Source organism: Streptomyces sp. NPDC096152, assembly GCF_044763235.1.
Classification (GTDB): domain Bacteria; phylum Actinomycetota; class Actinomycetes; order Streptomycetales; family Streptomycetaceae; genus Streptomyces.
Genome location: NZ_JBIWFW010000003.1, coordinates 726,838 through 781,659 on the forward strand (window position 1 = coordinate 726,838; position 54,822 = coordinate 781,659).

At 69.5% G+C, this 54,822-nt stretch carries 55 protein-coding genes, 4 tRNA genes and 2 pseudogenes (2 of these 61 cut by a window edge); 15 read left to right on the forward strand and 46 right to left on the reverse strand.

The genetic code is table 11. The features are described from left to right. The 18 genes from rpsH to ACIQ9G_RS13595 form a co-directional block, all read right to left on the reverse strand. Window positions 1-359, reverse strand: partial view of a 30S ribosomal protein S8 gene (gene rpsH, locus ACIQ9G_RS13510; RefSeq protein WP_356189299.1) — the 5' portion only. 40 nt of this gene lie to the left of the window's left edge; the window shows 359 of its 399 coding nt (coding positions 1-359); it begins with the start codon at window positions 357-359; its stop codon lies off the left edge, out of view. A 212-nt stretch (window positions 360-571) separates the two neighbouring features. Continuing rightward, window positions 572-757, reverse strand: a complete 186-nt coding sequence (locus tag ACIQ9G_RS13515; protein ID WP_003948630.1) for a type Z 30S ribosomal protein S14 — start codon at window positions 755-757, stop codon at window positions 572-574. A 5-nt stretch (window positions 758-762) separates the two neighbouring features. Continuing rightward, window positions 763-1,320 (reverse strand): 50S ribosomal protein L5, encoded by a 558-nt coding sequence (rplE, locus tag ACIQ9G_RS13520; protein WP_190181495.1) that lies wholly within the window; start codon window positions 1,318-1,320, stop codon window positions 763-765. Next, window positions 1,320-1,643 (reverse strand): 50S ribosomal protein L24, encoded by a 324-nt coding sequence (rplX, locus tag ACIQ9G_RS13525; protein ID WP_030930498.1) that lies wholly within the window; start codon window positions 1,641-1,643, stop codon window positions 1,320-1,322. Before rplX ends, rplE begins: the two co-directional genes overlap by 1 nt. Before the next feature lie 2 nt (window positions 1,644-1,645). Then, a complete protein-coding gene (gene rplN, locus ACIQ9G_RS13530) occupies window positions 1,646-2,014 on the reverse strand; it encodes a 50S ribosomal protein L14 (RefSeq protein ID WP_003998823.1) in 369 nt (122 codons plus the stop codon). A 99-nt stretch (window positions 2,015-2,113) separates the two neighbouring features. Next, on the reverse strand, window positions 2,114-2,401 hold the full coding sequence (gene rpsQ, locus ACIQ9G_RS13535) for a 30S ribosomal protein S17 (RefSeq protein WP_003992363.1): 288 nt from the start codon (window positions 2,399-2,401) through the stop codon (window positions 2,114-2,116). Beyond that, window positions 2,401-2,625, reverse strand: coding sequence for a 50S ribosomal protein L29 (gene rpmC, locus ACIQ9G_RS13540; RefSeq protein WP_389012224.1), 225 nt, complete (start codon window positions 2,623-2,625; stop codon window positions 2,401-2,403). The genes rpsQ and rpmC overlap by 1 nt, the downstream gene beginning before the upstream one ends. Further along, entirely contained in the window at window positions 2,625-3,044 is a 420-nt protein-coding gene (gene rplP, locus ACIQ9G_RS13545) for a 50S ribosomal protein L16 (protein WP_004927269.1), read from the reverse strand. Before rplP ends, rpmC begins: the two co-directional genes overlap by 1 nt. Window positions 3,045-3,049: 5 nt before the next feature. Then, on the reverse strand, window positions 3,050-3,877 hold the full coding sequence (rpsC, locus tag ACIQ9G_RS13550) for a 30S ribosomal protein S3 (RefSeq protein ID WP_037929573.1): 828 nt from the start codon (window positions 3,875-3,877) through the stop codon (window positions 3,050-3,052). After that, complete coding sequence (gene rplV, locus ACIQ9G_RS13555; protein WP_189958136.1) at window positions 3,877-4,224, reverse strand: 50S ribosomal protein L22; 348 nt, start codon at window positions 4,222-4,224, stop codon at window positions 3,877-3,879. The genes rpsC and rplV overlap by 1 nt, the downstream gene beginning before the upstream one ends. Window positions 4,225-4,269: 45 nt before the next feature. Next, on the reverse strand, window positions 4,270-4,551 hold the full coding sequence (gene rpsS, locus ACIQ9G_RS13560) for a 30S ribosomal protein S19 (RefSeq protein WP_010986346.1): 282 nt from the start codon (window positions 4,549-4,551) through the stop codon (window positions 4,270-4,272). 12 nt (window positions 4,552-4,563) lie between these two features. After that, a complete protein-coding gene (rplB, locus tag ACIQ9G_RS13565) occupies window positions 4,564-5,400 on the reverse strand; it encodes a 50S ribosomal protein L2 (protein WP_007494772.1) in 837 nt (278 codons plus the stop codon). A 40-nt stretch (window positions 5,401-5,440) separates the two neighbouring features. Then, window positions 5,441-5,860, reverse strand: coding sequence for a 50S ribosomal protein L23 (gene rplW, locus ACIQ9G_RS13570; protein ID WP_403608608.1), 420 nt, complete (start codon window positions 5,858-5,860; stop codon window positions 5,441-5,443). Continuing rightward, entirely contained in the window at window positions 5,860-6,516 is a 657-nt protein-coding gene (gene rplD, locus ACIQ9G_RS13575) for a 50S ribosomal protein L4 (RefSeq protein ID WP_356189310.1), read from the reverse strand. The genes rplW and rplD overlap by 1 nt, the downstream gene beginning before the upstream one ends. A 7-nt stretch (window positions 6,517-6,523) precedes the next feature. Further along, the gene (rplC, locus tag ACIQ9G_RS13580; protein ID WP_028805738.1) at window positions 6,524-7,168 is read right to left on the reverse strand and encodes a 50S ribosomal protein L3; all 645 of its coding nucleotides are present in this window, start codon (window positions 7,166-7,168) and stop codon (window positions 6,524-6,526) included. Window positions 7,169-7,185: 17 nt separating this feature from the next. Beyond that, the gene (gene rpsJ / locus ACIQ9G_RS13585; RefSeq protein ID WP_003948644.1) at window positions 7,186-7,494 is read right to left on the reverse strand and encodes a 30S ribosomal protein S10; all 309 of its coding nucleotides are present in this window, start codon (window positions 7,492-7,494) and stop codon (window positions 7,186-7,188) included. 781 nt (window positions 7,495-8,275) lie between these two features. Beyond that, window positions 8,276-8,485 (reverse strand): DUF397 domain-containing protein, encoded by a 210-nt coding sequence (locus ACIQ9G_RS13590; protein WP_403608609.1) that lies wholly within the window; start codon window positions 8,483-8,485, stop codon window positions 8,276-8,278. After that, entirely contained in the window at window positions 8,482-9,357 is an 876-nt protein-coding gene (locus tag ACIQ9G_RS13595) for a helix-turn-helix domain-containing protein (RefSeq protein ID WP_403608610.1), read from the reverse strand. Before ACIQ9G_RS13595 ends, ACIQ9G_RS13590 begins: the two co-directional genes overlap by 4 nt. A gap of 156 nt (window positions 9,358-9,513) precedes the next feature. Between ACIQ9G_RS13595 and ACIQ9G_RS13600 the strand changes: the two are divergent. Beyond that, window positions 9,514-9,954 (forward strand): annotated as a pseudogene (locus tag ACIQ9G_RS13600) (ATP-binding protein); the annotation flags it as partial. A 128-nt stretch (window positions 9,955-10,082) separates the two neighbouring features. Here ACIQ9G_RS13600 and ACIQ9G_RS13605 read toward each other — a convergent pair. From ACIQ9G_RS13605 to rpsL, 5 genes are all read right to left on the reverse strand, one after another. After that, entirely contained in the window at window positions 10,083-10,760 is a 678-nt protein-coding gene (locus ACIQ9G_RS13605) for a DUF4253 domain-containing protein (RefSeq protein WP_403608611.1), read from the reverse strand. A 366-nt stretch (window positions 10,761-11,126) separates the two neighbouring features. After that, window positions 11,127-12,320 carry an elongation factor Tu gene (tuf, locus tag ACIQ9G_RS13610; protein ID WP_403608612.1) on the reverse strand — a complete coding sequence of 398 codons (1,194 nt, stop codon included), beginning with the start codon at window positions 12,318-12,320 and terminating at the stop codon, window positions 11,127-11,129. Window positions 12,321-12,485: 165 nt separating this feature from the next. Beyond that, a complete protein-coding gene (gene fusA / locus ACIQ9G_RS13615) occupies window positions 12,486-14,612 on the reverse strand; it encodes an elongation factor G (protein ID WP_403608613.1) in 2,127 nt (708 codons plus the stop codon). A 39-nt stretch (window positions 14,613-14,651) separates the two neighbouring features. Beyond that, the gene (gene rpsG / locus ACIQ9G_RS13620) at window positions 14,652-15,122 is read right to left on the reverse strand and encodes a 30S ribosomal protein S7 (RefSeq protein ID WP_003992340.1); all 471 of its coding nucleotides are present in this window, start codon (window positions 15,120-15,122) and stop codon (window positions 14,652-14,654) included. A 2-nt stretch (window positions 15,123-15,124) separates the two neighbouring features. Beyond that, window positions 15,125-15,496 carry a 30S ribosomal protein S12 gene (gene rpsL, locus ACIQ9G_RS13625; RefSeq protein WP_003948652.1) on the reverse strand — a complete coding sequence of 124 codons (372 nt, stop codon included), beginning with the start codon at window positions 15,494-15,496 and terminating at the stop codon, window positions 15,125-15,127. A gap of 413 nt (window positions 15,497-15,909) precedes the next feature. Between rpsL and ACIQ9G_RS13630 the strand changes: the two genes are divergently transcribed. From ACIQ9G_RS13630 to ACIQ9G_RS13655, 6 genes are all read left to right on the forward strand, one after another. Further along, window positions 15,910-16,620, forward strand: coding sequence for a Crp/Fnr family transcriptional regulator (locus ACIQ9G_RS13630; protein ID WP_403608614.1), 711 nt, complete (start codon window positions 15,910-15,912; stop codon window positions 16,618-16,620). A 163-nt stretch (window positions 16,621-16,783) separates the two neighbouring features. Continuing rightward, window positions 16,784-17,971, forward strand: a complete 1,188-nt coding sequence (locus ACIQ9G_RS13635) for a hypothetical protein (RefSeq protein ID WP_403608615.1) — start codon at window positions 16,784-16,786, stop codon at window positions 17,969-17,971. After that, entirely contained in the window at window positions 17,968-20,103 is a 2,136-nt protein-coding gene (locus ACIQ9G_RS13640; RefSeq protein WP_403608616.1) for a hypothetical protein, read from the forward strand. The genes ACIQ9G_RS13635 and ACIQ9G_RS13640 overlap by 4 nt, the downstream gene beginning before the upstream one ends. Before the next feature lie 38 nt (window positions 20,104-20,141). Continuing rightward, a complete protein-coding gene (locus tag ACIQ9G_RS13645; protein ID WP_403608617.1) occupies window positions 20,142-21,650 on the forward strand; it encodes a hypothetical protein in 1,509 nt (502 codons plus the stop codon). Beyond that, on the forward strand, window positions 21,647-22,249 hold the full coding sequence (locus ACIQ9G_RS13650; RefSeq protein WP_403608618.1) for a Pycsar system effector family protein: 603 nt from the start codon (window positions 21,647-21,649) through the stop codon (window positions 22,247-22,249). The genes ACIQ9G_RS13645 and ACIQ9G_RS13650 overlap by 4 nt, the downstream gene beginning before the upstream one ends. 30 nt (window positions 22,250-22,279) lie before the next feature. Further along, window positions 22,280-23,878, forward strand: a complete 1,599-nt coding sequence (locus ACIQ9G_RS13655) for a M48 family metalloprotease (RefSeq protein WP_403608619.1) — start codon at window positions 22,280-22,282, stop codon at window positions 23,876-23,878. A 131-nt stretch (window positions 23,879-24,009) separates the two neighbouring features. On the opposite strand, the gene ACIQ9G_RS13660 is transcribed toward ACIQ9G_RS13655, so the two are convergent. The 10 genes from ACIQ9G_RS13660 to ACIQ9G_RS13705 form a co-directional block, all read right to left on the reverse strand. Then, entirely contained in the window at window positions 24,010-27,909 is a 3,900-nt protein-coding gene (locus ACIQ9G_RS13660) for a DNA-directed RNA polymerase subunit beta' (RefSeq protein WP_403608620.1), read from the reverse strand. A 97-nt stretch (window positions 27,910-28,006) separates the two neighbouring features. Next, entirely contained in the window at window positions 28,007-31,492 is a 3,486-nt protein-coding gene (gene rpoB / locus ACIQ9G_RS13665; RefSeq protein WP_403608621.1) for a DNA-directed RNA polymerase subunit beta, read from the reverse strand. A gap of 607 nt (window positions 31,493-32,099) precedes the next feature. Continuing rightward, the gene (gene rplL / locus ACIQ9G_RS13670; protein WP_403608622.1) at window positions 32,100-32,483 is read right to left on the reverse strand and encodes a 50S ribosomal protein L7/L12; all 384 of its coding nucleotides are present in this window, start codon (window positions 32,481-32,483) and stop codon (window positions 32,100-32,102) included. Between the two features lie 114 nt (window positions 32,484-32,597). After that, window positions 32,598-33,128 carry a 50S ribosomal protein L10 gene (gene rplJ, locus ACIQ9G_RS13675; RefSeq protein WP_403608623.1) on the reverse strand — a complete coding sequence of 177 codons (531 nt, stop codon included), beginning with the start codon at window positions 33,126-33,128 and terminating at the stop codon, window positions 32,598-32,600. Between the two features lie 379 nt (window positions 33,129-33,507). After that, on the reverse strand, window positions 33,508-34,440 hold the full coding sequence (locus ACIQ9G_RS13680; RefSeq protein WP_403608624.1) for a hypothetical protein: 933 nt from the start codon (window positions 34,438-34,440) through the stop codon (window positions 33,508-33,510). Window positions 34,441-34,593: 153 nt separating this feature from the next. After that, window positions 34,594-35,319, reverse strand: coding sequence for a 50S ribosomal protein L1 (gene rplA, locus ACIQ9G_RS13685; protein ID WP_403608625.1), 726 nt, complete (start codon window positions 35,317-35,319; stop codon window positions 34,594-34,596). 101 nt (window positions 35,320-35,420) lie between these two features. Next, window positions 35,421-35,855, reverse strand: a complete 435-nt coding sequence (gene rplK, locus ACIQ9G_RS13690) for a 50S ribosomal protein L11 (protein WP_033528316.1) — start codon at window positions 35,853-35,855, stop codon at window positions 35,421-35,423. Window positions 35,856-36,049: 194 nt separating this feature from the next. Continuing rightward, complete coding sequence (nusG, locus tag ACIQ9G_RS13695) at window positions 36,050-36,901, reverse strand: transcription termination/antitermination protein NusG (protein ID WP_403608626.1); 852 nt, start codon at window positions 36,899-36,901, stop codon at window positions 36,050-36,052. A gap of 81 nt (window positions 36,902-36,982) precedes the next feature. Further along, window positions 36,983-37,264 (reverse strand): preprotein translocase subunit SecE, encoded by a 282-nt coding sequence (gene secE / locus ACIQ9G_RS13700; protein WP_356189359.1) that lies wholly within the window; start codon window positions 37,262-37,264, stop codon window positions 36,983-36,985. A gap of 110 nt (window positions 37,265-37,374) precedes the next feature. After that, window positions 37,375-37,447: transfer RNA gene (locus ACIQ9G_RS13705), tRNA-Trp, on the reverse strand. 262 nt (window positions 37,448-37,709) lie between these two features. On the opposite strand from ACIQ9G_RS13705, the gene ACIQ9G_RS13710 reads away from it, so the two are divergent. Both ACIQ9G_RS13710 and ACIQ9G_RS13715 read left to right on the forward strand, forming a co-directional pair. Beyond that, the gene (locus tag ACIQ9G_RS13710) at window positions 37,710-38,936 is read left to right on the forward strand and encodes a pyridoxal phosphate-dependent aminotransferase (protein WP_403608627.1); all 1,227 of its coding nucleotides are present in this window, start codon (window positions 37,710-37,712) and stop codon (window positions 38,934-38,936) included. Between the two features lie 140 nt (window positions 38,937-39,076). Next, window positions 39,077-40,117: an adenosine deaminase gene (locus tag ACIQ9G_RS13715; RefSeq protein ID WP_403608628.1), complete on the forward strand. Its 1,041-nt coding sequence runs from the start codon at window positions 39,077-39,079 to the stop codon at window positions 40,115-40,117. Window positions 40,118-40,221: 104 nt separating this feature from the next. Here ACIQ9G_RS13715 and ACIQ9G_RS13720 read toward each other — a convergent pair whose 3' ends face one another. The 6 genes from ACIQ9G_RS13720 to ACIQ9G_RS13745 all read right to left on the reverse strand — a co-directional run bounded on the left by ACIQ9G_RS13720 (window position 40,222) and on the right by ACIQ9G_RS13745 (window position 42,943). Then, entirely contained in the window at window positions 40,222-41,277 is a 1,056-nt protein-coding gene (locus ACIQ9G_RS13720; protein WP_403608629.1) for a UDP-N-acetylmuramate dehydrogenase, read from the reverse strand. 187 nt (window positions 41,278-41,464) lie between these two features. Next, a complete protein-coding gene (locus ACIQ9G_RS13725; protein WP_403608630.1) occupies window positions 41,465-41,893 on the reverse strand; it encodes a MaoC family dehydratase in 429 nt (142 codons plus the stop codon). Between the two features lie 7 nt (window positions 41,894-41,900). Then, window positions 41,901-42,353, reverse strand: coding sequence for a MaoC family dehydratase N-terminal domain-containing protein (locus ACIQ9G_RS13730; RefSeq protein WP_403608631.1), 453 nt, complete (start codon window positions 42,351-42,353; stop codon window positions 41,901-41,903). Window positions 42,354-42,497: 144 nt separating this feature from the next. Then, on the reverse strand, window positions 42,498-42,662 hold the full coding sequence (gene rpmG, locus ACIQ9G_RS13735; RefSeq protein ID WP_003948671.1) for a 50S ribosomal protein L33: 165 nt from the start codon (window positions 42,660-42,662) through the stop codon (window positions 42,498-42,500). An 89-nt stretch (window positions 42,663-42,751) separates the two neighbouring features. Beyond that, window positions 42,752-42,824: transfer RNA gene (locus tag ACIQ9G_RS13740), tRNA-Met, on the reverse strand. A gap of 46 nt (window positions 42,825-42,870) precedes the next feature. Next, window positions 42,871-42,943 (reverse strand) — tRNA-Thr (locus ACIQ9G_RS13745). A gap of 327 nt (window positions 42,944-43,270) precedes the next feature. Between ACIQ9G_RS13745 and ACIQ9G_RS13750 the strand changes: the two genes are divergently transcribed. Both ACIQ9G_RS13750 and ACIQ9G_RS13755 read left to right on the forward strand, forming a co-directional pair. Further along, on the forward strand, window positions 43,271-44,554 hold the full coding sequence (locus ACIQ9G_RS13750; RefSeq protein ID WP_403608632.1) for an amidohydrolase family protein: 1,284 nt from the start codon (window positions 43,271-43,273) through the stop codon (window positions 44,552-44,554). A 146-nt stretch (window positions 44,555-44,700) separates the two neighbouring features. Next, the gene (locus ACIQ9G_RS13755; RefSeq protein WP_403608633.1) at window positions 44,701-45,357 is read left to right on the forward strand and encodes an SDR family oxidoreductase; all 657 of its coding nucleotides are present in this window, start codon (window positions 44,701-44,703) and stop codon (window positions 45,355-45,357) included. Window positions 45,358-45,512: 155 nt separating this feature from the next. On the opposite strand, the gene ACIQ9G_RS13760 is transcribed toward ACIQ9G_RS13755, so the two are convergent. Together ACIQ9G_RS13760 and ACIQ9G_RS13765 are read right to left on the reverse strand one after the other, a co-directional pair. Beyond that, window positions 45,513-45,725: a hypothetical protein gene (locus tag ACIQ9G_RS13760; RefSeq protein ID WP_403608634.1), complete on the reverse strand. Its 213-nt coding sequence runs from the start codon at window positions 45,723-45,725 to the stop codon at window positions 45,513-45,515. 197 nt (window positions 45,726-45,922) lie between these two features. Next, a complete protein-coding gene (locus ACIQ9G_RS13765) occupies window positions 45,923-47,380 on the reverse strand; it encodes an FG-GAP-like repeat-containing protein (protein WP_403608635.1) in 1,458 nt (485 codons plus the stop codon). 412 nt (window positions 47,381-47,792) lie between these two features. Between ACIQ9G_RS13765 and ACIQ9G_RS13770 the strand changes: the two genes are divergently transcribed. Both ACIQ9G_RS13770 and ACIQ9G_RS13775 read left to right on the forward strand, forming a co-directional pair. Continuing rightward, window positions 47,793-48,395, forward strand: coding sequence for a cation transporter (locus ACIQ9G_RS13770; RefSeq protein WP_403608636.1), 603 nt, complete (start codon window positions 47,793-47,795; stop codon window positions 48,393-48,395). A gap of 9 nt (window positions 48,396-48,404) precedes the next feature. Further along, a pseudogene (locus tag ACIQ9G_RS13775) lies at window positions 48,405-48,596 on the forward strand (site-specific integrase); the annotation flags it as partial. Between the two features lie 7 nt (window positions 48,597-48,603). Here the strand turns inward: ACIQ9G_RS13775 and ACIQ9G_RS13780 are convergent. The 4 genes from ACIQ9G_RS13780 to ACIQ9G_RS13795 all read right to left on the reverse strand — a co-directional run bounded on the left by ACIQ9G_RS13780 (window position 48,604) and on the right by ACIQ9G_RS13795 (window position 52,767). After that, window positions 48,604-49,770: a PP2C family protein-serine/threonine phosphatase gene (locus ACIQ9G_RS13780; protein ID WP_403608637.1), complete on the reverse strand. Its 1,167-nt coding sequence runs from the start codon at window positions 49,768-49,770 to the stop codon at window positions 48,604-48,606. Between the two features lie 404 nt (window positions 49,771-50,174). After that, a complete protein-coding gene (locus tag ACIQ9G_RS13785; RefSeq protein WP_403608638.1) occupies window positions 50,175-51,359 on the reverse strand; it encodes an integrase core domain-containing protein in 1,185 nt (394 codons plus the stop codon). A 565-nt stretch (window positions 51,360-51,924) separates the two neighbouring features. Next, complete coding sequence (locus ACIQ9G_RS13790; protein ID WP_403608639.1) at window positions 51,925-52,485, reverse strand: SMI1/KNR4 family protein; 561 nt, start codon at window positions 52,483-52,485, stop codon at window positions 51,925-51,927. A gap of 200 nt (window positions 52,486-52,685) precedes the next feature. Then, a tRNA-Tyr gene (locus ACIQ9G_RS13795) sits at window positions 52,686-52,767 on the reverse strand. A 222-nt stretch (window positions 52,768-52,989) separates the two neighbouring features. Between ACIQ9G_RS13795 and ACIQ9G_RS13800 the strand changes: the two genes are divergently transcribed. Then, window positions 52,990-53,478: a YajQ family cyclic di-GMP-binding protein gene (locus ACIQ9G_RS13800; RefSeq protein ID WP_392190680.1), complete on the forward strand. Its 489-nt coding sequence runs from the start codon at window positions 52,990-52,992 to the stop codon at window positions 53,476-53,478. A gap of 115 nt (window positions 53,479-53,593) precedes the next feature. On the opposite strand, the gene ACIQ9G_RS13805 is transcribed toward ACIQ9G_RS13800, so the two are convergent. Then, window positions 53,594-53,860 carry a GlsB/YeaQ/YmgE family stress response membrane protein gene (locus tag ACIQ9G_RS13805; protein ID WP_356189389.1) on the reverse strand — a complete coding sequence of 89 codons (267 nt, stop codon included), beginning with the start codon at window positions 53,858-53,860 and terminating at the stop codon, window positions 53,594-53,596. A 229-nt stretch (window positions 53,861-54,089) separates the two neighbouring features. Here ACIQ9G_RS13805 and ACIQ9G_RS13810 point away from each other — a divergent pair, with 229 nt between their 5' ends. Continuing rightward, a protein-coding gene (locus ACIQ9G_RS13810) for an APC family permease (RefSeq protein ID WP_403608640.1) crosses the window boundary here: on the forward strand, window positions 54,090-54,822 show its 5' portion. It continues 521 nt past the right edge of the window; only the first 733 of its 1,254 coding nucleotides appear in the window; its start codon is at window positions 54,090-54,092; its stop codon lies off the right edge, out of view.

Sequence of the window (54,822 nt, forward strand, 5' to 3'; positions counted from 1 at the left end):
TTGCCGGCCTGCTTGTCGGTGAGGAGACCGTGCGACGTGGAGATGATCGCCACGCCGAGGCCGCCCAGCACCTTCGGCAGGTTGGTGGACTTCGCGTAAACCCGGAGACCGGGCTTGGAGATCCGCTTGATGCCCGCGATGGAGCGCTCACGGTTGGGGCCGAACTTCAGCTCCAGGACGAGGTTCTTGCCCACCTGGGCGTCCTCGACCTTCCAGCCCGTGATGAAGCCCTCCTGCTGGAGGATCTCCGCGATGTGCGACTTGATCTTCGATGCCGGCATCGTCACGGAGTCGTGGTATGCCGAGTTCGCGTTCCGCAGACGCGTGAGCATGTCTGCGATCGGATCAGTCATGGTCATGAATTGGCCTTCGGCCTCTCTCGCCGGGGTTTCCTGGTGCGCCATCCCTCTCCCCGATCCGAGACGGGACGGGTGCGGCGCGGTGGACCTACGGCGTAGTAAGTCGTACGGGCGCGGCAGGCGCCCAACCCCACAAGCCTAAGGCATGGGGGATGGGGCTCCTGCCGACCCAGATGCTTACCGAGAGCCTTGGGAATCCCGAATTACCGGAATTACCAGGAGCTCTTGGTCACGCCCGGCAGCTCGCCACGGTGAGCCATCTCACGAAGGCACACGCGGCACAGGCCGAACTTGCGGTACACGGAGTGCGGGCGGCCGCAGCGCTGGCAGCGGGTGTAGCCACGCACACCGAACTTGGGCTTGCGAGCAGCCTTAGCGATCAGAGCCTTCTTCGCCATCTCGCTCACGCCTCCTTGAACGGGAAGCCGAGGTGACGAAGGAGCGCGCGGCCCTCAGCGTCGTTGGTCGCCGTGGTGACCACGGTGATGTCCATACCCCGGACGCGGTCGATCTTGTCCTGGTCGATCTCGTGGAACATGACCTGCTCCGTGAGACCGAAGGTGTAGTTGCCACGGCCGTCGAACTGCTTGGGGGACAGGCCGCGGAAGTCGCGGATGCGCGGCAGCGCGAGCGACAGGGTGCGGTCCAGGAACTCCCACATGCGGTCGCCACGGAGCGTGACGTGGGCACCGATCGGCTGACCCTCACGCAGCTTGAACTGCGCGATGGACTTCCGGGCCTTGGTGACGGCCGGCTTCTGACCGGTGATCGTGGTGAGGTCGCGGATGGCGCCCTCGATCAGCTTGGAGTCGCGGGCGGCGTCGCCCACACCCATGTTGACCACGATCTTGACGAGGCCCGGGATCTGCATGACGTTCTCGTACTTGAACTCGTCACGCAGCTTCGGGGCGATCTCGTCGCGGTACTTCTGCTTCAGACGCGGGGAAGTGGTGGTAGCCATCAGATGTCCTCACCCGTCCGCTTGGCAACGCGGATCTTGTTGCCTTCGTCGTCGAAGCGGTAACCGACGCGGGTCACGACCTTGTTGCCGTCCTTTTCCACGACGAGCTGAACGTTGCTCACGTGGATGGGGGCTTCGGTCGTCACGATGCCGCCGGCCTGGGAACCGCTGGCGGTCGGACCGGCCTTGGTGTGCTTCTTGACCCGGTTGACACCCTCGACCAGGACACGCTCCTCGCGCGGGTAAGCGGCAATGACCTTGCCCTGCTTGCCCTTGTCCTTGCCGGTGATGACCTGGACCAGGTCACCCTTCTTGATCTTCATGCTCACAGCACCTCCGGCGCGAGGGAGATGATCTTCATGAACTTCTTCTCGCGCAGCTCACGGCCCACCGGGCCGAAGATACGGGTGCCGCGAGGGTCGCCGTCGTTCTTCAGAATGACGGCGGCGTTCTCGTCGAAGCGGATGTACGAGCCGTCCGGGCGGCGGCGCTCCTTGACGGTGCGAACGATGACCGCCTTGACGACGTCACCCTTCTTCACGTTGCCACCGGGGATCGCGTCCTTGACGGTGGCGACGATGACGTCACCGATGCCCGCGTAGCGGCGACCGGAGCCGCCGAGCACACGGATGCAAAGGATCTCCTTCGCACCAGTGTTGTCGGCGACACGCAGTCGCGACTCCTGCTGGATCACGTCTATCTCCTGTTTGTCTGCCGGTTCCCCGGGGGCCACTCAGCGAGCGGCCCCCGGAGCCTGGCGGAACTGTCCTGCGAGGGATGCCCCGCAGGAGATTTACTTGGCCTTCTCGAGGATCTCGACGACGCGCCACCGCTTCGTGGCGGACAGCGGCCGGGTCTCCATCAGGAGGACGCGGTCGCCGACACCCGCGGCGTTCTGCTCGTCGTGCGCCTTGAGCTTGTTGGTACGGCGGATGACCTTGCCGTACAGCGCGTGCTTGACGCGGTCCTCGACTGCGACGACGACGGTCTTGTCCATCTTGTCGCTGACGACGAGACCCTCACGGGTCTTGCGGAAGCCGCGGGCCTCTGCAGTCTGCTCAGTCACGTTGCTCTCACTCATCAGGCGCTCTCCACCGTCTCGATGCCCAGCTCGCGCTCACGCATCAGGGTGTAGATCCGCGCGATGTCCTTACGGACGGCCTTCAGCCGACCGTGGTTCTCGAGCTGACCGGTCGCCGCCTGGAAGCGGAGGTTGAACAGCTCTTCCTTGGCCTCGCGGAGCTTGCCCAGAAGCTCCTCGTTGCCCAGCTCGCGCAGCTCGGACGCCTTGGTACCGACCGACATCACGCTTCACCTGCCTCGCGCTTGACGATCCGGCACTTCATCGGCAGCTTGTGGGCCGCACGAGTCAGAGCTTCACGCGCAATCTTCTCGTTCGGGTAGGACAGCTCGAACATCACCCGACCCGGGTGGACGTTCGCGATCCACCACTCCGGCGAACCCTTACCGGAACCCATGCGGGTCTCGGCCGGCTTCTTGGTGAGGGGACGGTCCGGGTAGATGTTGATCCAGACCTTGCCGCCACGCTTGATGTGGCGGGTCATCGCGATACGGGCCGCCTCGATCTGGCGGTTGGTCACGTACGCCGGCGTGAGGGCCTGAATGCCGTACTCGCCGAACGCGACCGTCGTACCGCCCTTGGCCTGACCACGGCGCTTCGGGTGGTGCTGCTTGCGGTGCTTGACCCTACGGGGGATCAGCATGTCGGTCAGGCCTCCGTTCCGGTGCTCTCAGCCGGAGCGGCAGCCGGAGCCTCGGCCTTGGGGGCCTCGGCAGCGGGAGCCTGCTGCGGCTTGCGACCGCGACCGCCACGCTCGCCACCGCGGCCACCACGGGCCGGGCGGTCGGCGCCACCACGGGCCGGGCGGTTACCCGCACGGGCCGCAGCGTTCTCGGCGCGGACCTCGGCGATGTTCTTGACATCGCCCTTGTAGATCCAGACCTTCACACCGATGCGGCCGAAGGTCGTCTTGGCCTCGAAGAAGCCGTAGTCCACGTTCGCGCGGAGCGTGTGCAGGGGCACGCGGCCCTCGCGGTAGAACTCCGAGCGGGACATCTCGGCGCCGCCGAGGCGGCCACCGCACTGGATCTTGATGCCCTTGGCGCCCGCCTTCATCGTGCCCTGCATGCTCTTGCGCATGGCACGACGGAAGGAGACGCGGGAGGAGAGCTGCTCGGCGACGGCCTGAGCAACCAGCTGAGCGTCCGTCTCGGGGCTCTTGACCTCGAGGATGTTCAGCTGGACCTGCTTGCCCGTGAGCTTCTCGAGGTCGCCGCGGATGCGGTCGGCCTCGGCGCCACGGCGGCCGATGACGATGCCCGGACGCGCGGTGTGGATGTCCACGCGGACGCGGTCACGGGTGCGCTCGATCTCAACCTTCGAGATGCCGGCGCGCTCCATGCCGGACGTCATCATCCGACGGATGGCGACGTCTTCCTTGACGTAGTCCTTGTACAGCTTGTCGGCGTACCAACGCGACTTGAAGTCGGTGGTGACACCGAGGCGGAACCCGTGCGGGTTTACCTTCTGGCCCATTACCGGGTTCCTTCCTTGCTGCTGACGACCACGGTGATGTGGCTGGTCCGCTTGCGGATCCGGTAGGCACGGCCCTGGGCGCGCGGACGGAACCGCTTCAGGGTCGGGCCCTCGTCGACGTAGGCCTCGGAGATGAAGAGGCTGTCGGCGTCGGTGTGGTCGTAGTTGTGCGCGGCGTTGGCGATGGCGCTGTCGAGCACCTTGCCGACCGGTGCGGAGGCTGCCTGCGGAGCGAATCGCAGAACAGCCTGGGCCTCCGTGGCGTCCATGCCACGGATGAGGTCCACCACACGGCGGGCCTTCATGGGCGTGACGCGGATGTACCGCGCCTGGGCCCTGGCTTCCATGGTTGTCCCTTCAGAGTTACTTACGTGTCTGAATGCGATCCGCTACTAGCGGCGCTTCGACTTCCGGTCGTCCTTGACGTGACCCCGGAAGGTGCGCGTCGGCGAGAACTCGCCGAGCTTGTGGCCGACCATCGACTCGGTGACGAACACCGGGATGTGGGTCTTGCCGTTGTGCACCGCGATCGTGTGGCCGAGCATGGCCGGGATGATCATCGAGCGACGGGACCAGGTCTTGATGACGTTCTTGGAACCGGCTTCGTTCTGTGCGTCCACCTTCTTGATCAGGTGGTCGTCGACGAAGGGCCCCTTCTTGAGACTGCGCGGCATCTAAACCCGCTCCTAGCGCTTCTTGTTCGTCTTGCGGCGGCGGACGATGTACTTGTTCGAAGCCTTCTTCGGCGAACGAGTACGACCCTCCTTCTGACCCCACGGGGAGACCGGGTGGCGACCACCGGAGGTCTTGCCCTCACCACCACCGTGCGGGTGGTCGACCGGGTTCATCGCCACACCGCGAACGGTCGGGCGAACGCCCAGCCAGCGCTTGCGGCCGGCCTTGCCCCAGTTGATGTTGCTCTGCTCGGCGTTGCCGACCTCGCCGACCGTGGCGCGGCAGCGCTGGTCGACCAGGCGGATCTCACCGGAAGGCATGCGGAGGTGGGCCATCGAGCCCTCCTTCGCGAGCAGCTGCACGGAGGCACCGGCGGAGCGGGCGAACTTGGCACCGCCACCGGGACGGAGCTCGATCGCGTGGATCGTGGTACCGACCGGGATGTTGCGGAGGGCCAGGTTGTTGCCCGGCTTGATGTCGGCCCCGGGACCGTTCTCCACGCGGTCGCCCTGCTGCAGGTTGCGCGGGGCGAGGATGTAGCGCTTCTCGCCGTCGGCGTAGTGCAGCAGCGCGATGCGCGCGGTGCGGTTGGGGTCGTACTCGATGTGCGCGACCTTCGCCGGCACGCCGTCCTTGTCGTGACGACGGAAGTCGATCACGCGGTAGGCGCGCTTGTGTCCGCCACCCTGGTGGCGAACGGTCACACGACCGGCGTTGTTACGGCCGCCCTTGCTGTGCAGCGGGCGGACCAGCGACTTCTCCGGCGTGGACCGCGTGACCTCGACGAAGTCGGCGACGCTGGAGCCACGGCGGCCCGGCGTAGTCGGCTTGTACTTGCGGATTCCCATTTCTCAGTCCTCGTCCGATATCGGACGATCCGGACCGCCCTCAGGCGGTCGGACCGCCGAAGATGTCGATACGGTCGCCCTCGGCGAGGGTCACGATCGCGCGCTTGGTGGCGGCACGCTGACCGAAGCCGGTCTTCGTGCGCTTGCGCTTGCCCTGGCGGTTGATCGTGTTGACCCCGGTGACCTTGACCTCGAAGACCGCCTGGACGGCCTGCTTGATCTGGGTCTTGTTGGCGTTCGGGTCGACGATGAACGTGTACTTGTTCTCGTCGAGGAGCGCGTAGCTCTTCTCGGAGACGACCGGCTTCAGCAGGACGTCACGGGGGTCCGTGTACGACTTGCTCAGCGGGGTCTCGACGGTGTTCTTGCCCTCGGTGGCGTGACGGCGCGCCTTGGCGACGCGCGCGGCCTTGGCGGCCTTGGCGGCCTTCGAGGCGATGGAGGGGTGACGCGTAGCCATCAGGCCTCGCTCCCTTCGGTGTCGTTGGCCTTGTTCGGGCCGGCGACGAAGGACTCGAAAGCGGCCTTGGTGAAGACCACGTCGTCCGAGACGAGAACGTCGTACGTGTTCAGCTGGCCCGGCTCCAGGATGTGGACCTGGGGCAGGTTGCGGGCGGACAGCCACGCGGCCTCGTCGGCGCGGTCGGCGACGAGCAGCAGGTTCTTGCGCTCGCTGATCTTGCCGAACAGCGTCTTGGCGGCCTTGGTGGAGATCTCGCCCTCGACCACGCCGGAGACGACGTGGATGCGGTTGTGGCGGGCCCGGTCGGTGAGGGCGTGGCGCAGGGCCGCGGCCTTCATCTTCTTCGGGGTCCGCTGCGAGTAGTCACGCGGCTGCGGGCCGTGGACGACGCCACCGCCGGCGAACTGCGGCGCGCGGGTCGAACCCTGACGGGCGCGACCGGTGCCCTTCTGGCGGTACGGCTTCTTGCCGCCACCACGGACTTCACCGCGACGCTTGGTCTTGTGCGTGCCCTGGCGGGCAGCGGCGTTCTGCGCGACGACGACCTGGTGGATCAGCGGGATGCTGATCTTCTCCACGCCGAAGATCTCCGCGGGGAGCTCGACGCTACCGGTCTTCTCGCCTGCAGGCGAAAGGATGTCAACAGTGCTCATCGGTACCTCAGGCCCCCTTGGCCGCGGTGCGGACCAGGACGAGGCCGCCGTTCGGACCGGGAACCGCGCCCTTGATGAGCAGCAGACCCTTCTCCGCGTCAACGGCGTGGACGGTCAGGTTCTGGGTGGTGACCCGCTCGTTGCCCATGCGACCCGCCATGCGGAGGCCCTTGAACACGCGGCCCGGGGTGGCGCAGCCACCGATGGAACCGGGAGAGCGGTGCTTGCGCTGGGTGCCGTGTCCGGCGCCGAGGCCCTTGAAGTTGTGACGCTTCATGACACCGGCGAAGCCCTTGCCCTTGCTCTTGCCGGTCACGTCCACCTTGACGCCGGCCTCGAAGACCTCAGCGGAGATCTCCTGGCCCAGCGTGTACTCGGAGGCGTCCGCGGTGCGGATCTCGACGAGGTGGCGGCGGGGGGTGACGTCGGCCTTGGCGAAGTGGCCCTTGAGGGGCTTGTTCACCTTGCGCGGGTCGATCTCGCCGAACGCGATCTGAACGGACTCGTATCCGTCGGCGTCGTTCGTACGGACCTGGGTGACGACGTTGGGGCCGGCCTTGACGACGGTGACCGGAACAACGCGGTTGTTCTCGTCCCACACCTGCGTCATGCCGAGCTTCTCGCCCAGGATGCCCTTGATCTGCTTAGCCATTCTCAGATCACCGGCCCTCAGAGCTTGATCTCGATGTCGACACCGGCCGGGAGGTCGAGTCGCATCAGAGAGTCAACGGTCTTGGGCGTCGGGTCGAGGATGTCGATCAGGCGCTTGTGCGTGCGCATCTCGAAGTGCTCGCGCGAGTCCTTGTACTTGTGCGGCGACTTGATGACGCAGTACACGTTCTTCTCAGTGGGCAGCGGCACCGGGCCCGCGACCGACGCACCAGTGCGGGTCACCGTCTCGACGATCTTCTTCGCCGAGGAGTCGATGACCTCGTGGTCGTAGGCCTTGAGCCGGATGCGGATCTTCTGTCCCGCCATGGCTACTCAGTAGTCCTGTCTCTCTAACGCTCTGGAACCCGGTGATTTCCTTGCTGCTGCCTTCGTTCCTCCGACCCACGCGGTCGGGCGTGTCGCGCTCCCGCTGACATGGATGTCCCTTGTTCCAACATCCCTGCGGGATTGCACACGGCCCTGCCGGAACCGCGAGCCGGGGGCGAAGGCCCACCGGGTGCCTGGCCGGTGCCGCGCTGACACTTCCCGGAAGATTCCCGTACGTCCGCCCCAGCGCTGCCATCAGGCAGTTAGGGCGACGAGTACTGTGGGACTCGCTTCCGGTCCCCCCGGCGGGAGGCGCACAGCATCAACACTCGACCGAGCAACTCGGACAGTCTGCCATATGGGGCGGGGGGCTGGCCAATCGGGGCGGAGAGCGTACCCCCAGGGTGACGTGGGTCAAACCCGGGGCGACCGCGAGCCCGGTCCTCGCGTCCCGCGGATGGCCCCGAGCCCGAACCAGTGGGACTTCCCGGGGGACGCCGCCCTCCTCCGCGACACGGCTGTGACACGGACCTCTCCGCGAGAGACATCAGGTCGGACAACGAGAAACGAGAAGCAGTCCCTCGCCGCTCTCCCAATCCCACCCGGACGCCATGACCGGTCTCCCCTCCGTCCGTCACCCGTCACCCGTCGCCCGGCGGCGACTGGAAGAGTGGATGAGGCTCTGTCCACCGCCGGGGCTCGCCAGCACGCCCAGCCTGGTGTCCCGCTCCGCGAGGACAGCCCCGCATCCCTCGGCGACGCCGCTGTGGCGGGGCCGGCCTCAGTCCGCGGAGGCGTAGGGGACGAAGGCGGTCCAGGTGGTCGACGGGAAGGTGAGCTGGGGGCCGTCGGTGTGCTTGGAATCACGGACGTGGACCATGCCGGGGCTGGTGGCGATCTCGACGCAGGAGTTGCCGTCGTTGCCGCTGCTGTAGCTGCTCTTGAACCACGCCAGCTCGGAGGCGTCCCCGGCAGTGATCTTGCGGATCATCTTTCCCCCAGCAGTTGTTCGACGAAGGTCAGTGACATCCGTGGCGAGAGCGCCTGAGCCCGGATCGTGCCATACCGCAGCTCAAGGATGCGCAGCAGTTTGGGTTCGGAAGTCGGCCGGCCGTTGAACGCGCCATCGGAGCGGCCCACCGCCGAACCGTCCGCGAACTTCAGTAGTTCGATCTTGCCGTCCATCCCGGAGTGCGTCTCGCAATTCAACGGCATCACCTGAAGAACGACGTGGTGCAGTCGACCCACCTCCAACAGACGTTCTAGCTGCTGACGCCACACCATTTTGCCCCCGATAGGGCGTCGCAAGGCTGCCTCTTCCAGGACGAAGCTGAGCGCGGGCACGGGTGAACGCTCGAAGATCGACGCGCGAGCCACGCGTGCAGCCACCATCCGCTCCACCTCGTCAGGCGAATACGGCGGCTGCATGGCCTCGAACAACGCCCTCGCGTGGCCCGCGATCTGCAGGAGACCGTTGATGCCGTTGCTTTCGTAGATGCCGACCTCGACCGCCAGGGCCTCCAACTTGGCCAGCTCCCGCACCTTCTTCGGGTACCGGACCCGCTTCACGTCCTCCCAGGCCGCCGCGATGAGACCGCCCGCCTTCAGCACCTCGTCGGCCCGAATCAAGTAGTCGTGCCGGGGAATCCGCTTCCCGCCCTCGACCTTGTAGACCAGGTCCTCGCCGTACCCCACGGCCGCCCCGAACTCGGCGGCCCGCAGCCCCGCTGCCTCCCTCCGCAGCTTCAACTGCCGCCCCACCGTGGTGATCACGGCGACACCCCACTCGTCGTCCGGGTCCACCTCCCACCCCGGCTCGTCCGCCTCGCCCCTGGGCCGTACCGCCTCGCCGTCCACCGCCATGCCGCGCCCTCCGTAGTCCCGCGCGCCGTACCGCGACGCCCTACCCGTGGCAACGAGGCCGACAGCCCGGACAGCACCGGACAACCCGCCGACAGTCACGGTACGCAACCACACGTTCACTCCTCACGGTAGGCGTGGTCGGCCACGCTGAGTGACGTGAACCAGGAAATCGCCGCAACCGAGCCCTCGGCCCGACCGGCCGCCCAGTGCCCCCACTTCACCGTGCTGCTGTCGTCCACGAGGCGTGGAGCCCGCCTGGCCCGGCTGCTCGCGGAGACGCAACTGCGCCGCTGGGGGCTGCCCACGGAGACCGCGAAGCACCTCGTGGCCGAGCTGGCGGCCAACGCCGTCACGCACGGCCGCGTCCCCGGCCGGGACTTCCGGCTGACGCTCTACGTGGTCGGCGGCACGCTCCGTATCGAGGTCACGGACACGCGGGGTGACCGCTCCCCCACACCTCAACACCCGGCAGAGGACGCAGAGTCGGGCCGCGGCCTGCTCCTCGTGGACGCACTCGCGGACCGCTGGGGCATGAGCGAGGACCGGTTCCCGCGCAAGACCGTGTGGGCCGAACTGCGCTGCTCAGCACCGGAACCCGCGCCCAAGGTCCCCGGTGCGTCACAACTTCCCGATGGGTACCCACGACCCTGGCGTGCCCCCGCACGCCCAGTACCGCCCGTACGGCACTCCACGCACAGAGCCGACGATCACTTGGCGCTGGCGAGTCAGTCCCACCAAAACGCCCAGTGCGTCCGCTGCGGCAGGCTCTCCGCGTACTCGGGGAAGGGTGTCGGCGGATCATCGACGATGTTGTCGGCGGTCGACAGGACATGCTCCAGGGCAAGCAGCTCCGCGTGCGCCGCGTTCCGCGGTGGGCGGGCAACGGAGACGAACAACTCGCCTCCCATTCCCACCACCCGGGCGCCGAACCGATCCTCCCAACTGCGCAGCAGCGCGCACACCAGCGGCAGCGGAGCCTCCGCATTCCAGCCGAGAAGTGCCGGGACATCGGCGCTGCGCTGTGCAGGGACCAGCACGAGGCGGCACCCGGCCAGCCTGTACGGGTTTGCAGCTATGAGGTGACCGATCGTCCGCGCCGCAGCGTCCGCCGGGGAGGGATCAGCGCCCGTGACCGAAGTCGCCGGCGTCAGACCCGGCCACGTCTCGAAGGGTGGGCCCGGGTCGTGCGGCCACGGCGCGATGCCCTCGGGCACCGGCACCGGGTTCGGGTCCGTCCACCAGGACAGACGGCGGCGCCGGTACTCGGCGAAGTCCGAGGCCAGGACGTTCTCCAGACGGACAGCGGATATCTCGGCCAGGTCCGTCGGACGGCCCAGGAACGGCCCGCCGAGCAGCGGCACCAGCCCGGTGTCTTCCTGCCCGTGCAGCAGGGGTCGCCACACGCCATCGACGTCAGACGGCAGTTCGTCCGCAACCCAGACGCACACCGACCCCGAGGAGACGAACCGCCCCGGGGGAAGACCTTCTGGCAAGGCGAAAACCATGCCTGGACGATAGACCTCGACTCCCTCCGGTCGCACACCGCCCCGTACGGCGGCCGGGCTGCGGGCGTCGCCACTCGATCCGTGCCCGTCGCGTGCCCGGTCCGGCGGGACGCAACGGGAGGTTCTGGAGGATGTGGGGCGGTCGGGGCGGTGACCCGCGTCCAGTGGCCCCCGGGAACAGCGAAGAGGCCCGTACGACCGGAGTCGTACGGGCCTCTTCAGGTCAGGCGACCCCGGAGGGTCAGACCTTCAAGAGAGCGAGGCTCACTTGGTGATCTTGGTGACCTGGCCGGCGCCCACCGTGCGGCCACCCTCGCGGATGGCGAACTTCAGGCCCTCTTCCATGGCGATGGGCTGGATGAGCTCCACCTTCATCTCGGTGTTGTCACCCGGCATCACCATCTCGGTGCCCTCGGGGAGGGTCACAACGCCCGTCACGTCCGTGGTACGGAAGTAGAACTGCGGACGGTAGTTGTTGAAGAACGGCGTGTGGCGGCCACCCTCGTCCTTGGACAGGATGTAGGCCTGAGCCTCGAAGTCGGTGTGCGGCGTGACCGAACCCGGCTTGATGATGACCTGGCCGCGCTCGACGTCCTCGCGCTTGATGCCGCGGAGCAGCAGACCGACGTTCTCACCGGCCTGGCCCTCGTCGAGCAGCTTGCGGAACATCTCGATGCCGGTGACCGTGGTGGTGGTCTTCTCGGTCTTGATGCCGATGATGTCGACGGTCTCGTTGACCTTGAGGACACCACGCTCGATACGGCCGGTGACGACCGTACCGCGACCGGTGATGGTGAAGACGTCCTCGATCGGCATCAGGAACGGCTTGTCGACGTCGCGCTCCGGCTCCGGGATCGCGGTGTCGACGGCGTTCATGAGGTCCAGGACCGACTGGGTCCACTTCGGGTCGCCCTCGAGCGCCTTCAGCGCGGAGACCTTGACGACCGGAACGTCGTCGCCCGGGAACTCGTACTCGGAGAGGAGCTCACGGACCTCGAGCTCGACGAGCTCCAGGATCTCCTCGTCGTCCACCATGTCGGCCTTGTTCAGGGCGACCACGATGTACGGAACGCCGACCTGGCGGGCCAGGAGCACGTGCTCCTTGGTCTGCGGCATCGGGCCGTCGGTGGCGGCGACCACGAGGATCGCGCCGTCCATCTGCGCGGCACCGGTGATCATGTTCTTGATGTAGTCCGCGTGACCAGGGCAGTCGACGTGGGCGTAGTGACGCGCCTCGGTCTGGTACTCGACGTGCGCGATGGAGATGGTGATACCGCGCTGGCGCTCCTCGGGCGCCTTGTCGATGTTGTCGAACGGGGTGGCCTCGTTCAGCTCCGGGTACGCGTCGTGCAGCACCTTGGTAATGGCGGCCGTGAGGGTCGTCTTACCGTGGTCGATGTGACCGATGGTGCCGATGTTGACGTGCGGCTTAGTCCGCTCGAACTTCGCCTTCGCCACTGGGGTCCTCCTGTGGAGTGGTTCTGTACGCCTTACTTCATCGGCGCCAGGTGATCTTTGCTGGATGGCCCGGATCCCCGGGGCATCCCACCCGCTTCGTCGCGGAAGGGGTGGAATGCCCCGCGAGGCTCCGGAGTCAAGCCTAAAGGCTGGAACTCGGTTGAGTTACTCGCCCTTGGCCTTCGCGATGATCTCCTCGGCGACGTTCCGCGGAACCTCGGCGTAGGAGTCGAACTGCATGGAGTAGCTCGCACGGCCGGACGTCTTGCTGCGCAGGTCGCCGACGTAACCGAACATCTCCGAGAGGGGCACGAGGCCCTTCACGACGCGGGCACCCGCCCGCTCCTCCATGGCCTGGATCTGGCCACGGCGGGAGTTGATGTCGCCGATGACCTCACCCATGTAGTCCTCGGGCGTGGTGACCTCGACGGCCATCATCGGCTCGAGCAGCACGGGGCTGGCCTTGCGCGCGGCCTCCTTGAAGGCCTGCGAACCGGCGATCTTGAACGCGAGCTCGGAGGAGTCGACCTCGTGGTAGCCACCATCGATGAGCGTGACGCGGACGCCCGTCATCTCGTAGCCGGCGAGGATGCCGAACTGCATGGCCTCCTGCGCACCGGCGTCGACCGAAGGGATGTACTCCTTCGGGATGCGGCCACCGGTCACCTTGTTCACGAACTCGTACGAGGCGTCGCCGCCCTCGATGGGCTCGATCGCGATCTGCACCTTGGCGAACTGACCGGTACCACCGGTCTGCTTCTTGTGGGTGTAGTCCACGCGCTCGACGGCCTTGCGGATCGTCTCGCGGTACGCGACCTGCGGCTTGCCGACGTTGGCCTCGACCTTGAACTCACGGCGCATACGGTCGACCAGCACCTCGAGGTGCAGCTCGCCCATACCACCGATGATGGTCTGGCCGGTCTCCTCGTCCGAGTGGACCTGGAAGGAGGGGTCCTCCTCCGCGAGACGCTGGATGGCGACACCCAGCTTCTCCTGGTCACCCTTGGACTTGGGCTCGATGGCGACCTGGATGACCGGCGCCGGGAAGTCCATGGACTCCAGGATCACCGGGTTCTTGTCGTCCGAGAGCGTCTCACCGGTGGTGGTCTGCTTCAGGCCCATGACGGCGACGATGTCGCCGGCGCCCACCGACTCGATCTCCTCACGCTTGTTGGCGTGCATGCGGTAGATCTTGCCGATGCGCTCCTTCTTGCCCTTGACGGAGTTCAGCACCGCGGTGCCGGACTCCAGGCGGCCCGAGTAGACCCGGACGAAGGTGAGCTTGCCCAGGTGCGGGTCGCTCATGATCTTGAACGCGAGGGCGGACAGCGGCTCGTCGTCCGACGGCTTGCGCCGGACCACGACCTCCGGGTCCTTCACGTCGTGGCCCTCGATGGCCTCGACGTCGAGGGGGGTGGGGAGGTAGCGCACGACCGCGTCGAGCAGGGGCTGAACGCCCTTGTTCTTGAACGCGGTGCCACAGAACACCGGGGTGACCGTGGTGTCGCTGGACTTGCCGGAGGCGATGGTGATGCGGCGGATCGCCGCGTACAGCTGCTCCTCGGTGGGCTCCTGGCCCTCCAGGAACAGCTCCATCATCTCCTCGTCGTTCTCCGCGACGGCCTCGACCAGCTTGCCGCGCCACTCCTCGGCGGCCTCGGTGTGCGTGGCCGGGATGTCGACGGTGTCGTACATCTCGCCCTTCGCCGCCTCGGCGGACCACACGAGCGCCTTCATGCGGACCAGGTCCACAACGCCCTTGAAGTCGGCCTCGGCACCGATCGGCAGCTGCATGACGAGCGGCTGGGCACCCAGACGGTCCGAGATCATGTCCACGCAGCGGTGGAACTCGGCGCCGGTACGGTCCAGCTTGTTGACGAAGCAGATACGCGGCACGCCGTAACGGTCGGCCTGACGCCACACCGTCTCGGACTGCGGCTCGACACCGGCGACACCGTCGAACACGGTCACGGCACCGTCGAGCACGCGCAGCGAGCGCTCCACCTCGACGGTGAAGTCGACGTGACCCGGCGTGTCGATGATGTTGATCGTGTAGTCGTTGTCCTCGAGCGGCCAGTGGCAGGTGGTCGCAGCAGACGTGATCGTGATGCCACGCTCCTGCTCCTGCTCCATCCAGTCCATGGTGGCAGCGCCGTCGTGGACCTCACCGATCTTGTACGAAACGCCGGTGTAGAACAGGATCCGCTCGGTGGTGGTCGTCTTGCCCGCGTCGATGTGGGCCATGATCCCGATGTTGCGGACCCTGGCCAGGTCAAGTGAAGTGGTAGCCATAAGGCTTCAGTCTTCTCTCGGTCTCGATGTGGGTTGCGACTACCAGCGGTAGTGCGCGAAGGCCTTGTTGGACTCGGCCATCTTGTGGGTGTCCTCGCGCTTCTTCACAGCGGCACCGAGGCCGTTGGAGGCGTCGAGGAGCTCGTTGAGCAGACGCTCGGTCATGGTCTTCTCGCGACGGGCGCGGGAGTAACCGACGAGCCAGCGCAGCGCCAGCGTGTTGGCACGACCGGGCTTGACCTCGATCGGAACCTGGTACGTCGCACCACCGACACGGCGGGACTTGACCTCGAGGGTCGGCTTGATGTTCTCCAGCGCGCGCTTCAGCGTGATGATCGGGTCGTTGCCCGTCTTCTCACGCAGACCCTCCATGGCGCCGTAGACGATGCGCTCGGCGGTGGAGCGCTTGCCGTTCAGCAGCACCTTGTTGATCAGGGAGGTCACCAGAGGAGAACCGTAGACCGGGTCGATGATGACCGGGCGCTTCGGGGCGGGGCCCTTACGAGGCATTCTTACTTCTCCTTCTTGGCGCCGTAACGGCTGCGAGCCTGCTTGCGGTTCTTGACACCCTGGGTGTCGAGCGAACCGCGGATGATCTTGTAGCGAACACCCGGCAGGTCCTTCACACGGCCGCCGCGCACGAGCACGATGGAGTGCTCCTGCAGGTTGTGTCCCTCACCCGGAATGTAAGCGGTGACCTCGATACCGCTGGTCAGACGCACACGCGCGACCTTGCGGAGGGCCGAGTTCGGCTTCTTCGGGGTGGTCGTGAACACACGCGTGCAGACGCCACGGCGCTGGGGCGAACCCTCGAGTGCGGGCGTCTTGTTCTTCTCGACCTTGTCCTGCCGGCCCTTACGGACCAGCTGCTGGATCGTAGGCACTACTTCTCCGGTTTCTGTGTGCCGATAGGTACAGCTAACCTGGAACGCCTCCGACCCACGCGGTCGGGTGTGTCGAATCCCGCGAACTCCCGCCGTGAGGCAGAAGGAGGCGCGGATCACGGTGGCCGATGTCGGCTCCCGGTGCGGTTGAAGGCACGCACGAGAGCCAGGGCACACCCCAGGCACAAGGTCTGAGCGTACCTACCTCACGGACTTCGGTCAAAACAAATGGAGCCCACCCCGACACGCCGGACTTGTCCGCCTTCTCTCCCGCCCAGTGTGGCGCGTACGCGTGAATCCCGCTCGTTCTCGTCTCGCCCGGCTTCTCGCTTCAGTACGTTGAGCGATCGCTGTGCCGATGGGGGGACGAGGGTTCGATGACTGCTGGTCGCTTACCCGACACACCGGGAGACGTGCCGGGGGGCATACCGGGGGACGAGGGCCTGGACGACCGGGTGCCGTTCCTGGCCCGTCTGGAGAAGGCGGACCGGGCCGCGCTGCTCGGGCTCGGCCACGAGCTGTCCTTCGCGCCCCGGGTGGTGCTGATCCACCAGAGCGAGCCGTCCTCGCACGTGCTGTTCATCGTGCGGGGCTGGACCAAGGTGACCGCGTCGGCCGCCAACGGGTACGAGGCGCTGCTCGCGCTGCGCGGCCCCGGCGACGTCGTCGGCGAGTCGGCCGCGCTGACCGGGCGCACCCGCTCGGCGACCGTGACCGCGCTGGAGGAGGTGCGGACGGTCGCCCTCCCGCGCGAGCGCTTCACCGAGTTCCTCGCCGGCTCCCCCGCCGCCTCCTTCGCCCTGCTCGGCCTGGCCTCCGACCGCACCCGCGCCGCCGACCGGCGCCGGCTGGAGTTCGCCTCGATGAGCGTCCGGGAGCGGTTCGCGACGCTGCTGCTGGACCTGGCCCGCACCCACGGCCGGCGCACCGCCGAGGGCGTCGAACTCTCCGTGCCGCTCAGCAAACAGGAGCTCGCCGGGTCGGTGGGGGCCTCCCGGGAGATGGTGCAGCGGCTGCTGAAGGAGCTGCGGGAGCGCGGCGCGGTGATCACCGGGCGGCGGGCGCTGGTGATCGTACGGCCGGACGTGCTGCGCCGGATCGCCCGCGCGGAGCCGGGCCACTGAGGCGACCGGGGCGGGTGCGCGGGGGTCGAGGAGCCTGCTGCCTTCTGTGCACACGGTCACAGTCCGACCGGGTCATCCGCCCTCACTTCACGGGCGCCCCGGGCGCCACTCTTCTGACCGAGCGGCGGGAGCCGCCACGAACGCGAGCCACCGAAAGGCGACCATGACCGACCCCGTGAGCCGGACCATCCTCCTGCTCGACATCGAGAAGTACAGCGACCGGGACGACGTCGAACAGGCGTATCTGCGCCGTGTGCTCTACGACATCGCCGACCGCGCCCTGGAACACGCGGGCATCGACGAGACCCTGCGGTCACGGGCCGACCGGGGCGACTCCGTCATGGAGCTGATCGACGCCAACGCCTCGGTCCCGGCGCTGCTGCGGGCGCTGCTCACCGAGGTGCCGGCCCAGCTGCACGGTTACAACCGGCTGGCGTCGAGCACGGCGCAGATCCGGCTGCGGGGCGTGGTGGCCACCGGGTACGTCGCCGTCGACGCGCACGGCGGCTGGGTCGGCTCCGACCTGAACCACGCCTGCCGGCTGCTCGACGCCCCGTTGCTGCGGGCGACGCTGCGGGAGCGGACGGACGGCTTCGCGCTGTGCGTGTCGGAGGGCGTGCACCTGGGGATCGTGCGCCACGACCACGCCGGCGTGCGGGCCGCCGCCTTCCACCCGGTGACCCTGACCGGCAAGAACGGCCCGATGCGCGCCTGGCTGCACGGCCCGGTGCCGCGCGAGGGCGACGACCACGGTGGGACGGGGGCGGGGGAGGCCCCGGTGCCGGGTTCCTCGGGGGACGGCCCGGCACCGGGGCAGCGGGGGGTGCCGACCGCGGCGGCCCCTCGCCCGGAGGACGGCACCGGCACCGGCACCGGCACCGGGGGCACGGTCCCGGCGGGCGGGGGCGACGGCGCGGCCGGTGCCGGTGGTGGTACGGGCGCCGGCGGGAGTACGGCCACTGCCGGTGCCCGCACGGTCGGCGCGGGCGCCGGGGCGACCGCCGCGGGCGGGGAGGCGAGCGCCGCGGGCGCCGCGGCGCCCACCGACGGTGGCGGGGTGGCCGCGGCGGGCGGGAGCGTGGCGGGGCCTGAGTCGTCCGCGTCACCCGCACAGGCCGGGGCCACCAAGGCCGCAGAGCCCACCGTGACCGCAGAGCCCACCGCGGCCGCAGCACCCGCCGCGTCGGACGCGGCCCCCGCTCAGTCCGTCTCCGGTGGCGTGGTGTTCAACTTCGGGAGCGGGTCGCCGCGCTTCGGCGGCAGCCTCGTCGCCGGGGACCAGCACGGGGTGTCCGGCGGCCAGGTCACCGGTGACGTGCACCTCGGCGGCACGACGGGGGAGAGCGCGTGACCCTGTCCGAGACGGCTGAGCCGTCCGACGGCGCCGCCGCGGGTTCCGGTGTTCCGCGGCAGCCGGGGATGCCGCCCGCCGAGGACGGCTCGGAGCCCGAGGAGCGCACGCAGGAGGCGCGGGCCGCGCAGCGCGAGCTGTTCGCGCACACCCCGGGCTTCATCCTCGGGGAGACCGCGGCCTTCGGCGGCAGCCTGGTCGGCGGCGCCCAGCACGGCGTCTCCGGCGGACGGGTCGACGGAGACGTCTACCTGGGCGGCCGGACCGAGATCCACCACCACGGTCCCGCGGCCACGGTCCCGGACGCCTCCGGCGAGATCCCGCGGGCCCGGCTGGACGCGCTGGCCGCCGTCTTCGCCGACGGCCCCGCCTTCGCCGGCGCCCTGCGGCGGCTGCGCGAGGAACGGGTCCTGGTCCTGTCCGGCGGGCACGCCACCGGCCGCAGCGCCGCCGCGCTGATGCTGCTGCACCGCCTGGACGTGCCCGCCGTGCACGCCCTGCACCCCGAGACCACCCCCGCGGCGCTCAGCACCCAGCTCACCAGGCCCGGCGGGCACGTCCTGCGCGACCTGCCGGTCAGCCGCAACCGCCCGCTGCGCGACACCCATCTGTACGCGGCGCGCGACCAGCTGGAGAAGGTGGACGGCTACCTCGTCGTCACCGTCGAGAACTCCCCCCACCTGCCGGGCGTCACGCCCTGCCCGTGGGTTCCGCCGAGCGCGCCGGAGGTCGTACGGGCGCACCTCTTACGCGGCAGACCGGACGCCGACGACCTGCTCGCCCTCGACCCGGTGGCCGCGTTCCTCGCCGCCGGTGACCGCCGTCCCGCCGAGGCCGCCGCCTTCGCCGAGGCGCTGGCCGGGTACGACGGGAGCGAACAGGCGCTGGCCCGGCTCGCGGACTTCGGGCAGGCCGCGGTCGAGAAGCAGTGCCGCGACTGGCTCGCCGACCCGGACACCGGCCTGCGCGACAAGGCCTTCCTCATCGCGCTGGCCGTCTTCGACCAGGCCCCGTACGTCCTCGCCGCCGAGCTCGCGGACCAACTCTTCGTGCATCTGCAGCAGTTGCAGAATCCCGAACAGCCACCGGAGATCCCGGTGTTCGGGCCGACGGCCGAGAACCGGCTCGCCCTCGCGCGGGCCGACGGGGAACTGCGCGGCGAGGAGACCGAGTGGGGGCCGGTGCCCCAGTTCACGGCCGGCTTCCGCGAGGAACGCACCCCGCGCGTGCTGCTCACGGAGGTGTGGAACCACCACCCCTCCGCCCGGCCCGCACTGGTGGCCTGGCTCAGACAACTGGCCCGCGACGGCCGCCCCTTGGTCCGCACCCGCGCGGCCGCGGCCACCGCCCTGCTCGCCGCCGCCGACCTGCCCTCCGCGATCGCCCTGCTCGTCGACGGCTGGGCCACCGCGCGCACCTTCGGCCCGCGTGTCACCGCCGCCAACACCCTGACCCTGGCGCAGCTCCTCGGGGCGCCCGTCGTGCTCCGGCTGCTCACCCAGTGGTGCTCGGACCCCCACTGGGGCCGCCGCTGGACCGCCATCCGCGCCTTCGGCCTGCTCGCGCCGCTCCGCCCCGACCTGGCCGGTGCCGCTCTCGGCGCGCTCGCAGCCCGGGCACGGGCCGACGCCAGCAACAAGCCGGAGCGCGAGAACCTCACCGAGTCCGCGGCCCTGCTGCTCTCCGAGGGCCGGCGACGCGGGGAGGTGCTGTCCGAGTTCGTACGGCTGCTCTATCTCGACACCCCGGCGGTCCGCGAGCTCGCCCTCGCCGCGTTCGTCCGCGCCTGCGACAACGCCGAGGACGGCGCGCTCATCGGCTGGTACGCCGAGACCGGCATGTACGAGACGGACTCGGCCCGCGACCTGGCCACCCTGTGGCGCACCGCGCTGAACGACCGCGCCCACACCCGCGCGGCCCTCGACGCCCTGCACACCTGGGTGCATGTCGCCGGGCACCGCGCGGACGCCGCCCACGCGCTGGCGCTGCTGCTGCCCGCGCTGGTCGTCACGGCGGACGACCGCAAGCGCCTCGACCACGCACTGCGCACGCTGCGCGCGGAGGACGGCGGCCCGCGCCCACCGGTGGCCGACCGGCTGCTCACGCTGCTGCACCCGGCTTCCACCCAGTGAAAGACCCCTGTTCTCGTAATTCGCAGAGGAGTTGACCCATGGCGGACTTCCGCCGACCGCCGGAGTGGCAGCAGGACGCCGACCGGCACAGCACCCTGATCGACCCGGTCCTGACCGTGCGTCCGATCTCCAGGTTCGACTACGTCGCCCGCAGACAGGTCGGCGCGATCGACCACGCGCTGGTCTTCGTCACCGCCGGGGGGTCCTACGACGTCTTCATGCCACCGCAGCGGCCGAGCCGCGCCGAGGCGGCGACCCGGCGCTACACCTCGGTGTACGAGGTGGACATGGGCAGCCACCCGGTGCAGCTGAAGATGCGGCTGCCCAGCGACGACGACGCGTTCTCCTTCGGTGCCGTCGCCGACCTGACCTGGCGGGTGGCGGACCCGGTCGCCTACGTGGCGAGCGGCGAGCGGGACGTGCCGACGCGGCTCGACCGGGAGTTGCAGCAACTGGCCCGCCCCATCACCCGGCGCTTCTCGATCGAGGACAGCCCCGACGCCGAAGAGGCGCTGCTGGAGGCGGTCATGGACGAGAGCCGCTTCGCCGCGGGCACCGGGCTCGCGGTGACCTGCGTGGTGCGGCTGCGGCTGGACGACGAGGCGATCGCGCACCGGCGGCGCAAGCGCAGCCTGCGCTACGAGGCCGAGATGCTCGATCCCGAGCACGAGTTCCGGCTCAAGCAGGCCCGGCAGGAGTACGAGCTGGAGGCGCTGCGCCATCAGCAGGCGCAGCAACTGGTGGCCCAGAAGATCGCGTTCTACCAGTACCACCTGCAGCACGGGGGCGTCTCCGCCTGGGCGCTGCACCTCGCCCAGCATCCCGGCGACACGAAGATGGTGATCGGCACCCTGCACAAGGACCAGCTCGGCACCATCCGGCGGCAGTTGGAGCTGATCGCGGGCGACACGATGGAGGACTTCCAGAAGGCCGAGTCGGCGCGGTCGGTGCTGCGCGACGTCGACAGCCTGATCCAGCAGCAGGAGCAGTCCTCGCTGACACCGCCGGTCGAGGCGCTGCCCCCGGGCGCGCCCCCCGTACCGCCGTACGACGGCCAGGCGGCCCCGGGTTTCCCGCCCCCGCCGGCACAGCCCTACGGGGCCTCCGCACCGCCCTACGGGGCCACGTCCGGGCCGGACGCGGGCGCCCAGCCGCCTTACGCGGGGGCGGGACCGCAGCAGGGGCCCGGGGGCGGGCAGCCGTATGCCGCGGCGGGACCGCAGTCGCCGCCCACGGGAGCGGGCGCGCCGCCGTACGCCGGCGTGCCCCAGCAGCAGCCGTACGCGCCGCCGCACCCACCGCATGCACCCGGCTCGCAGCCCGGTCTGCCGCCCGGGGGGTACGCGTCCGGAGGCGCCCCGCCCGCTCCGTACGATCCGGCGGCACAGGGGAACGCCGGCAACGCAGGAGCGTACGGCCAGGCCGCGTTCGCCTCTCCCACGCCGCCCGTCAGCGCGGGCCCGGTCCCCGTCGTACCCGCACCGCCCGGCCGCCCGCCCGGCTCGCAGGACAGCCCGGCGGAACCCCCCGAGACGGGCTCCGCATGACGCCCCGGAACACGCCCACCACGCCCGCGCCGCCCCAGGCCCCCGCCCCCGCGCCCGCGCCCGCGCCCGCGCCCGCGCCCGCGGCGACGAACGCCCGGGACGCCGGGGCGGTGCCCGGGATGCGCACGGCCGAACGGTTGCTGGGCGAGTTGCGCGGAGAGATCGCTCGGGCCGACTCGAAGGCCTCCGTACTGGTGGCGGCGCTGGGGCTGACGGCCGGGGTGTTCACCGGGCTGCTGTCCGGGCACAACTGGTCGCCGGGTGAGCTGTCCGCCCCCGGAGCGGCCGTGTGGTGGGCCGGAACCGGCTCGCTGGCGTTGTCACTGGGCGCGCTGCTGCTCGCCGTCCTCCCCCGCTACCAGGGCACCTGGGCGGCGGGCCGGCCGCTGTGCTACTTCGGCGACATCCAGCAGGCGGCCCGCCAGGGCCGCCTGGCCGAGGCGCTCGCCGACACCGACCGCGACCCCGCCGCCGGACTGCTGGCGGCGCTCACCGAGACCAGCCGGATCGCCGCGTGCAAGCACCGGTGGATCCGCACCGGCCTGCTCGCCTTCTGCGCGGGCGCCCTCCTGCTGCCCGCCGCCCCACTCATCGGCTGACGCCACCGCACTCCGAAGGAGCCCCGTTCCATGTCCCAGTCCCCGGACCCGGCCGTGCCTCCGCCCGGTCCCTCCTACCCCACCGCCGAACCACCCCGGTACGACACCACCGGCCCGGCCCTCCCGTACCCGGGCACCACCCCGCCGCAGTACCCGCCCGCACCCGTCCCGGAGCCTCCCTACCCGGCCGCGCCCCCACCGGCGCCCGCGTACCCCGACGCCCTCACCGGAGCCGCGCCCTACCCGGACGGCTCCGCCACCGCAGCCCCGCCGTACCCGGACGCCGCAACGGCCCGGCCGCACCCCGACGCCGCCACGGGCGCACCCGCCTACGCCGGCGCCTCCCTGGATGCACCCGGGTACCCCAACGCCCCCGCCAGCCCGCCCACTCACCCTGGCGCCAACCCCTTCACCTCGGGCGCCGCGCCCGCCCATCCCGGCGGCACACAGCCGTACCCGGGCGGCGACCAGCCGTACCCCGGTACCGGACCCGGACGTCCCGCGGGCGGCCCCGCCCACCCGGGAACCGCCCCAGCTCACCCCCAGGCCGCCACTCCCCCGCCGCCGGGCATGCCGTCCCAGGCACCGTTCGGCGCCGCGAGCGCCGCGGGAGCCACGGGTGCCGGGATGGCCGCGCCCGCGGCGCCGCCCGTTCCGGAGCCCTCCGTAGCGCCCGACGATCTCGACTACCGGCACCGCGGCTCACGTGTCCTCGTCGCCGAGCACCAGCGCGGGGCCGACGCGACCGCGATCGGGCGGCTGGCCGTGCAGGTACCGGGGTTCCTGGTCAGCCTGGCCGTGGTCAGCTCGATCGCGCTCGGCATGTTCGGCGACATCGCCGGGACGATCGTGCTGCTGGCCTGGCTCGCCAGCGGCGCCCTCGTCTTCCACCGCCCGACCGAACTCGCCTTCGCCCGGCACGTCCTCAAGCTCCGCCCGCCCACCCCGGACGAGCGCGCCCGCCTGGAACCGGTCTGGCGCGAGGTGACCGCCCGCGCCGGCGTCGAGGCGCACACCTACGAACTCATGGTGGAGAACAGCGACGAGCTGAACGCCGTGGCCGCCGCCGGACACGTCGTCGGTGTCACCACCTACTCACTGAACCGCATCCCCAGCAGCAACCTCGCCGCCGTACTCGCCCATGAACTCGGCCACCACACCGGCGGCCACGCCTGGGCGGGGCTCCTCGGCTACTGGTATTCGCTGCCCGGACGCGTCGCGTGGGCGTTCATGCGGGGCATGGCCCGGATCGCGCTCGCCGTCTCCCGCGTCTTCTCCCTCGCCGCGACCGGCCTCCTGTACCTGTTCCTCGGCATCACGGTCGTCGCCGGCTTCCTCACCATGTGGTACGTCACCATCCCCCTGGTCGCCGCCCCCTACCTCCTCGCCCACATGGGCCGCCGCGGCGAACTCCGCGCCGACCAGCAGGCCGCCGAACTCGGCTTCGCCCGCCACCTGGCCGAAGTGCTGCACCACTTCCAGACGGAGGAGGCAGCGGCGAAGGCGGCCGCCGAGGCCCAAGGGCAGAAACTCCAGGACCCCGGCACCCTGTCCCGCCTGCTGTCCAGCCACCCCGACCACCACACCCGGCTCACCGCCCTGGAGCCGTATCTGCGCCTGCACCGCTGACCGGCGGCGGACGTCCTGCGCGGCGGCTCCTGGTGGGGCCGCCCCGCGGCCGGGTGCCCGAGCCGTCCGGTACGGACGCCGAAGGGCGGCCACCCCTCGCGGGGTGACCGCCCTTCGGTCATGCTGCTCGCTTACTGGTTGTACGGACCGTAGTCGTAGTCCTCCAGCGGAACGGCCTGGCCGGAGCCGGTGCCGAACGGCGAGTAGTCGATGTCGTCGTAGCCGACGGCCGAGTACATGGCGGCCTTGGCCTCCTCGGTCGGCTCGACCCGGATGTTGCGGTAGCGGGACAGACCCGTACCGGCCGGGATGAGCTTACCGATGATGACGTTCTCCTTGAGGCCGATGAGGCTGTCGGACTTGGCGTTGATCGCCGCGTCCGTCAGGACTCGGGTCGTCTCCTGGAAGGAGGCGGCCGACAGCCAGGATTCCGTCGCCAGCGAGGCCTTGGTGATACCCATGAGCTGCGGACGACCGGAGGCCGGGTGACCGCCCTCCTGGACCACACGACGGTTCTCGGTCTCGAACTTCGAGCGCTCGACCAGCTCGCCGGGCAGCAGCTCGGCGTCGCCGGACTCGATGATCGTCACCCGGCGGAGCATCTGCCGGATGATGATCTCGATGTGCTTGTCGTGGATCGACACACCCTGCGAGTTGTAGACCTTCTGGACCTCGCCGACCAGGTGGACCTGGACGGCACGCTGGCCCAGGATGCGCAGCACGTCGTGCGGGTTGGTGGCACCCACGGTGAGCTTCTGGCCCACCTCGACGTGCTCGCCCTCGCTGACCAGGAGCCGGGCACGCTTCGAGATCGGGTACGCCGTCTCGTCGCTGCCGTCGTCCGGGGTGACGACGAGCTTCTTGGTCTTCTCCGTCTCCTCGATCCGCACGCGGCCGGAGGCCTCGGAGATCGGGGCGACACCCTTCGGGGTACGGGCCTCGAAGAGCTCGACGACACGCGGCAGACCCTGGGTGATGTCGTCACCGGCCACACCACCGGTGTGGAAGGTACGCATCGTCAGCTGGGTACCGGGCTCACCGATGGACTGGGCGGCGATGATGCCGACCGCCTCACCGATGTCGACCAGCTTGCCGGTGGCCAGCGAACGGCCGTAGCACATGGCGCAGGTGCCGACGTGGGACTCGCAGGTCAGGATCGAGCGGGTCTTGACCTCCTCGACACCGTGGTGCACGAGCTGGTCGATCAGCACGTCGCCCAGGTCCACGTTGGCCGGCGCGATCACCTTGCCGTCGATGACGACGTCCTCGGCGAGCATACGGGCGTAGACGCTGGTCTCGACGTCGTCGGCCTTGCGCAGCACGCCGTCGGCGTCGCGCGAGGCGATCCGCAGCTTCAGACCGCGCTCGGTGCCGCAGTCCTCCTCGCGGATGATGACGTCCTGCGAGACGTCCACCAGACGACGGGTGAGGTAACCCGAGTCGGCGGTACGCAGGGCGGTGTCCGCCAGACCCTTACGGGCACCGTGCGTGGAGATGAAGTACTCCAGCACGGAGAGGCCCTCACGGAAGGACGCCTTGATCGGACGCGGGATGGTCTCGTTCTTCGCGTTCGACACCAGACCACGCATACCGGCGATCTGCCGCATCTGCATCATGTTTCCTCGGGCACCCGAGTCAACCATCATGAAGATGGGGTTCGTCTTGGGGAAGTTCTCGTTCATCGCCTCGGCGACCTCGTTGGTCGCCTTGGTCCAGATCGCGATGAGCTCCTGAGTGCGCTCTTCCTTGGTGATCAGACCGCGCTCGTACTGCTTCTGGACCTTCTCGTCCTGCGCCTCGTAGCCGCGGACGATCTCCTTCTTCGCCTCGGGAACGACGACGTCGGAGATGGCGACGGTGACACCGGAACGGGTCGCCCAGTAGAAGCCGGCCGCCTTCAGGTTGTCGAGCGTCGCCGCCACGATGACCTTCGGGTAGCGCTCGGCGAGGTCGTTGACGATCTCGGAGAGCTGCTTCTTGCCCACCGAGTAGTCGACGAACGGGTAGTCCTCGGGCAGCAGCTCGTTGAAGAGCGCACGGCCCAGCGTGGTGCGCAGACGGAACGTGTCCCCCTGCTGCCACTCCGGCTCGCCCTCCTCCTGCGCCGGGGGGGTCCAGCCGCGCGGCGGGATGGTGCCCACCGGGAAGCGGATGTCGATCGCCGACTGCAGCGCCAGCTCGCCGGCGTCGAACGCCATGATCGCCTCGGCCGTGGAGCCGAAGGAACGGCCCTCGCCCTTGGTGTCACGCAGCTCGCCGTCGGTGGTGAGGAAGAACAGACCGAGGACCATGTCCTGGGTCGGCATCGTCACCGGACGGCCGTCGGCCGGCTTGAGGATGTTGTTCGAGGACAGCATCAGGATGCGGGCCTCGGCCTGCGCCTCCGCGGACAGCGGCAGGTGCACGGCCATCTGGTCACCGTCGAAGTCCGCGTTGAACGCGGTGCAGACGAGCGGGTGGATCTGGATGGCCTTGCCCTCGACCAGCTGCGGCTCGAAGGCCTGGATGCCGAGGCGGTGCAGGGTGGGCGCACGGTTCAGCAGAACCGGGTGCTCGGCGATGACCTCTTCGAGGACGTCGTACACGACCGTGCGGCCGCGCTCGACCATCCGCTTGGCGCTCTTGATGTTCTGCGCGTGGTTCAGGTCGACCAGGCGCTTCATCACGAACGGCTTGAAGAGCTCCAGCGCCATCGCCTTCGGCAGACCGCACTGGTGCAGCTTCAGCTGCGGGCCGACGACGATCACGGAACGCGCGGAGTAGTCCACACGCTTACCGAGCAGGTTCTGGCGGAAGCGGCCCTGCTTGCCCTTCAGCATGTCGCTGAGGGACTTCAGCGGGCGGTTGCCGGGGCCCGTCACCGGGCGGCCGCGACGACCGTTGTCGAAGAGGGCGTCAACAGCCTCCTGAAGCATGCGCTTCTCGTTGTTGACGATGATCTCCGGGGCACCGAGGTCCAGGAGCCTCTTCAGACGGTTGTTGCGGTTGATCACACGGCGGTACAGGTCGTTCAGGTCGGAGGTCGCGAAGCGGCCACCGTCCAGCTGCACCATCGGACGCAGGTCCGGCGGGATGACCGGCACACAGTCGAGCACCATGCCCTTGGGGCTGTTGGACGTCTGCAGGAACGCGGAGACGACCTTCAGGCGCTTGAGCGCACGGGTCTTCTTCTGGCCCTTGCCGGTACGGATGATCTCGCGGAGGCGCTCGGCCTCCTCGTCGAGGTCGAAGGACTCCAGGCGCTTCTGCAGCGCCGCGGCACCCATCGAGCCGTCGAAGTACGTGCCGAAGCGGTCGCGCAGCTCGCGGTAGAGCAGCTCGTCGCCCTCGAGGTCCTGGACCTTGAGGTTCTTGAACCGGGTCCACACCTCGTCGAGACGGTCGATCTCGCGCTGCGCGCGGTCGCGCAGCTGCTTCATCTCACGCTCGGCACCCTCGCGCACCTTGCGGCGCACGTCGGCCTTGGCGCCCTCGGCCTCCAGCTCGGCCAGGTCGGTCTCGAGCTTCTTGGCCCGGGCCTCCAGGTCGGCGTCACGGCGCTGCTCGATCTGCTGGCGCTCGACGGAGACGTGGGCCTCCAGCGAGGGCAGGTCGCGCGTACGGCGCTCCTCGTCGACGTACGTGATCATGTACGCCGCGAAGTAGATGACCTTCTCCAGGTCCTTCGGGGCCAGGTCGAGCAGGTAGCCCAGACGCGACGGGACGCCCTTGAAGTACCAGATGTGGGTGACGGGGGCGGCCAGCTCGATGTGGCCCATCCGCTCACGGCGCACCTTGGCGCGCGTGACCTCGACGCCACAGCGCTCGCAGATGATGCCCTTGAAGCGGACGCGCTTGTACTTGCCGCAGTAGCACTCCCAGTCCCGGGTGGGGCCGAAGATCTTCTCGCAGAAGAGCCCGTCCTTTTCCGGCTTGAGGGTGCGGTAGTTGATGGTCTCGGGCTTCTTGACCTCGCCGTGGCTCCACTGACGGATGTCGTCAGCGGTGGCCAGGCCGATCCGGAGCTCGTCGAAGAAGTTGACGTCGAGCACTATGCGTCAATCCCTCTCAGGGTTGTAAGTCTGTGGTCTGAAACGGGGGCCTGGGGGTCGGCGGGCCCTGGTGGGTACAGGGCCCGCCGGACTCCCGTCAGACCTCTTCGACGCTGCTCGGCTCGCGCCGGGACAGGTCGATGCCGAGCTCCTCCGCAGCGCGGAAGACATCCTCGTCGGTGTCACGCATCTCGATGGACATACCGTCGCTGGACAGCACCTCCACGTTCAGGCAGAGCGACTGCATCTCCTTGATGAGCACCTTGAAGGACTCGGGGATGCCGGGCTCAGGGATGTTCTCGCCCTTGACGATGGCCTCGTAGACCTTCACGCGGCCGGTGACGTCGTCGGACTTGATGGTCAGCAGCTCCTGGAGCGCGTACGCGGCGCCGTAGGCCTCGAGGGCCCACACCTCCATCTCGCCGAAGCGCTGGCCACCGAACTGCGCCTTACCACCCAGCGGCTGCTGGGTGATCATCGAGTACGGACCGGTCGAGCGGGCGTGCAGCTTGTCGTCGACCAGGTGGTGCAGCTTCAGGATGTACATGTAGCCGACCGAGATCGGGTCCGGGAACGGCTCACCGCTACGGCCGTCGAACAGCCGCGCCTTGCCGGACGGGAGCACCATGCGCTCGCCGTCACGGTTCGGGATGGTGTGCTGCAGCAGACCCGCGAGCTCGTCCTCGCGCGCACCGTCGAAGACGGGGGTCGCGACGTTGGTGCCCGGGTCGACCTGGTCGGCGCCGATCGCCTGGAGGCGCTGCGCCCACTCCTCCGCGAGGCCGGAGACGTCCCAGCCGCGGCTGGCGAGCCAGCCGAGGTGGATCTCCAGGACCTGTCCCGGGTTCATTCGGGACGGCACACCCAGCGGGTTCAGGATGATGTCGACCGGGGTGCCGTCCTCCAGGAACGGCATGTCCTCGATCGGCAGGATCTTGGAGATGACACCCTTGTTGCCGTGGCGGCCGGCGAGCTTGTCACCGTCGGTGATCTTGCGCTTCTGCGCGACGTAGACGCGCACCAGCTGGTTCACACCGGGGGGAAGCTCGTCGCCCTCCTCGCGGTCGAAGACGCGGACGCCGATGACCTTGCCGGTCTCGCCGTGCGGCACCTTCAGCGAGGTGTCACGGACCTCACGGGCCTTCTCGCCGAAGATCGCGCGCAGCAGGCGCTCCTCGGGGGTCAGCTCGGTCTCGCCCTTCGGGGTCACCTTGCCGACGAGGATGTCGCCGGCGATGACCTCGGCACCGATGCGGATGATGCCGCGCTCGTCGAGGTCGGCGAGGACCTCCTCGGAGACGTTCGGGATGTCCCGGGTGATCTCCTCGGGGCCGAGCTTGGTGTCACGGGCGTCGACCTCGTGCTCCTCGATGTGGATCGAGGAGAGGACGTCGTCCTGCACGAGGCGCTGCGACAGGATGATCGCGTCCTCGTAGTTGTGACCCTCCCACGGCATGAACGCCACGAGCAGGTTCTTGCCGAGGGCCATCTCGCCGTTCTGGGTGGCGGGACCGTCGGCGAGCACCTGGCCCGTGATGATCCGGTCGCCCTCGTTGACGATGACCTTCTGGTTGACCGAGGTGCCCTGGTTGGACCGGGAGAACTTGGCCAGGCGGTACGTGATGTACGTGCCGTCGTCGTTGGCGGTGGTGATGTAGTCCGCGGAGACCTCCTGGACCACACCGTCCTTCTCGGCCTTGACCACGTCGCCGGCGTCGACCGCGGAGCGGTACTCCATGCCGGTGCCGACGAGCGGCGCCTCGGACTTGATCAGCGGCACGGCCTGACGCATCATGTTCGCGCCCATGAGGGCACGGTTGGCGTCGTCGTGCTCGAGGAACGGGATCATGGCGGTCGCGACCGACACCATCTGGCGCGGCGAGACGTCCATGTAGTCCACGTCGTCACCGGCGACGTAGTCGACCTCGCCGCCACGGCGGCGGACGAGGACGCGGTTCTCGGCGAAGCGCAGGTCGTCCGTCAGGGTGGCGTTGGCCTGCGCGATGACGAAGCGGTCCTCCTCGTCGGCGGTCAGGTAGTCCACCTCGTCGGTGACCTGGCCGTCGACGACCTTGCGGTACGGGGTCTCGACGAAACCGAACGCGTTGACCCGGCCGTACGAGGCGAGCGAGCCGATCAGACCGATGTTCGGGCCTTCCGGCGTCTCGATCGGGCACATGCGGCCGTAGTGCGAGGGGTGCACGTCACGGACCTCGAAGCCGGCCCGCTCACGGGAGAGACCACCCGGGCCCAGCGCGGACAGACGACGCTTGTGCGTCAGCCCGGAGAGCGGGTTGTTCTGGTCCATGAACTGGGACAGCTGGCTGGTGCCGAAGAACTCCTTGATGGAGGCGACGACCGGCCGGATGTTGATCAGGGTCTGCGGCGTGATCGCCTCGACGTCCTGAGTCGTCATGCGCTCGCGGACCACGCGCTCCATACGCGCCAGACCCGTACGGACCTGGTTCTGGATGAGCTCGCCGACGCTGCGCAGACGACGGTTGCCGAAGTGGTCGATGTCGTCGGTCTCGACGACGATCGTCTCGCCGCTGTCCCCGGTCGTCTCGGCCTCGCCGGCGTGCAGCTTCACCAGGTACTTGATCGTCGAGATGACGTCCTCGACGGTCAGGATGCCCGCGTCGAGCGGAGCGTCCGCACCCAGCTTCTTGTTGACCTTGTAGCGGCCGACCTTGGCGAGGTCGTAGCGCTTGGGGTTGAAGTACAGGTTCTCCAGAAGCGTCTGCGCGGCCTCACGCGTGGGGGGCTCGCCCGGACGCAGCTTGCGGTAGATGTCGAGCAGCGCGTCGTCCTGGCCCTGGGTGTGGTCCTTCTCCAGGGTGGCGCGCATCGACTCGTACTCGCCGAACTCCTCGAGGATCTGCTCGTTGGTCCAGCCGAGCGCCTTCAGGAGGACGGTGACGGACTGCTTGCGCTTGCGGTCGATGCGGACACCGACCATGTCGCGCTTGTCGATCTCCATCTCCAGCCAGGCACCCCGGGACGGGATGATCTTGGCCGAGAAGATGTCCTTGTCGGACGTCTTGTCGATGCTGGAGTCGAAGTAGACACCGGGGGAACGGACCAGCTGCGACACCACGACACGCTCGGTGCCGTTGATGACGAAGGTGCCCTTGTTCGTCATGAGCGGGAAGTCGCCCATGAAGACGGTCTGGGACTTGATCTCGCCGGTCTCGTTGTTGGTGAACTCCGCTGTGACGAAGAGCGGGGCGGCGTACGTGAAGTCGCGCTCCTTGCACTCGTCGATCGAGTTCTTCGGCGGTTCGAAGCGGTGGTCGCGGAACGTCAGCGACATCGACCCGGAGAAGTCCTCGATCGGGGAGATCTCCTCGAAGATCTCCTCGAGGCCGGACTTGGTGGGGACGTCCTGACCGGACTCCAGAGCCGCCTCGACGCGAGCCTTCCACGCGTCGTTGCCGAGCAGCCAGTCGAAGCTCTCGGTTTGCAGCGCGAGAAGGTTCGGAACCTCGAGGGGCTCCTTGATCTTTGCAAAGGAGATGCGCAGCGGGGCGGTGCTGGCGCCGTTGTTCGTATTCGCGGTCGAGGCGTTGCGCGAGGCGGCCAAGAGGGGGTCCTTCCGAGGGCTCGGACTCACTACGCGCGTGCCGGTCCCCCGCCGGCGACCGACGGCAGGCTGGGCCGGATCTGGCTAAAAGGCCAGGTCAGGACTCATCCGATCGACGATGCTCAGGCGAGGGCATGCCCCTGGTGACGGGCAGGGGACAGCTAACAGGCAGCGCAAAGGGTCAGTGTAGCCAGTTGGCACACTGATGTCCAGTGCGGGTTTTGCGAGACCCTCGTTGTCGTCACCGCCTGCGGCATGCTTGCCCTCAACGCACGTTGATACTGCCCTCTTCGCCGTCGATCCATGCCTCGGATTGGATCCTTGTGACGACGCGTCCTGAGAATTGCGCGCTGCGTGCGGTTCGTCAAGGCCCCCCTTGCCCGAACCCGATGCTGCCCTCGTCACTCGCAGCCTGTCACCAGGGGCGCTGAGGCACGACGATGATCACCATACCCGTCACGGTGGTGCGTGCAAGGCAGCCGCCGCCGACCCTCGGAAACGCCGAAGAGCGACCACCCGGATGGATGATCGCCCTTCGGTGCGTTCGCGTTACAGCCCCAGGGGGCCGCGTTCAGCGCGCGTGAGTCCTTGGCGGACCCGAGAGGTCTTACTTGACCTCGACGGAGGCGCCGGCGCCCTTGAGGGACTCGGCGGCCTTCTCGGCGGCGTCCTTGGCGACCTTCTCGAGGACGGGCTTCGGGGCGCCGTCCACGAGGTCCTTGGCCTCCTTCAGACCCAGGGAGGTCAGCTCACGCACGACCTTGATGACCTGGATCTTCTTGTCGCCGGCACCGGTGAGGATGACGTCGAACTCGTCCTTCTCCTCCTCGGCCTCCGCGGCGGCGGCCGGGCCGGCCGGGCCGGCAACGGCGACCGCGGCGGCGGCGGTGACGTCGAACTTCTCCTCGAAGGCCTTCACGAACTCGGAGAGCTCGATGAGGGTCATCTCCTCGAACTGGGCAAGCAGCTCGTCCTGGGTGAGCTTCGCCATGATGGCGGTCCTTCCACTAAATCGGCAGGTGCCGGATGTACTGGGTGAGGCGGGCGTACGTCGGGCCCGCATCGACCCTCACCTCATGCGGCGAGGATCGGAAAGCGAGCCGAATTACTCGGCACCGCCCTGCTCGTCCTGCTTGGCACGAAGCGCGTCCACGGTGCGGACGAGCTTCGACGGCAGCGCCTGGAAGAGGGAGGCAGCCTGGGACTGCTTCCCCTTGAAGGCACCGGCCAGCTTGGAGAGCAGAACCTCGCGGGACTCGAGGTCCGCAAGCTTCTTGATCTCGTCGGCGCTGAGCGCCTTGCCGTCAAGGACACCGCCCTTGATGACGAGATTCGGGTTGTCCTTGGCGAAGTCGCGGAGACCCTTCGCCGACTCCACCGGGTCACCGGTGACGAAGGCGACGGCCGTCGGACCAGCGAAGAGCTGGTCGTCCAGCGTGATCCCGGCCTCGTTGGCCGCAATCTTGGTCAGCGTGTTCTTCACCACGGCGTACTGGGCGTTCTCACCGAGCGAACGACGCAGCGTCTTGAGCTGCGCCACGGTGAGACCGCGGTACTCGGTCAGCACAGCGGCGCTGGAGCTGCGGAACTTGTCCGTCAGCTCGGCAACCGCGGCAGCCTTGTCGGGCCTCGCCATAGAGTCTCGGCCTCCTTCCGGGTGATTCGGACCGCGCGGACCCGAAGGAGGACTGGGGAAAACGAAACGCCCCGGGCGCAGGCGCACGGGGCGGACTCGACCGGGGCACACGCGCGTTGGCGCGCACTCCGGGAGTTCTTCCACAGTCACCTGCGCGGGTCGCCCGCATTTTCAGCGGATCCTTCGGCCACCACGCCCTCGAACGAGCGCGCGGCAACGACCAGCGGTCTTTGGCTTCGGTAGGAGAATACGGGAACGGCTCCCCGTCAGGCAAATCGGCCCGTACGGGGCCCGGCCGCGGGCGCCTGCCAAAGACGGGCGCCCGCCCGAGAGGACGTGCCTCGGGGGGACGCGCCCGGGCCGCTCCTCGGCGTCGTGCTCAGGAGGACGCGCCGGTGCCGCTCCCGGTCCCCGTGCCCCCGAGCGTGGAACCCTGCTTCTTCAGCAGGTCCTTGAAGTCCTCGGTGTCGCCCGCCGGGGGCCGCTGGGCGGAGACGTGCACGCCGTAGTCGGTGTAGTAGGCGGTCTGGGACATCTCCCCCATGGCCATCCGTGCCTTGCAGGACTGCTTGACCAGCAGGTTCTGGTCGTCGACCCAGATGTCGACGCGCTCCGTGCTCACCCCGGCCGTGGTGAGCTGCTTCTTCAGGTCCGCGAGCTGGTCCGCGGGGAGGTGGGAGCTCTTGCCGACGAGGTCGGCGACGCCGACCGTGCCCGCGTAGTGCGTGGTGTGCCGGCCGCGCACGGTGGCCTCGCCGGCCTTCTTGACGTCGCCGGAGGCCAGCAGCAGCTTCACCGACTGGTTCGGGGTGTTGTTGCGCATCTGGTCCTTGAGGAAGGCTCCGGAGCCGCCGGCGACCCCGGCGAGGTCCGTGTACCCGTACCGGAGCCAGTGCTTGCCGCCCGCCTGCTGGGCGAACCGCTCGCCCATGCGCGCGTAGAAGGCGTCGGGCAGGTACCGGGCCTCCATCGAGGTGCTGCCCACGCGGCGCATGGTCTCGGCCATGGTGCCGCCGGTGTACGCGATGGTGAGGTCACCGGTGAGGCCCTGGCCCCAGCCCACGGTGCCGTGCGCCTTCATCGACATCATGGTGCCGATGCTGGTCGTCATCTCGACCCGGGCGGAGTCGGCCCGGTCGGTCGACCGTTCGGCGGAGCGCAGGGCGGCGACGGGGCTGACGTGTGTGACGCCCTGGCCGGCCGTGCCTCTGCCGGAGCCCCCGGAGGAACCCGAGGAACAGGCGGCCACGCCCGTCAGCGCGGTCACCGCCGCGATCGAGAGCGTCACCCGGCGCACGGTCGTGCTGGTCATACGTCCCACCCCTATGCGATTGCTGTGCACCGCACGCTAGCGCAGCCCCCCGACACCCGTAGGCGAAATCGCACAGACAATCGCACAGAAAGGGGACGGGCCCCGCACCTCGGAAGGTGCGGGGCCCGTCGTCCGACTGGGCGAGCCTCAGGCTCAGACCGCGGCCGGGTCCTCCTCGACGAGGAGGTTGCGGGTGCGGTTGGAGTCGACCGGGATGCCGGGGCCCATCGTGGTGCTGATGGCGGCCTTCTTGATGTAGCGGCCCTTGGCGGCGGACGGCTTCAGGCGGAGGATCTCCTCCAGCGCGGCGCCGTAGTTCTCCACCAGCTTGTCGTCCTCGAAGGACGTCTTGCCGATGATGAAGTGGAGGTTCGCGTGCTTGTCGACGCGGAACTCGATCTTGCCGCCCTTGATCTCGGTCACGGCCTTGGCCACGTCCGGGGTCACGGTGCCGGTCTTCGGGTTGGGCATAAGACCACGCGGGCCGAGCACGCGGCCGAGGCGGCCGACCTTGCCCATGAGGTCCGGGGTGGCGACGACGGCGTCGAAGTCCAGACGGCCCTTCGCCACCTCGTCGATCAGTTCGTCGGAGCCGACGATGTCGGCGCCCGCGGCCTCCGCGGCCGCAGCACGGTCACCGGTCGCGAAGACCAGGACCCGGGCGGTCTTGCCGGTGCCGTGCGGCAGGTTCACGGTGCCACGGACCATCTGGTCGGCCTTGCGCGGGTCGACACCCAGACGGAAGGCGACCTCGACGGTGCCGTCGAACTTGGTCGTGGAGGTCTCCTTGGCGAGACGGACAGCCTCGAGCGGGGCGTACAGCTTCTCCCGGTCGATCTTGTTGTCCGCAGCCTTGAGAGCCTTGCTGCGCTTGCTCACTACTGCTCCTGTGGGTTCTGAAAGGAGTCGTGGTACGGGCCGAGCAGGCCCTCCCACGTGCGACAGCGACGCTGCCGCGAGATGTTCTGCGAAGGTGGGGCTCAGCCCTCGACCGTGACGCCCATGGAACGGGCGGTGCCGGCGATGATCTTCGCGGCGGCGTCCAGGTCGTTGGCGTTGAGGTCGGGCATCTTCGTCGTGGCGATCTCGCGGACCTGCGCCTCGGTGATCTTGGCGACCTTGGTCTTGTGCGGCTCGCCGGAGCCCTTCTCGATGCCCGCGGCCTTGAGGATCATCTTGGCGGCCGGCGGAGTCTTGGTGACGAAGGTGAAGGAACGGTCCTCGTAGACCGTGATCTCCACCGGGATGACCCAGCCACGCTGCGACTCGGTCGCGGCGTTGTAGGCCTTGCAGAACTCCATGATGTTGACGCCGTGCTGACCCAGCGCCGGGCCGACCGGCGGGGCCGGGTTGGCCGCGCCGGCCTGGATCTGGAGCTTGATGAGCCCCGTGACCTTCTTCTTCTTGGGAGGCATAGCTCTCTCCGGGTCCTTAGTGAGAGTGGTCCGCCGCCGTCCGGGACATGATCAGGCGGGATCGCCCGGATCATCCGGATGGAGGCATACCGCACAACGATAACGGGTATGGATGCGCGGCCAAAAACCGAGCAGGTCAGACCGGCATTCGCAGCCCGTCTGACCTGGTCGGCAGTGCTCGGTCCGGAAGAACCTCAGTTCTTCTGGATCTGGTCGAAGGAGAGCTCGACCGGCGTCTCGCGGCCGAAGATCTCCACCAGGCCCTTGACCTTCTTCGAGTCGGGGTTGATCTCGTTGATGGTCGCCTGGAGCGTGGCGAACGGGCCGTCGGTGACGGTGACCGAGTCGCCGACCTCGAAGTCCAGCACCTGGACCTCGACCTTGCGCTGCGGGGCCGGCTTGCCCTCGGCCTCGGCGGCCTCGCGGGCGGCCTTCTCCTCGGCCTCCGGGGCGAGCATCTTGACGATCTCGTCCAGGGACAGCGGGTACGGGTCGTAGGCGTTGCCGACGAAGCCGGTGACGCCCGGGGTGTTGCGGACGACGCCCCAGGACTCGTTCGTCAGGTCCATGCGGACGAGGACGTAACCGGGCAGCTTGTTCTGCCGGACGGTCTTGCGCTCGCCGTTCTTGATCTGGACGATCTCTTCCTCGGGCACCTCGGCCTGATAGATGAAGTCCTCGACGTTGAGCGAGACGGCGCGCTGCTCCAGGTTGGCCTTCACGCGCTTCTCGTAGCCGGCGTAGGTGTGGATGACATACCACTCGCCGGGCAGCACGCGCAGTTCCTGGCGGAGCTTCTCGATCGGGTCGAGCTCCTCCTCCGGCTCCTGCTCGGCGACTGCCTCCTCGGCGGCCTCGTCCTCGTCCACGACGTTGACGGCGGCCTCCTCGGCGGGCTCGCCCGCAGCGGCCTCGGCAGCCTCGGCCTCGTCGACCTCGTCCGCGCCCTCGATGATGTCGAGCTCGTCGTCCACGGACTCGACATCCACAGGCTCGACGGCTTCCCCGCGAGGCTCGGTGGCGTCGTTCAGGTTCGGGTCAGACACGGTGGCTGCTTCTTCCTGGATACATAGGGGTGGAACATGCGAAAACGGGCGCCGGGATCCACGGCGCCCTTCGCTCTTGGCTCAGCCGAAAACGTACTTGGCCGCGTGGTTGAGCCCATAGTCAATCACGGTCACCAGGGCGATCATGATGGCAACGAAGAAGATCACCACGGTCGTGTACGACGTGAGCTGGCCGCGCGTGGGCCAGACGACCTTGCGCAGTTCCGCGATGATCTGACGGTAGAAGAGGCCGAGGCGCTTCAGCGGGCCCTTCTTGCCCCGCTTGCCGCCCTTGCGGGCCTTCTTCTCCTGCAGCTCGTCCTGGGCATCAGGCGTGTCGATGGAGCCCACGGCGTCCGTCATTACGTCCTCACCTGATTCCGGGTCGTGGCCGTGCCGCGCCCGGTCGGAGCCGCACGGCGGTGCATTGCTGTACGTACATGCGCACACATCCCTGGCGAAGGTGTGTGTAGCAGGGCCGGAGGGACTTGAACCCCCAACCGCCGGTTTTGGAGACCGGTGCTCTACCAATTGAGCTACGACCCTCTGTGTGTCCCCCAACGTACCGCATCCGACCGGATGCTCGGTGTGCACCGGGTTCGGTTGCGGCTGCTGAAGGCCAACGAGGTGTGAGTGTACGTGGTTCGGCGCCGGTCGTCGAACAGAAAGCGCCCGTCGGGGGCCGCCCGGCGGAAGATCGCCCAGCCCGGTGCCCGGATCCGGACGGTTGTTCTGGGGTTCGACCCGTCCTGTTCAGTCTGTGAAACCCGCGTGCCGGGTGCGTTTCCGGTCTGAAACCATGGACGGTATGAGCGCTGCAACCCCTCCCACCGAGCGCCGGGTCTCCGCCCGAGTCGGCGCGATCTCCGAGTCCGCCACCCTCGCCGTGGACGCCAAGGCGAAGGCCCTGAAGGCCGCCGGGCGTCCGGTGATCGGCTTCGGCGCCGGTGAGCCCGACTTCCCGACACCCGACTACATCGTCGAGGCCGCGATCGAGGCCTGCAAGAACCCGAAGTACCACCGGTACACCCCGGCCGGCGGTCTGCCCGAGCTGAAGTCCGCGATCGCCGCGAAGACGCTGCGCGACTCCGGCTGGGAGCCCGACGTCTCCCAGATCCTGGTCACCAACGGCGGCAAGCAGGCCATCTACGAGGCCTTCGCCGCGATCCTCGACCCGGGCGACGAGGTCATCGTGCCGGCGCCGTACTGGACGACGTACCCGGAGTCGATCCGCCTGGCCGGCGGCGTCCCGGTGGAGGTCGTCGCGGACGAGACCACCGGCTACCGCGTCAGCGTGGAGCAGCTGGAGGCCGCGCGCACGGAGAAGACCAAGGTCGTCCTCTTCGTGTCGCCGTCCAACCCGACCGGCGCGGTGTACTCCGAGGCCGAGACGGAGGCCGTCGGCCGCTGGGCCCTGGAGCACGGTCTGTGGGTGCTCACCGACGAGATCTACGAGCACCTGGTCTACGGCGACGCCGTCTCCGTGTCCCTGCCGGCCATCCTCCCCGAGCTGCGCGACAAGTGCGTCGTGGTCAACGGCGTCGCCAAGACGTACGCCATGACCGGCTGGCGCGTCGGCTGGGTCATCGGCCCGAAGGACGTCGTCAAGGCCGCGACGAACCTCCAGTCGCACGCCACGTCGAACGTGTCGAACGTCGCCCAGGCGGCGGCCCTGGCCGCGGTCTCCGGCGACCTGGACGCGGTCGCGAAGATGCGTGAGGCCTTCGACCGGCGCCGCAGGACCATCGTGCGGATGCTCAACGAGATCGACGGCGTGGTCTGCCCCGAGCCGGAGGGCGCCTTCTACGCGTACCCGTCGGTGAAGGCCCTGATCGGCAAGGAGATCCGCGGCAAGCGCCCGCAGAACTCGGTCGAGCTCGCCGCGCTCATCCTGGAGGAGGCCGAGGTCGCGGTCGTCCCGGGCGAGGCCTTCGGCACGCCGGGCTACCTCCGGCTGTCGTACGCCCTCGGTGACGAGGACCTGGTGGAGGGCGTGAGCCGGCTCCAGAAGCTGCTGGCGGAGGCGCGGGACTGACGTCCGCCTTCTTCGAAGGGAGGGGCAGCGGGAATCCACCCGCTGCCCCTCCCTTCGTTCGTGCCGTTCCTGTGTGCGAGCAAGACCACGAACGGGGAAACGGCTACCGGGAGCCCGGGAACGTACGGCAGGATCCTCGGATGGAGCGTGTACGTGATGTCTCTCAGCTGCCGAAGGCCCATCTGCACCTGCACTTCACCGGGTCGATGCGGCCCACCACCCTGCTGGAACTGGCCGACAAGTACGGCGTACGGCTGCCCGAGGCGCTGACCGAGGCGCTGTTCAGCGGGGAGCCGCCGAGACTGCGGGCGACCGACGAGCGGGGCTGGTTCCGCTTCCAGCGGCTGTACGACGCGGCGCGCTCGTGCCTGCGGGAGCCGGAGGACATCCGGCGGCTGGTCCGGGAGGCGGCCGAGGAGGACCTCAACGACGGCTCGGGGTGGCTGGAGATCCAGGTGGACCCGACCTCGTACGCGCCGCGCCTGGGCGGGCTGATCCCGGCGCTGGAGATCATCCTGGACGCGGTGGAGACGGCGTCGCGCGAGACGGGCCTGGGCATGCGGGTCCTGGTGGCCGCCAACCGTATGAAGCACCCGCTGGACGCCCGCACGCTGGCCCGTCTCGCGGTGCGCTACCGGGACCGGGGCGTGGTGGGCTTCGGCCTCTCCAACGACGAACGGCGGGGCATGGCGCGGGACTTCGACCGCGCCTTCTCGATCGCCCGGGACGGCGGGCTGCTGTCGGCCCCGCACGGCGGCGAGCTCACCGGCCCGGCCTCGGTCCGCGACTGCCTGGACGACCTGAGCGCCCACCGGGTGGGGCACGGGGTGCGCGCGGCCGAGGACCCGCGGCTGCTGCGGCGCCTCGCCGAGCGGGGCGTGACCTGCGAGGTCTGCCCCGCGTCGAACGTGGCGCTCGGCGTCTACGAGAAGCCCGAGGACGTCCCGCTGCGCACCCTGTTCGAGGCGGGCGTGCCGATGGCCCTGGGCGCGGACGACCCGCTGCTCTTCGGCTCCCGGCTGGCCGCCCAGTACGACATCGCCCGGCGGCACCACGGCTTCACGGACGAGCAGCTGGCCGAGCTGGCCCGGCAGTCGATCCGCGCCTCGGCGGCACCGGAGGACATCCGGGCCAAGCTGCTGTCGGGCGTCGACGACTGGCTCGGCACGCCGGTCGGCTGAGGCGGGCGGAGAACTCGCGCGGCCGACCCCGGCGGGGGCCCGCGGAACAGAGGCCGGCGGACGGAGGACGGCCGGGGCGGGGGCCGGCAGGCGGCAGGCGGGTGCTAGAGGCTCACGCCCACCGTCACCGGCTCGTTGACCAGGGTGATGCCGAACGCCTCGCGGACCCCGGTGACCACCTCACGGGCCAGCGTGAGCAGGTCCTCGGTGGTGGCCGCCCCGCGGTTGGTGAGGGCGAGGGTGTGCTTGGTGGAGATGCGGGCGGGCCCGGTGCCGTACCCCTTGGTGAAGCCCGCCTTGTCGATCAGCCAGGCCGCCGAGGTCTTGGTGTGCCCCTGCCCCGCCGGGTACGCGGGCGGCTCGACGCCGTCGCCCAGCCGCTCCCCCACGCGCGCGCGGAAGGCGTCGAACTCGGCGTCCGTGAGGATCGGGTTGGTGAAGAAGGACCCGGCCGACCAGGTGTCGTGGTCCTCGGCGTCCAGCACCATGCCCTTCCCGGCACGCAGCTTCAGCACGGTCTCGCGCGCGGTGGCGAGCGGCACCCGGTCGCCCGGCTCCACGCCGAGCGCGCGGGCCGTCTCGGCGTACCGGAGGGGCGCGGACAGCCCGTCCGCGTCCTCCAGCAGGAAGCGGACGCGCAGCACCACGTACCGCTCGGGGTCCGCCTTGAAGCGGCTGTGGCGGTAGGAGAAGGCGCACTCCTCGTTGGTGAGGGTCACCGTCTCGCCGGCCCGGCGGTCGTAGGCGACGACCTCGGTGATCGTGGCGGAGACCTCCTGGCCGTACGCCCCGACGTTCTGGATCGGGGTCGCGCCGGCCGAGCCCGGGATGCCGGACAGACATTCGACGCCCGCGAGTCCGGCCTCGACGGTGCGGGCGACGGCGTCGGCCCACACCTCGCCGGCGGCGAGCTCCAGCGTCGTGCCGGTCAGCTCGAAGCCGGTGGTGGCGATGCGCACGGCGGTGCCGTCGAAGCCCTTGTCGCCGATGACCAGGTTCGAACCGCCGCCGATGACCAGCAGCGGGACACCGGCGGCGTCGGCCTCGCGGACGGCGTCGATCACCTCGGCGTCGGTCGTCGCGGTGATCAGCCGGGTCGCGGGGCCGCCCAGCCGGAAGGTGGTCAGCGGGGCCAGGGGCGCGTCGTGGAGTTCCTGCACGCGCCCAAGACTACGAGACGGCGTCGACGGCCCCGCTCCCCGGCGCCCGCCGGGCCCGTGCGGCCCCGGGCGAGCCGCACGGCCCCCGGGCCGGCCGTACGACCGCCACGGCCGAGTCCCTACGACGGCCCGCGCCGTAGGACCGTCTCGGGCGGGTCCCCACGACGGCCCGCGTCGTACGACCGTCTCAGGCCAGCCGCACGACGGCCCGCGACATGCCCAGCACCTTCTGGCCGCCGCTGGTGGCCGTCAGGTCCACGCGCACGGTGTCGTCGTCGAGCTTGGCCGCCACCTTGCCACTGACCTCGATCGTGGCGCCCTTGTCGTCGTCCGGGACGACGACGGGCTTGGTGAAGCGGACGCCGTACTCGACGACCGCGCCCGGGTCGCCCGTCCAGTCGGTGACCACGCGGATCGCCTCGGCCATGGTGAACATGCCGTGTGCGATGACGTCCGGCAGCCCGACCTCCTTGGCGAACCGCTCGTTCCAGTGGATGGGGTTGAAGTCACCGGAGGCGCCCGCGTACTGGACGAGGGTGGCGCGGGTCACGGGGAAGGTCTGCGCCGGCAGCTCGGTGCCGACCTCGACGTCGGCGTACGAAATCTTCGCCGTCATGGATTGCTCACGCCTCCTCGGCCGCGCGGGCCACGAGCTTGGTCCAGGCGGTCACGACGTGCTCGCCCGCCTCGTCGTGCACCTCGCCGCGGATGTCCAGGATGTCGTTGCCGGCCAGCGACTTGATCGCCTCGATGGTGGAGGTGACCGCCAGGCGGTCACCGGCGCGCACGGGGCGGGTGTAGGCGAACTTCTGGTCGCCGTGCACCACGCGGCTGTAGTCGAGGCCGAGCTGCGGGTCCTCGACGACCCGTCCCGCGGCCTTGAACGTGATCGCGAACACGAAGGTGGGCGGGGCGATCACGTCGGGGTGGCCGAGCGCCTTGGCGGCCTCCGGGTCCGTGTAGGCGGGGTTGGCGTCCCCCACGGCCTCCGCGAACTCCCGGATCTTCTCCCGGCCCACCTCGTAGGGGGCGGTGGGCGGGTAGGACCGCCCCACGAAGGACTGGTCGAGCGCCATGGGCTCGGCACCTCCTGATGTCACGTGCTGTTGTAACGGGATGAATCGGGGTGGGGTGGATCAGGTGGATCGGGACGGAACAGGATGAGGAAACACCATGAGGCCGCCCCCGAATGCGGGGGCGGCCTCATGGATGAGCCTGATTTATCGCGTCTCGCGGTGCGCGGTGTGCGCGTTGCAACGCGGGCAGTGCTTCTTCATCTCAAGACGGTCCGGGTTGTTACGCCGGTTCTTCTTGGTGATGTAGTTCCGCTCCTTGCACTCCACGCAGGCCAGCGTGATCTTCGGGCGGACGTCGGTGGCAGCCACGTGAGTGCTCCTTGACGAACGGATGGATTATTTCAACGCAAGAAAGAGTAGCCGATCGAAGGACCGACCCCGCAATCGGCTACTGTCAGTAGCGGTGACCGGACTTGAACCGGTGACACAGCGATTATGAGCCGCTTGCTCTACCGACTGAGCTACACCGCTGCGATGCGATCGGGCCCCGCCTCGCAGCGGGTACCTCTCACATCAGAGCCCCAAAACGGAATCGAACCGTTGACCTTCTCCTTACCATGGAGACGCTCTGCCGACTGAGCTATTGGGGCGAGCGATGAAGACATTACACGGTCGGTGGCCGTTCGCCCAAATCCGTTTCGGGGTACCTGTCCGGCACCGTCACCCGCCCCTCTCGCCCGCCGTCCGGGCCCCTTCGACCCCCGGGCCACACCGGTACGACTATTGCGCTCCTCCCCCTTCCAGGAGGGGAGCCACCCTAGGCTCGACTCACTCTGCGTGATCTTGCCTCCGCCGGCGCGGCCACGCGTCCGAGCACCAGACCACCCGCGAACCGGACCACCCGCGAAAGCGGCCGGAGCACCTCCGCCGCCCGGAGAGCCGCCGCACGACACCTGACACCTCGTATCTGGAGCGCGATGCCCGACAGTGAGCCGCAGCCGCCCGACTCGTCCTCCTCGTCCGGTTCCTGGGGGCGGCCCGACCCGGGCGGCCTGCTGCTGTGCGGGGCGCGGCTGACCGACGGGCGGACCGTGGACGTACGGCTGGCCGGCGGGCGCATCGAGGCGGTCGGCACGGCCGGCAGCCTCGGCACGGGCGGCGGCCGTGCCGAGGCTGCCGCGCGCGGCGGCGTGGCCCGTGTGGACCTCGACGGCTACCTGCTCCTGCCGGCCCCGGCCGAGCCCCACGCGCACGGCGACACGGCGCTGACCGCCGACAGCGGCGGGCCGGTCTCGGACGACCCCGAGGACGTCCAGCGCCGCGCCACCGAGGCCGCGCTGCTGCAACTGGGCCACGGCGCGACCGCGCTGCGCTCGCACGTGCGGGTGGGCGACGTCCAGGGGCTGGGCGCCCTGACCGCCGTCCTGCGCGCGCGGCGGGCCCTGCGCGGGCTCACCGAGCTGACGACGGTGGCGGTCCCCCGCGTACTGACCGGGACGGCCGGCGCGGACGGGCTGGCGGTGCTGCGGGACGCGCTGAAGATGGGCGCGTGCGTGGTCGGCGGCTGCCCCGACGTGGACCCCGATCCCACCGGCTACGTCGAGGCGGTCCTCGAGGTCGCCTCCGAGCACGGCTGCCCCGTGGACCTGCACACCGACGGCACCGACCCGGCCCGCCTGGCCCGCATCGCGGCGATGGCGGGCGGGTTGCGCCCCGGAGTGACGCTCGGTCCGTGCGGCGGCCTCGCGCGCCTGCCCGCCGAGGTGGCCTCGCGCACCGCCGACCAGCTCGCCGCGGCCGGCGTGTCGGTGGTGTGCCTGCCGCAGGGCGGCTGCGGGGCTGCCGAGGGCCGCGGGACGGCCCCGGTACGGCTGCTGCGGGCGGCCGGGGTCCGGGTGGCCGCCGGCAGCGGCGCCCTGCGGGACGTGGCCAATCCGGTGGGACGCGGGGACCCTCTGGAGGCGGCCTACCTGCTGGCCTCCCGCTACGGGCTGCGCCCCGAGGACGCCTACGACACGGTGAGCGCGGCGGCCCGCGCGGTGCTCGGCCTGCCCGAGGTGCGGGTGGAGGCCGGCTTCCCCGCCGAACTGCTCGCGGTGCGCGGCGGCCGGCTGGCGGGCGCGCTTTCCCTCGCGTACAGCCGCATCGTGGTGCACCGGGGGCGCGTGGTGGCCCGGACCAGCGCGGTACGCGAGTTCTGCGACTCGGCGACGACGGTGGAGCTGGGGCTGCCGCGGCAGGGGCGGGGGGAGTTGTCGTAGGGGCGTCGGCGTCGTGGCGAGCGTCCTGGGAGCGCCCCCGGCGGGGCGTCGGGTGCCTGTGGGGTTCCCGTGGGGTGCGACGGTGATCGCGGGGCGGGGCCGAAGTCGTGCGGCGAATGCGGCCGTCCGGGCGTACGGTCGGAAACATGCGCACAGTCATCGCTGGGGGTCATGGACAGATCGCGCTGCGGCTGGAGCGGTTGCTCGCCGCGCGCGGGGACGAGGTCGCGGGCATCATCCGCCGCGCCGAGCAGGGCGACGACCTGCGGGCGGCCGGTGCCGAACCGATCGTGCTCGACCTGGAGTCGGCCTCGGCCGAGGAGGTCGCGGAGCGGCTGCGGGGCGCGGACGCGGCGGTGTTCGCGGCGGGCGCGGGCCCGGGCAGCGGCGTGGACCGCAAGGCCACCGTGGACAAGGGCGCGGCGATCCTGTTCGCGGACGCGGCGGTCCGGGCGGGCGTACGGCGGCACGTGGTCGTGTCGTCGATGGGCGCGGACGCGGGGCACCAGGGCGACGAGGTCTTCGACGCGTACCTGCGCGCCAAGGGGGAGGCGGACGACCACGTCCGCGGTCTGCGGGACCTGGACTGGACGATCCTGCGGCCCGGCGCGCTGACGAACGACGCCGGGACCGGTCTCGTACGCCTGGAGGCCCACACCGGCCGCGGCCCGATCCCGCGCGACGACGTGGCCGCCGTCCTGGCCGAGCTGGTGGACACACCGGCGACGACCGGCCTCACCCTGGAACTGGTCGGCGGGTCGACGCCGGTGTCGGTGGCGGTGAAGTCCGTGGCGGGCAACTGAGGTTGGCGTTGAAGTCCATGGCGATCGACTGAGATTGGTCGCGTCGCTGAAGTCCGTGGCGGTCGACTGAGGTTGGCGGCGGAGGGGGTGCCAGGGCACGGCGCGGGACGGCGGGGCCGCCCGCCCGCGCTCACCGGCGCCCGTCCGCGCGCTCGCTAGAACAAGGGCAACTGCCCGGGGAACTCGGGAACGACATGGCCGTCCAACGACGGCTGCTCCGCCCCGAGTTGCGCCGTGTGACGCGACCCGGGGCAGGAGGTCAGCTCGCCGTTCCCCCGCGCTCCGGGCGGGTCGTGCCGCGCGAACCGCCCGGCGACGACGGCGATCTCACGACGGCACACGGGACAGGACCTGCGACGGGGCGACATGGCTCCAGTGTGCCGCCCGGCACCGACATCGCCACCGGCGACGAAACGGTGCCGGGACGAAACGGTGCCGGGGCGGACCGAGTCGGTACGGAGCGGTCGCCGGTACGGAGTCGGTACGGAGCGGTCGCCGGTACGGAGTCGGTACGGAGCGGTCGCCGGTACGGAGTCGGTACGGAGCAGCGCCGGGGCGGAGCGGATCAGCCGGCCATGATGCTGCCGAACTCGGGGCGGCCGCTGGTGGAGACGCCGACGTTGGACGGGCCGAAGGAGACCGCGCCGCCGGTGCCGATCTTCCCGCCGTCGGAGAGAAGGCCGACGACGCTGCCGTTCCAGTCGTTCTCGCCGTTGGCGCCCACGGTCAGGTCGGCCTTGTGGTCGCCGTTGACGTCGGACAGGAAGACCTCGCCGCCGAAGTTGTCGGACGCCTCGTTGCCGCCGGGCACGCCGGTGGTGTTCTGGTGGAAGTACTGGCTGCCGGTGGTGGTGACGCCGGAGGCGGACCCGTACAGGACGGTGACCGCGCCGGCGTCGGTCACCGAGGTGGTGCCGGTGGTGATGTTCTCGGCGGGCGCGCCGACGGCGATGTCGGCGTAGCCGTCGCCGTTGATGTCGCCGGTGGAGACCTCCCAGCCGAAGGCGTCGCCGGTCTCCGGGTCGCTGGGGACGCCGGAGGTGCCCTGGCTGATGGAGACCGTCGAATAACCGCTGTAGTTGTTGCCGTAGATGACGTTGATCTTGCCGCCCTTGGTGGCGCCGGAGATGCCGTCGTCCCAGGTCTCGCCGATGACGAGGTCGTCCTTGCCGTCGCCGTTGAGGTCCCCGGTGGCGGTGATGAAGCCGGGTGCCAGGTTCTCCTCGGAGCCGCCCTCCAGCTTGGTGCCGGTGGGCGAGGCGTAGATGAGGATGTTGGTGTCGTACTGGGTGGAGGCGTTGTAGCCGTTGACGATCAGGTCGTCCCCGCCGCCGCCGTTGAAGTCGGCGGTGACCAGGTGCAGGGCTCCGGCGCCGCTTCCACTGATGATGTTGAACGGCTGGTAGTAGCTGCCGCCCGTGCCGCCGGACTTGGTGAAGCCGCCCCGGAAGATCCACACCTTGGCGGAGGTGCCGCCGGCCGCCAGGTCCATTTTGCCGTCGGGGTCGAAGTCACCGGCCGCCAGGGACTGCCCGAACTTGTCCTGGCCCGTGGGGTTCGGGTCGGCGACCGTGGTGCCGCCGGAGAGACCGGAGGCGGAGCCCCAGACGATGGCGACGGTGCCGCCGTCGGTGTCGCTGCCGACGTCCTCACCGGGGGCGCCCACGGCGAGGTCCGCGTAGCCGTCGCCGTTGAAGTCGCCGGCCGCGGTGGCCCGGCCGAAGAAGTCGTTCGTCTCCGCGGCACCCGGGACACCGGTGGAGTCCTGGCTGATGAGCGTACGGCTGGTGGCCTTCAGACCGCTCGCCGATCCGTACATCACGGCGATCTGGCCCGCGTTGGACTTGCCGCTCACGGTGGCGTACGGGGCGGACATGGCGACGTCGCGGTAGCCGTCCCCGTTGAAGTCGCCCTGCAGGCCGGAGCCCGCCGCGGATGCGGTGCCGGCGGCGGCCGTCAGCAGGCTGCCGGTGAGGGCCGCGGCCGCTGCCGTCGCCAGGGCGAGACGTATACGTGTGTGCATGCGGGCGTTCTCCAGTGCATGCGGGGGCGCCGGACGGCGCCCCGAGCCATTGGGAGTGCCACGCGGTCCCCGCCCGCCCGAGGTCTGCCGATTCCTCATCGGTCCTCGCTCGCGACGCGGAACAGCGATGGCGTATCCCAGACCACCCAGACGGGGCTGTGGTTGCCCACGAGCCGCGAGTTTCCCCGATCCCTTCGCCGCACCACACGGAGCTGCGATTTTCCGCTGACCCATGTGCGCCGTGCGCCCGGCACGGAACGAGGTGACCAAGCCCTGCCGCGATGGCCACGGCCGCGCTGTCACACCGCGGCCGCTCTCGCCGTCACCGACGTCGCCGCGGCACTCGGCCGCTTCCCGGATGTCCCGCGGCCCTGACCGGTCCCGCCACCGCCCGACGCTGGAGACTGGCCCGGTGACCAACCCCATTACGGAGACCAGCCGCGCCACCCTGATCCGCCGCGGCTACGCCCTGGAGTACACCACCCTGGGCTGGAACGTTGCCGGCATCGTCGTACTGGCGACCGCCGCGATCTCGGCCCGGTCGGTGGCCCTGGCCGGATTCGGTCTGGACTCATTGATCGAGATCGGCGCCTCGACTGTGGTGATCTGGGAGCTCTCCGGCACCGGTGAGGAACGCCGGCGCCGCGGCCTGAAGCTGATCGGCGTCGGTTTCGCCGCCCTCGCCCTGTACCTTCTCGTCCAGTCGACCTGGACCCTCGCCACCGGCTTCCAGCCGCACCACTCCCCGCTCGGGATCGGCTGGACCGCCCTCACCGCGGCCGTCATGTTCGCCCTCGCCGCAGGCAAGGCCCGCACCGGAGCCGCCCTCGACAACCCTGTTCTGAAAACCGAGGGCCGCGTCACCCTCATCGACGGGCTCCTGGCCGCCGCCGTCCTGCTCGGCCTGCTCCTCAACACCACCCTCGGCTGGTGGTGGGCGGACCCTGCCGCCGGCTATGTCCTGGTCTACTACGCCATCCGTGAGGTCCGGGAAATCTTCTCCGCCGACCACTGAATCTCGGGCGAGACCGGCTGGGGAACGCTGACACTGCGCCAGGGAGTCGTGCGCTCCGGCCGGGGCTGGACCGATGAGGGCCGGGCCCACGAGGAGCGGCACCTGAAGGCCCGCGCGAAGAAGGCCTCACGTCCCGTTCCGATCCCTCCGCACTTCGTGCAGATCCTGCGCCAGTCTGGGCCGTCCCCCGGGGGACGCCTGTCACCCGTCACCCCACGTCCGCCCCACCGGAAGACGGCTCTGGTAGGCCGTTCAACCGGTCAGCCAGGATCATCGCCACATCATCGGCCAGGTCGCCACCGGTGTGGCGGATCAACGCCTGGTGCAGTTGCTCCAGGAACTGCGGTGGCGTGGTGCCGACGCCTATCCCCTCCATGGCCTCCGGCAGAGCGAAGAATTCGCTGTCACGATTGCGGGCCTCGATCACACCGTCGGTATACAGCAACAGACGGTCACCGGGGGTGAACGCATAGCTCTCAGGCTTCACGGGGATGTCGGTGATGAGGTCTTCGAGGCCGAGAGGCGGCAACGGCAAGCTCGGCATCAGTGGTGCAGTCCTGCCCTGGTGCAGCAGCAGCGGTGGCGGATGTCCACGGTTGACCAGCTGCACCACGGGTTCGTCCGGCACCTGCGCGATGAGCGCCGTGGTGAACCCCTCCAGCAGAACCTCCTGACCATACGCACCCGGCACGGCGAGTTCCCGTCGCAGCGCCGCCCCGCAGTGGTTCATGACCTCCACCAGGTCGTCCTCGTAGTGCACGGCTTCCCGGAACGCGCCCAGCGCCACCGCGACGGCTCGCACCGCGGACAGCCCCTTGCCCCGGACGTCCCCGACGATCATCCGGACGCCGTACCGCGTCTGTACCGCCTCGTACAGATCACCGCCCACCCGTGCCCCCGTCCCGGCCGCAAGGCACATGCTGCCGGTCGACACTGGCCCCAGGCGCGCGGGCACGGGTCGCAGCACGACGTCCTGGGCCGCCACGGCGATCCGGCGGACCTGGTCGAGCTCTCGCCGCCTGCGCTCCTGCATGGCGCGGCTGGTGAAGAAGCCAGCCGCGGAGACCAGGGCCAGAGCCAGGAAGTTGCTGTAGACCTGCAGGGTGCCCCACGCCCCGTTGTAGGTCGCGGTGGTCACACTGATCGCCAGCGCCAGGGCCGCCGCCGCGGTGGTGCCCCGGGGCCCCAACGTCACTGCCGCCAGCGCCGGCACCGCGGTGAGGAAGGGGCCGGTATAGATGAAGTGCGCAGGCGTGAGTTCGATGACCAGCACAGCCAGCGCGATCAGATAGGGCACACACTGCATCAGCGTGAAGAGGACCCGGTTGTGACCGCCCGCCCCTGGCACCAGGGGTGAGCGCAAGAGCCACTTCATGCACCAAGCCTGCCTCGCAATCACCCACGGCTCCACCCCAGCCCGCCGCCCTCGGCAGCACTGGGACCGGCCCGGCCCATGTACAGACCGCGTGGGTCAGCCCGCCTCATCTGGATCTTGTCCGGACTGGGAACCGGCCGCCTCACAGGCACCCCACCACGTCTCCACCACGGACGGTCGGGCAGCAGCTCCGTCGGTCTCGGCCGCCCTCATCGTGCTTCGCGGCCGTCGGCCTCAGGCATGTCTTGCAGCGGAATACGACCTTCGGTAGGCGACCCAATAGCCGGTACTTGATCACCCAGAGATGTCTAGGTTCAGTTGATGCTTGACGGATCTGTGTCGGTTGATGCTTGTCGGTTCCTAGCCTGTTGTGCGGTTCTTCGTGCCGTAGGCCTTGTAGCGGGTCACCTCCTTGGTGGTGGTGCGAGGGACCGTGCGTAGGCGGTTCCCGTCACGGTCCGGACGTGCAGGGTGGTGTCGGTGACCTCGACGGTGACCACGGTGCGGGCATGGGCCATGCCGACCTGGACCTGCTGGCCGCAGACCTGGATGCTGCCGCGGGCGGACACCTTGCGGCCAACCCGGACCGGCTCGGCGGGGGCCTTGGGCGGCAGCGGACTGAGCTGGGCATCGCTGATATAGGCCCGCCGCTCTGGCGGAACCGGGCAGGGCAGAGTCCGCACCAGCGTCCCATCAGTGATCACCTGCATTAGCGGTCCTTCCAGTCGCAGGGTCACCCGCTGCCCGGCCAGCGGAACACCCACCGTGATCTGCCGTCCGGCCAGGCCGACGACCCCTGAGGCATTCACCGTGCGGGCCACCTCGATGGGCACCCGGGCCGCGAGCCGGCCAGGCGCCCGGCCGGACGGGGCAGGACCCGCCGCACGGGCCCCGGACGCCCGCAGCCGGGCCAGGTCAGCGGTGCTCAGCCGGGACGGAACGGTCTTGATCCGCTGCCCGTCCAGGCTGACGTGGACGGTGGTGCTGTCCACCCACAACGTCACCGCAGCGCCCGCATGCCTCGGCCCGAACCAGAACTGCTGACCGGCCACCGCCAGGTTCCCGCTCGGCGGCACCACCCGGTCCACCTCCACCGCCTCCGGCGAGCCCAGCACCGCCTCCTGCGAGGCTTCGACCTCCCGCAGCACAGAGCCGCCGGCAGCGGGCGGAACGGTCAGCTGGACCGGAAGCAGCACCGGCAGCCCATCGGCGGGGGCAGGCTGGAAGCGGCTGGACGGGGCCGCCATGTCCAGCGACTGATGCGGACGCACGGTGTTGTAGTCCTCACGCCAGCCGTCGATGGCCGCCTGAGCCGCCGCCACACTGGTGAACGACGGTTGGTCGTCGAGGAGTTCACGCCGCAGCGACTGATGGAAGCGCTCGATCTTCCCCGTGGTCGTCGGCGAGCGCGGCTTGGTCAGCCGGTGCTTGATGCCATTGGTCCGGCAGATCCGGTCGAACAACACCTCCGTCGACGGCCCCAGCCTCCCGAACCGGCCGGTGAACTGCTTGCCGTTGTCGGTCAGCACCTCCTCCGGACAGCCGAACGCCACCAAAGCCGGGCCCTGGTGAGGGTTGGCCGGCAGCATGAGGTCAGAACACGTCGTAGCTGGGGCGGTCGGCTCCACGGCTCGCGGCGCTCCTGCCAGAGCATGGGCTCGCGCTGATCGAAGATGGCCGACGTTGCCTGGACCAGGGCTAGGGTCTCTTGCCGTGCCAGGTCAGATGCCTGCCAAGTTCTCTGCTCATGCGACTGCCGCCGCTGGAGCACGTAACCGACCAGAGATCCCAACAAAGTACCCGCGACAGCAATCAAGGCAACGGCATACGGCTCCATGGCCCTCCCCCAACGGCAGCTATTCCGGAGCGCCAGGATGCCTCAGAGCGGCTGACGCATGCTCTTGAACTGTGATGCTCGATGAAGACTCCGGGCCGTCGCCGGGCCGTGCATGGGTGCTCAACGACGACCAACGCTGACAACCCCCGACAGCAAAGTCGCAGTTCGCAGCGTTGATCGATTGCAGAGCCGCAGGTCAGGGACCCCGCCCTTCACTTCTTCGGCTACTGATCGCGCGATGGAGTTCGACTCGGCCATTAAGGCTCCGCCGACCGTTCGTACGCCTGCTGGACCGCACGCCCCGTTGTTCTACCTCGTCACGCAGCGTCAAACCAGGGCTTGTTGGCAGCCCAGTGCTTAACCCACCCAGCGAATCCCGGCTCAGCCGTGGTGTACCCGAACTCGGCTCCGAACGGAGTGGCACCTTCTCCGGTGATCACCCAGACGTGTCCACGATGCAGGCCGGTGACGATGAGGTGCCAGTACATGCCGCATCCGTCCGTTCCGAGGACGATTGACCCGTGATCGAAGACTCGACCCCTGATCAGGTCCGTTTCCTCCAACGGCTCTGAGTCGTCCTCTTCCCACAGCCACTGCGAGGTGAGGGGGAAGGGCTGGCTCAGGTCACGTTCCGAGTCGTCCCCCCAGTCATCGGGCAGCTCTGCCAGGCCAACCAACCCGTAGTCCGGCGGACCGGAGTACGAGCCGTCGGTGATCTCCGCAACGAAGGTCCGATATGGCTCCGGCAGAACTATGCCGTGCTCCGCTTCAAAGGCTCGCACCGCGTCCCAGCCCAGCGCGGACTGACCGCTGTCGTCGACAGCGAAGGCCGCACGGAGCACCGTGAGGTCCTTAGGATCTGCCTGCTCAAGATTCATGCGGCCCATAGATACCAATCAGCGGTGACAGCGCACGACCGGGTCAGAGTCCGCCGACCACGTAGTCAAGATCACGACATCGTGCCACGAGCGTGCCAGAACAACGGGGGAACCGCGGGGAACGACGGGCACAGGGGTTGGGTGGAAAAGAGAGCGGCCCCCGACCAAACTTGCTGGTCAGGGGCCGATTCCCATTAGCGTGGCGGCGCCAGGATTCGAACCTGGGAAGGCTGAGCCGGCAGATTTACAGTCTGCTCCCTTTGGCCGCTCGGGCACACCGCCGGGGTCGCTGCCGGTCGCACCACTTTTCGGCGGTGCTCCCTGGCAACGACGTAAACAATACCCGATACGCAGGGGTGCTTCGCCACCCGATTGATCGGCGCCGACGGGGCAGGGGGTGGCTAGGCTTGTCCGGATGCGGCCCGGCTCTCATGCCGGGCTCGGCGGCCACCCCCACGCCCGCCGGCACGCACCCGACACGCACCCCAGAAGGAGCCACAGGACATGGCCGACTCCAGTTTCGACATCGTCTCGAAGGTCGAGCGGCAGGAGGTCGACAACGCCCTCAACCAGACCGCCAAGGAGATCTCGCAGCGCTACGACTTCAAGGGTGTGGGCGCCTCGATCTCGTGGTCCGGTGACAAGATCCTCATGGAGGCGAACTCCGAGGACCGGGTGAAGGCTGTCCTCGACGTCTTCCAGTCCAAGCTGATCAAGCGCGGCATCTCGCTGAAGGCCCTGGACGCCGGCGAGCCGCAGCTCTCCGGCAAGGAGTACAAGCTCTTCGCGTCGATCGAGGAAGGCATCTCCCAGGACAACGCCAAGAAGGTGGCGAAGATCATCCGCGACGAGGGCCCCAAGGGCGTGAAGGCCCAGGTCCAGGGTGAGGAGCTGCGCGTCACCTCCAAGAGCCGTGACGACCTCCAGGCCGTGATCGCCCTGCTGAAGGGCAAGGACTTCGACTTCGCGCTGCAGTTCGTGAACTACCGGTAGCCGGTGGTACGAGCCGTCGGCGTTCCGGCACGGCGGTCCGGCGCTGCAGTGGTACGGAAGGGTGGGCACCCGAGGGTGCACACCCTTCCGTCTTCGGTGCGTGTCGGTTAAGGAGTCAGTCGCGCGAGTTGCCGAACAGGATGCGGTAGGCGATCAGCAGCACGAGGGAGCCGCCGATGGCCGCGGCCCAGGTGGCGCCGTCGTAGAAGTGCTTGCTGACGGGGTGGTCCAGCCAGCGGGCCGAGATCCAGCCGCCGATGAACGCGCCCGCGATGCCGATGAGCGTCGTGCCGATGAAGCCGCCCGGGTCGCGGCCCGGCAGCAGAAACTTCGCGATGGCTCCGGCCAACAGCCCGAGGATGATCCAACTGATGATGCCCATGCCCTGAACCTGCCCTTCCACACTGTGTCCGCACCGTCCCGGCGTTGTGGAATCGGTTCGGACGGACTGCGCCCGCGGGCCGTGCGTCGTTCTCGTCCTCGTCGTGTCCGACCGGTGCTGGTCGTGGCGTCTGCCACACGCGGTCTGCCACACGTGTGTTCGTGCCGCGTTGATGGAGGGGACGTCAGGGCGACACCCTCCGGTTGCGTCGATCAGTAAGGTGCGGCCCATGACACCGCCCACTTCCACCACCGAACTGCGACGCACGCTGGGGCTCGGGGACGCCGTGGTCATCGGCCTCGGTTCGATGATCGGGGCGGGGATCTTCGCCGCTCTGGGCCCGGCCGCGCGCGCGGCCGGATCCGGTCTGCTGGTCGGCCTCGGGGTCGCCGCCGTGGTCGCCTACTGCAACGCCATGTCGTCGGCACGGCTCGCCGCCCGGTACCCGGCTTCGGGCGGCACGTACGTGTACGGCCGTGAGCGGCTCGGCGTGTTCTGGGGATACCTCGCGGGCTGGGCGTTCGTGGTGGGGAAGACGGCCTCCTGTGCGGCGATGGCGCTCACCGTGGGGACGTACGTCTGGCCGGAGCAGGCGCACGCCGTGGCGGTCGCGGCGGTGGTCGCGCTCACGGCGGTGAACTACGGCGGCATCCAGAAGTCCGCCTGGCTGACGCGGGCGATCGTGGCGGTGGTTCTCGCGGTCCTCGCTTCCGTGGTGGTCGTGTGTCTGGGCTCCGGCGCCTCCGACGCCGAACGGCTCGCCATCGGCGACTCCGGTGGCGCGGGCGGCGTGCTGCAGGCGGCCGGGCTGCTGTTCTTCGCCTTCGCGGGGTACGCGCGGATCGCGACCCTCGGCGAGGAGGTACGGGATCCGGCGCGCACCATCCCCCGCGCGATCCCGCTCGCTCTCGGTGTCGCGCTCGCGGTGTACACGTGCGTGGCGGTCGCCGTCCTCTCCGTGC

What these genes read in the sequence shown, in the direction of transcription:
- ACIQ9G_RS13760 (WP_403608634.1), bottom strand. Translation starts at nt 45,725, where the DNA reads ATGTCGCCCCGTCGCAGGTCCTGTCCCGTGTGCCGTCGTGAGATCGCC.
- ACIQ9G_RS13805 (WP_356189389.1), bottom strand. Translation starts at nt 53,860, where the DNA reads ATGGGCATCATCAGTTGGATCATCCTCGGGCTGTTGGCCGGAGCCATC.
- ACIQ9G_RS13655 (WP_403608619.1), top strand. Translation starts at nt 22,280, where the DNA reads ATGTCCCAGTCCCCGGACCCGGCCGTGCCTCCGCCCGGTCCCTCCTAC.
- rpsQ (WP_003992363.1), bottom strand. Translation starts at nt 2,401, where the DNA reads ATGAGTGAGAGCAACGTGACTGAGCAGACTGCAGAGGCCCGCGGCTTC.
- rplK (WP_033528316.1), bottom strand. Translation starts at nt 35,855, where the DNA reads ATGCCTCCCAAGAAGAAGAAGGTCACGGGGCTCATCAAGCTCCAGATC.
- ACIQ9G_RS13710 (WP_403608627.1), top strand. Translation starts at nt 37,710, where the DNA reads ATGAGCGCTGCAACCCCTCCCACCGAGCGCCGGGTCTCCGCCCGAGTC.
- rplV (WP_189958136.1), bottom strand. Translation starts at nt 4,224, where the DNA reads ATGGAAGCCAGGGCCCAGGCGCGGTACATCCGCGTCACGCCCATGAAG.
- rpsC (WP_037929573.1), bottom strand. Translation starts at nt 3,877, where the DNA reads ATGGGCCAGAAGGTAAACCCGCACGGGTTCCGCCTCGGTGTCACCACC.
- rplP (WP_004927269.1), bottom strand. Translation starts at nt 3,044, where the DNA reads ATGCTGATCCCCCGTAGGGTCAAGCACCGCAAGCAGCACCACCCGAAG.
- rplB (WP_007494772.1), bottom strand. Translation starts at nt 5,400, where the DNA reads ATGGGAATCCGCAAGTACAAGCCGACTACGCCGGGCCGCCGTGGCTCC.
- ACIQ9G_RS13645 (WP_403608617.1), top strand. Translation starts at nt 20,142, where the DNA reads ATGGCGGACTTCCGCCGACCGCCGGAGTGGCAGCAGGACGCCGACCGG.
- rplC (WP_028805738.1), bottom strand. Translation starts at nt 7,168, where the DNA reads ATGGCTAAGCAGATCAAGGGCATCCTGGGCGAGAAGCTCGGCATGACG.
- secE (WP_356189359.1), bottom strand. Translation starts at nt 37,264, where the DNA reads ATGACGGACGCCGTGGGCTCCATCGACACGCCTGATGCCCAGGACGAG.
- ACIQ9G_RS13730 (WP_403608631.1), bottom strand. Translation starts at nt 42,353, where the DNA reads ATGGCGCTCGACCAGTCCTTCGTGGGGCGGTCCTACCCGCCCACCGCC.
- ACIQ9G_RS13780 (WP_403608637.1), bottom strand. Translation starts at nt 49,770, where the DNA reads ATGAAGTGGCTCTTGCGCTCACCCCTGGTGCCAGGGGCGGGCGGTCAC.
- ACIQ9G_RS13590 (WP_403608609.1), bottom strand. Translation starts at nt 8,485, where the DNA reads ATGATCCGCAAGATCACTGCCGGGGACGCCTCCGAGCTGGCGTGGTTC.
- rpsS (WP_010986346.1), bottom strand. Translation starts at nt 4,551, where the DNA reads ATGCCGCGCAGTCTCAAGAAGGGGCCCTTCGTCGACGACCACCTGATC.
- ACIQ9G_RS13635 (WP_403608615.1), top strand. Translation starts at nt 16,784, where the DNA reads ATGACCGACCCCGTGAGCCGGACCATCCTCCTGCTCGACATCGAGAAG.
- rplJ (WP_403608623.1), bottom strand. Translation starts at nt 33,128, where the DNA reads ATGGCGAGGCCCGACAAGGCTGCCGCGGTTGCCGAGCTGACGGACAAG.
- ACIQ9G_RS13800 (WP_392190680.1), top strand. Translation starts at nt 52,990, where the DNA reads ATGGCCGACTCCAGTTTCGACATCGTCTCGAAGGTCGAGCGGCAGGAG.
- rplX (WP_030930498.1), bottom strand. Translation starts at nt 1,643, where the DNA reads ATGAAGATCAAGAAGGGTGACCTGGTCCAGGTCATCACCGGCAAGGAC.
- rplE (WP_190181495.1), bottom strand. Translation starts at nt 1,320, where the DNA reads ATGGCTACCACCACTTCCCCGCGTCTGAAGCAGAAGTACCGCGACGAG.
- rplW (WP_403608608.1), bottom strand. Translation starts at nt 5,860, where the DNA reads ATGGCTACGCGTCACCCCTCCATCGCCTCGAAGGCCGCCAAGGCCGCC.
- ACIQ9G_RS13785 (WP_403608638.1), bottom strand. Translation starts at nt 51,359, where the DNA reads ATGCTGCCGGCCAACCCTCACCAGGGCCCGGCTTTGGTGGCGTTCGGC.
- ACIQ9G_RS13725 (WP_403608630.1), bottom strand. Translation starts at nt 41,893, where the DNA reads ATGACGGCGAAGATTTCGTACGCCGACGTCGAGGTCGGCACCGAGCTG.
- ACIQ9G_RS13715 (WP_403608628.1), top strand. Translation starts at nt 39,077, where the DNA reads ATGGAGCGTGTACGTGATGTCTCTCAGCTGCCGAAGGCCCATCTGCAC.
- rpsG (WP_003992340.1), bottom strand. Translation starts at nt 15,122, where the DNA reads ATGCCTCGTAAGGGCCCCGCCCCGAAGCGCCCGGTCATCATCGACCCG.
- ACIQ9G_RS13595 (WP_403608610.1), bottom strand. Translation starts at nt 9,357, where the DNA reads ATGGCGGTGGACGGCGAGGCGGTACGGCCCAGGGGCGAGGCGGACGAG.
- rpsJ (WP_003948644.1), bottom strand. Translation starts at nt 7,494, where the DNA reads ATGGCGGGACAGAAGATCCGCATCCGGCTCAAGGCCTACGACCACGAG.
- ACIQ9G_RS13650 (WP_403608618.1), top strand. Translation starts at nt 21,647, where the DNA reads ATGACGCCCCGGAACACGCCCACCACGCCCGCGCCGCCCCAGGCCCCC.
- ACIQ9G_RS13680 (WP_403608624.1), bottom strand. Translation starts at nt 34,440, where the DNA reads ATGACCAGCACGACCGTGCGCCGGGTGACGCTCTCGATCGCGGCGGTG.
- rplL (WP_403608622.1), bottom strand. Translation starts at nt 32,483, where the DNA reads ATGGCGAAGCTCACCCAGGACGAGCTGCTTGCCCAGTTCGAGGAGATG.
- rpmC (WP_389012224.1), bottom strand. Translation starts at nt 2,625, where the DNA reads ATGTCGGTCGGTACCAAGGCGTCCGAGCTGCGCGAGCTGGGCAACGAG.
- ACIQ9G_RS13790 (WP_403608639.1), bottom strand. Translation starts at nt 52,485, where the DNA reads ATGAATCTTGAGCAGGCAGATCCTAAGGACCTCACGGTGCTCCGTGCG.
- ACIQ9G_RS13515 (WP_003948630.1), bottom strand. Translation starts at nt 757, where the DNA reads ATGGCGAAGAAGGCTCTGATCGCTAAGGCTGCTCGCAAGCCCAAGTTC.
- rplD (WP_356189310.1), bottom strand. Translation starts at nt 6,516, where the DNA reads ATGAGCACTGTTGACATCCTTTCGCCTGCAGGCGAGAAGACCGGTAGC.
- ACIQ9G_RS13755 (WP_403608633.1), top strand. Translation starts at nt 44,701, where the DNA reads ATGCGCACAGTCATCGCTGGGGGTCATGGACAGATCGCGCTGCGGCTG.
- ACIQ9G_RS13750 (WP_403608632.1), top strand. Translation starts at nt 43,271, where the DNA reads ATGCCCGACAGTGAGCCGCAGCCGCCCGACTCGTCCTCCTCGTCCGGT.
- ACIQ9G_RS13765 (WP_403608635.1), bottom strand. Translation starts at nt 47,380, where the DNA reads ATGCACACACGTATACGTCTCGCCCTGGCGACGGCAGCGGCCGCGGCC.
- fusA (WP_403608613.1), bottom strand. Translation starts at nt 14,612, where the DNA reads ATGGCTACCACTTCACTTGACCTGGCCAGGGTCCGCAACATCGGGATC.